This window comes from Mycobacterium sp. E2327 (genome assembly GCF_001672675.1).
Taxonomy (GTDB): Bacteria; Actinomycetota; Actinomycetes; order Mycobacteriales; family Mycobacteriaceae; genus Mycobacterium.
Genome location: NZ_LZKE01000167.1, coordinates 57672 through 113663 on the forward strand (window position 1 = coordinate 57672; position 55992 = coordinate 113663).

The 55992-nt window shown below is 70.3% G+C and carries 55 protein-coding genes, 1 tRNA gene and 2 pseudogenes (2 of these 58 running past the window's edge); 23 read left to right on the plus strand and 35 right to left on the minus strand.

Translation table 11 applies throughout. The features are described from left to right. Positions 1-505 carry the start of a UDP-N-acetylmuramoyl-tripeptide--D-alanyl-D-alanine ligase gene (gene murF / locus A5712_RS19910; protein WP_068108519.1) on the minus strand. Its footprint begins 1001 nt before the window's first position, so 505 of the gene's 1506 nt are visible here — the first part of the coding sequence; the start codon lies at positions 503-505; its stop codon lies beyond the left edge, outside the window. Continuing rightward, positions 502-1590 (minus strand): annotated as a pseudogene (locus A5712_RS19915) (UDP-N-acetylmuramoyl-L-alanyl-D-glutamate--2,6-diaminopimelate ligase); the annotation flags it as partial. The gene murF and the pseudogene A5712_RS19915, both read right to left, overlap by 4 nt. Positions 1591-1637: 47 nt before the next feature. Between A5712_RS19915 and A5712_RS32365 the strand changes: the two are divergent. Next, entirely contained in the window at positions 1638-1763 is a 126-nt protein-coding gene (locus A5712_RS32365) for a hypothetical protein (protein ID WP_255404414.1), read from the plus strand. A gap of 29 nt (positions 1764-1792) precedes the next feature. Continuing rightward, entirely contained in the window at positions 1793-2878 is a 1086-nt protein-coding gene (locus A5712_RS32090) for a PPE family protein (protein WP_068108522.1), read from the plus strand. 323 nt (positions 2879-3201) lie between these two features. Here the strand turns inward: A5712_RS32090 and A5712_RS32730 are convergent. Further along, positions 3202-3423, minus strand: a pseudogene (locus tag A5712_RS32730) (PE family protein); the annotation flags it as partial. A 182-nt stretch (positions 3424-3605) separates the two neighbouring features. On the opposite strand from A5712_RS32730, the gene A5712_RS19925 reads away from it, so the two are divergent. Further along, entirely contained in the window at positions 3606-3959 is a 354-nt protein-coding gene (locus A5712_RS19925) for a hypothetical protein (protein WP_068108525.1), read from the plus strand. Between the two features lie 43 nt (positions 3960-4002). Next, positions 4003-4293, plus strand: coding sequence for a hypothetical protein (locus A5712_RS19930; protein ID WP_068108529.1), 291 nt, complete (start codon positions 4003-4005; stop codon positions 4291-4293). A 17-nt stretch (positions 4294-4310) separates the two neighbouring features. Here the strand turns inward: A5712_RS19930 and A5712_RS19935 are convergent, their stop codons facing one another. Beyond that, positions 4311-5534, minus strand: coding sequence for a PPE family protein (locus A5712_RS19935; RefSeq protein WP_068108532.1), 1224 nt, complete (start codon positions 5532-5534; stop codon positions 4311-4313). Positions 5535-5547: 13 nt separating this feature from the next. Then, on the minus strand, positions 5548-5847 hold the full coding sequence (locus A5712_RS19940) for a PE family protein (protein WP_068108534.1): 300 nt from the start codon (positions 5845-5847) through the stop codon (positions 5548-5550). 281 nt (positions 5848-6128) lie between these two features. Here A5712_RS19940 and A5712_RS19945 point away from each other — a divergent pair, with 281 nt between their 5' ends. Next, a complete protein-coding gene (locus A5712_RS19945) occupies positions 6129-6839 on the plus strand; it encodes an SIMPL domain-containing protein (protein WP_068108536.1) in 711 nt (236 codons plus the stop codon). An 86-nt stretch (positions 6840-6925) separates the two neighbouring features. Here the strand turns inward: A5712_RS19945 and hpt are convergent, their stop codons facing one another. From hpt to dacB, 4 genes are read right to left on the minus strand one after another with little or no spacing between them, the layout of a single operon-like run. After that, positions 6926-7537 (minus strand): hypoxanthine phosphoribosyltransferase, encoded by a 612-nt coding sequence (hpt, locus tag A5712_RS19950; protein WP_068108538.1) that lies wholly within the window; start codon positions 7535-7537, stop codon positions 6926-6928. A 43-nt stretch (positions 7538-7580) separates the two neighbouring features. After that, positions 7581-8540 carry a tRNA lysidine(34) synthetase TilS gene (gene tilS / locus A5712_RS19955; protein WP_068108540.1) on the minus strand — a complete coding sequence of 320 codons (960 nt, stop codon included), beginning with the start codon at positions 8538-8540 and terminating at the stop codon, positions 7581-7583. Next, positions 8519-9580 (minus strand): zinc-dependent metalloprotease, encoded by a 1062-nt coding sequence (locus A5712_RS19960; protein ID WP_068108708.1) that lies wholly within the window; start codon positions 9578-9580, stop codon positions 8519-8521. The genes tilS and A5712_RS19960 overlap by 22 nt, the downstream gene beginning before the upstream one ends. Further along, the gene (gene dacB, locus A5712_RS19965) at positions 9577-10962 is read right to left on the minus strand and encodes a D-alanyl-D-alanine carboxypeptidase/D-alanyl-D-alanine-endopeptidase (protein WP_156766662.1); all 1386 of its coding nucleotides are present in this window, start codon (positions 10960-10962) and stop codon (positions 9577-9579) included. Before dacB ends, A5712_RS19960 begins: the two co-directional genes overlap by 4 nt. Before the next feature lie 115 nt (positions 10963-11077). Between dacB and A5712_RS19970 the strand changes: the two genes are divergently transcribed. Both A5712_RS19970 and A5712_RS19975 read left to right on the plus strand, forming a co-directional pair. After that, entirely contained in the window at positions 11078-11575 is a 498-nt protein-coding gene (locus A5712_RS19970; protein WP_068108544.1) for an inorganic diphosphatase, read from the plus strand. 56 nt (positions 11576-11631) lie between these two features. Further along, the gene (locus A5712_RS19975) at positions 11632-12324 is read left to right on the plus strand and encodes a hypothetical protein (RefSeq protein ID WP_068108548.1); all 693 of its coding nucleotides are present in this window, start codon (positions 11632-11634) and stop codon (positions 12322-12324) included. Here A5712_RS19975 and A5712_RS19980 read toward each other — a convergent pair. Beyond that, positions 12321-13406 (minus strand): DUF475 domain-containing protein, encoded by a 1086-nt coding sequence (locus A5712_RS19980; protein WP_068108552.1) that lies wholly within the window; start codon positions 13404-13406, stop codon positions 12321-12323. The genes A5712_RS19975 and A5712_RS19980 overlap by 4 nt on opposite strands. A gap of 90 nt (positions 13407-13496) precedes the next feature. Between A5712_RS19980 and A5712_RS19985 the strand changes: the two genes are divergently transcribed. From A5712_RS19985 to A5712_RS19995, 3 genes are read left to right on the plus strand one after another with little or no spacing between them, the layout of a single operon-like run. Beyond that, complete coding sequence (locus A5712_RS19985; protein ID WP_068108555.1) at positions 13497-14771, plus strand: hypothetical protein; 1275 nt, start codon at positions 13497-13499, stop codon at positions 14769-14771. A 24-nt stretch (positions 14772-14795) separates the two neighbouring features. Then, positions 14796-15491, plus strand: coding sequence for a glycosyltransferase family 2 protein (locus A5712_RS19990; protein ID WP_068108558.1), 696 nt, complete (start codon positions 14796-14798; stop codon positions 15489-15491). After that, positions 15488-15838: a DUF2304 domain-containing protein gene (locus A5712_RS19995; protein WP_068108560.1), complete on the plus strand. Its 351-nt coding sequence runs from the start codon at positions 15488-15490 to the stop codon at positions 15836-15838. Before A5712_RS19990 ends, A5712_RS19995 begins: the two co-directional genes overlap by 4 nt. 54 nt (positions 15839-15892) lie before the next feature. Here the strand turns inward: A5712_RS19995 and A5712_RS20000 are convergent, their stop codons facing one another. After that, positions 15893-16837, minus strand: a complete 945-nt coding sequence (locus A5712_RS20000) for an NAD-dependent epimerase/dehydratase family protein (protein ID WP_068108565.1) — start codon at positions 16835-16837, stop codon at positions 15893-15895. Here A5712_RS20000 and A5712_RS20005 point away from each other — a divergent pair. Together A5712_RS20005 and A5712_RS30955 are read left to right on the plus strand one after the other, a co-directional pair. Then, on the plus strand, positions 16803-18641 hold the full coding sequence (locus tag A5712_RS20005) for a hypothetical protein (protein ID WP_231982178.1): 1839 nt from the start codon (positions 16803-16805) through the stop codon (positions 18639-18641). The two genes, A5712_RS20000 and A5712_RS20005, sit on opposite strands and share 35 nt — an antisense overlap. 447 nt (positions 18642-19088) lie before the next feature. Beyond that, the gene (locus A5712_RS30955) at positions 19089-19322 is read left to right on the plus strand and encodes a hypothetical protein (RefSeq protein WP_156766663.1); all 234 of its coding nucleotides are present in this window, start codon (positions 19089-19091) and stop codon (positions 19320-19322) included. A 39-nt stretch (positions 19323-19361) separates the two neighbouring features. Here the strand turns inward: A5712_RS30955 and A5712_RS20015 are convergent. Then, a tRNA-Thr gene (locus tag A5712_RS20015) sits at positions 19362-19434 on the minus strand. 60 nt (positions 19435-19494) lie between these two features. Further along, positions 19495-20712: a DNA polymerase III subunit delta' gene (locus tag A5712_RS20020; RefSeq protein WP_068108571.1), complete on the minus strand. Its 1218-nt coding sequence runs from the start codon at positions 20710-20712 to the stop codon at positions 19495-19497. Positions 20713-20818: 106 nt separating this feature from the next. On the opposite strand from A5712_RS20020, the gene A5712_RS20025 reads away from it, so the two are divergent. Then, a complete protein-coding gene (locus A5712_RS20025) occupies positions 20819-22471 on the plus strand; it encodes an adenylate/guanylate cyclase domain-containing protein (RefSeq protein ID WP_156766664.1) in 1653 nt (550 codons plus the stop codon). Here A5712_RS20025 and topA read toward each other — a convergent pair. The 3 genes from topA to cspA form a co-directional block, all read right to left on the minus strand. Continuing rightward, on the minus strand, positions 22468-25257 hold the full coding sequence (gene topA / locus A5712_RS20030) for a type I DNA topoisomerase (RefSeq protein ID WP_068108574.1): 2790 nt from the start codon (positions 25255-25257) through the stop codon (positions 22468-22470). The two genes, A5712_RS20025 and topA, sit on opposite strands and share 4 nt — an antisense overlap. Before the next feature lie 194 nt (positions 25258-25451). Beyond that, positions 25452-26051 (minus strand): hypothetical protein, encoded by a 600-nt coding sequence (locus A5712_RS20035; RefSeq protein ID WP_068108576.1) that lies wholly within the window; start codon positions 26049-26051, stop codon positions 25452-25454. A gap of 125 nt (positions 26052-26176) precedes the next feature. Then, positions 26177-26380, minus strand: a complete 204-nt coding sequence (gene cspA / locus A5712_RS20040) for a cold shock protein CspA (RefSeq protein WP_007166602.1) — start codon at positions 26378-26380, stop codon at positions 26177-26179. Between the two features lie 258 nt (positions 26381-26638). On the opposite strand from cspA, the gene A5712_RS20045 reads away from it, so the two are divergent. From A5712_RS20045 to A5712_RS20055, 3 genes are all read left to right on the plus strand, one after another. Beyond that, complete coding sequence (locus A5712_RS20045) at positions 26639-28954, plus strand: DEAD/DEAH box helicase (RefSeq protein ID WP_068108579.1); 2316 nt, start codon at positions 26639-26641, stop codon at positions 28952-28954. Positions 28955-29353: 399 nt separating this feature from the next. Next, a complete protein-coding gene (locus A5712_RS20050) occupies positions 29354-31933 on the plus strand; it encodes a PE family protein (RefSeq protein WP_068108583.1) in 2580 nt (859 codons plus the stop codon). Between the two features lie 233 nt (positions 31934-32166). After that, positions 32167-33204 carry a PAS domain-containing protein gene (locus A5712_RS20055; RefSeq protein WP_068108586.1) on the plus strand — a complete coding sequence of 346 codons (1038 nt, stop codon included), beginning with the start codon at positions 32167-32169 and terminating at the stop codon, positions 33202-33204. Here A5712_RS20055 and A5712_RS32100 read toward each other — a convergent pair. From A5712_RS32100 to ssd, 7 genes are read right to left on the minus strand one after another with little or no spacing between them, the layout of a single operon-like run. Then, entirely contained in the window at positions 33201-33497 is a 297-nt protein-coding gene (locus tag A5712_RS32100; protein ID WP_068108590.1) for an Rv3654c family TadE-like protein, read from the minus strand. The two genes, A5712_RS20055 and A5712_RS32100, sit on opposite strands and share 4 nt — an antisense overlap. A gap of 31 nt (positions 33498-33528) precedes the next feature. Further along, positions 33529-33819 (minus strand): TadE family type IV pilus minor pilin, encoded by a 291-nt coding sequence (locus A5712_RS32105; RefSeq protein WP_081665329.1) that lies wholly within the window; start codon positions 33817-33819, stop codon positions 33529-33531. A 35-nt stretch (positions 33820-33854) separates the two neighbouring features. Further along, the gene (locus tag A5712_RS20070; RefSeq protein ID WP_068108717.1) at positions 33855-34055 is read right to left on the minus strand and encodes a DUF4244 domain-containing protein; all 201 of its coding nucleotides are present in this window, start codon (positions 34053-34055) and stop codon (positions 33855-33857) included. 18 nt (positions 34056-34073) lie between these two features. Continuing rightward, complete coding sequence (locus A5712_RS20075; protein ID WP_156766665.1) at positions 34074-34652, minus strand: type II secretion system F family protein; 579 nt, start codon at positions 34650-34652, stop codon at positions 34074-34076. Then, positions 34649-35446 (minus strand): type II secretion system F family protein, encoded by a 798-nt coding sequence (locus A5712_RS20080; protein ID WP_068108597.1) that lies wholly within the window; start codon positions 35444-35446, stop codon positions 34649-34651. The genes A5712_RS20075 and A5712_RS20080 overlap by 4 nt, the downstream gene beginning before the upstream one ends. Further along, a complete protein-coding gene (locus tag A5712_RS20085; RefSeq protein ID WP_068108600.1) occupies positions 35443-36606 on the minus strand; it encodes a TadA family conjugal transfer-associated ATPase in 1164 nt (387 codons plus the stop codon). Before A5712_RS20085 ends, A5712_RS20080 begins: the two co-directional genes overlap by 4 nt. After that, complete coding sequence (gene ssd / locus A5712_RS20090; protein WP_082973543.1) at positions 36603-37643, minus strand: septum site-determining protein Ssd; 1041 nt, start codon at positions 37641-37643, stop codon at positions 36603-36605. Before ssd ends, A5712_RS20085 begins: the two co-directional genes overlap by 4 nt. A 491-nt stretch (positions 37644-38134) precedes the next feature. Between ssd and A5712_RS20095 the strand changes: the two genes are divergently transcribed. Further along, positions 38135-38992: an HAD-IB family hydrolase gene (locus A5712_RS20095; RefSeq protein ID WP_068108608.1), complete on the plus strand. Its 858-nt coding sequence runs from the start codon at positions 38135-38137 to the stop codon at positions 38990-38992. Between the two features lie 429 nt (positions 38993-39421). Here the strand turns inward: A5712_RS20095 and A5712_RS20100 are convergent, their stop codons facing one another. Genes A5712_RS20100 through A5712_RS20120 form a run of 5 tightly spaced genes read right to left on the minus strand, consistent with a single transcriptional unit; the run spans position 39422 to position 45190 of the window. After that, positions 39422-40180, minus strand: a complete 759-nt coding sequence (locus A5712_RS20100) for an oxidoreductase (protein ID WP_068108610.1) — start codon at positions 40178-40180, stop codon at positions 39422-39424. 11 nt (positions 40181-40191) lie between these two features. After that, the gene (locus A5712_RS20105; RefSeq protein WP_068108614.1) at positions 40192-41793 is read right to left on the minus strand and encodes an ABC transporter ATP-binding protein; all 1602 of its coding nucleotides are present in this window, start codon (positions 41791-41793) and stop codon (positions 40192-40194) included. Beyond that, positions 41790-42653: an ABC transporter permease gene (locus A5712_RS20110; protein ID WP_068108617.1), complete on the minus strand. Its 864-nt coding sequence runs from the start codon at positions 42651-42653 to the stop codon at positions 41790-41792. The genes A5712_RS20105 and A5712_RS20110 overlap by 4 nt, the downstream gene beginning before the upstream one ends. Further along, positions 42646-43572 (minus strand): ABC transporter permease, encoded by a 927-nt coding sequence (locus tag A5712_RS20115; protein WP_068108619.1) that lies wholly within the window; start codon positions 43570-43572, stop codon positions 42646-42648. The genes A5712_RS20110 and A5712_RS20115 overlap by 8 nt, the downstream gene beginning before the upstream one ends. Before the next feature lies 1 nt (position 43573). Continuing rightward, a complete protein-coding gene (locus A5712_RS20120; protein WP_068108623.1) occupies positions 43574-45190 on the minus strand; it encodes an ABC transporter substrate-binding protein in 1617 nt (538 codons plus the stop codon). Positions 45191-45287: 97 nt separating this feature from the next. On the opposite strand from A5712_RS20120, the gene A5712_RS20125 reads away from it, so the two are divergent. Then, entirely contained in the window at positions 45288-45971 is a 684-nt protein-coding gene (locus A5712_RS20125) for a hypothetical protein (protein WP_068108625.1), read from the plus strand. Positions 45972-45977: 6 nt separating this feature from the next. Here the strand turns inward: A5712_RS20125 and A5712_RS20130 are convergent, their stop codons facing one another. Beyond that, on the minus strand, positions 45978-46442 hold the full coding sequence (locus tag A5712_RS20130) for a DUF4232 domain-containing protein (protein WP_068108628.1): 465 nt from the start codon (positions 46440-46442) through the stop codon (positions 45978-45980). A gap of 186 nt (positions 46443-46628) precedes the next feature. On the opposite strand from A5712_RS20130, the gene acs reads away from it, so the two are divergent. Further along, positions 46629-48578, plus strand: a complete 1950-nt coding sequence (gene acs, locus A5712_RS20135) for an acetate--CoA ligase (RefSeq protein ID WP_068108631.1) — start codon at positions 46629-46631, stop codon at positions 48576-48578. 1 nt (position 48579) lies between these two features. On the opposite strand, the gene A5712_RS20140 is transcribed toward acs, so the two are convergent. After that, on the minus strand, positions 48580-49242 hold the full coding sequence (locus A5712_RS20140) for a peptidase (RefSeq protein ID WP_068108633.1): 663 nt from the start codon (positions 49240-49242) through the stop codon (positions 48580-48582). A 302-nt stretch (positions 49243-49544) separates the two neighbouring features. On the opposite strand from A5712_RS20140, the gene A5712_RS20145 reads away from it, so the two are divergent. Beyond that, positions 49545-50075: a phage holin family protein gene (locus tag A5712_RS20145; RefSeq protein ID WP_068108637.1), complete on the plus strand. Its 531-nt coding sequence runs from the start codon at positions 49545-49547 to the stop codon at positions 50073-50075. Then, positions 50076-51053 (plus strand): alpha/beta fold hydrolase, encoded by a 978-nt coding sequence (locus A5712_RS20150; protein WP_068108642.1) that lies wholly within the window; start codon positions 50076-50078, stop codon positions 51051-51053. Here the strand turns inward: A5712_RS20150 and marP are convergent. Genes marP through nth form a run of 4 tightly spaced genes read right to left on the minus strand, consistent with a single transcriptional unit; the run spans position 51046 to position 54393 of the window. After that, complete coding sequence (gene marP / locus A5712_RS20155; RefSeq protein WP_156766667.1) at positions 51046-52239, minus strand: acid resistance serine protease MarP; 1194 nt, start codon at positions 52237-52239, stop codon at positions 51046-51048. The genes A5712_RS20150 and marP overlap by 8 nt on opposite strands. Positions 52240-52250: 11 nt before the next feature. Next, the gene (locus tag A5712_RS20160; protein ID WP_082973544.1) at positions 52251-53006 is read right to left on the minus strand and encodes a CoA pyrophosphatase; all 756 of its coding nucleotides are present in this window, start codon (positions 53004-53006) and stop codon (positions 52251-52253) included. A 50-nt stretch (positions 53007-53056) separates the two neighbouring features. Next, positions 53057-53695, minus strand: coding sequence for a TlpA disulfide reductase family protein (locus A5712_RS20165; protein WP_068108650.1), 639 nt, complete (start codon positions 53693-53695; stop codon positions 53057-53059). Between the two features lie 17 nt (positions 53696-53712). Continuing rightward, positions 53713-54393 (minus strand): endonuclease III, encoded by a 681-nt coding sequence (nth, locus tag A5712_RS20170; RefSeq protein ID WP_068108653.1) that lies wholly within the window; start codon positions 54391-54393, stop codon positions 53713-53715. A 161-nt stretch (positions 54394-54554) separates the two neighbouring features. Here nth and A5712_RS20175 point away from each other — a divergent pair, with 161 nt between their 5' ends. Then, complete coding sequence (locus tag A5712_RS20175; RefSeq protein WP_082973541.1) at positions 54555-54950, plus strand: hypothetical protein; 396 nt, start codon at positions 54555-54557, stop codon at positions 54948-54950. Positions 54951-55046: 96 nt separating this feature from the next. Beyond that, entirely contained in the window at positions 55047-55721 is a 675-nt protein-coding gene (gene crp, locus A5712_RS20180; RefSeq protein ID WP_036465140.1) for a cAMP-activated global transcriptional regulator CRP, read from the plus strand. Positions 55722-55794: 73 nt separating this feature from the next. Here crp and A5712_RS20185 read toward each other — a convergent pair whose 3' ends face one another. Continuing rightward, a protein-coding gene (locus tag A5712_RS20185) for an MBL fold metallo-hydrolase (protein ID WP_068108659.1) crosses the window boundary here: on the minus strand, positions 55795-55992 show its 3' portion. Its footprint extends 597 nt past the window's final position; the window shows 198 of its 795 coding nt (coding positions 598-795); its start codon lies beyond the right edge, outside the window; its stop codon occupies positions 55795-55797.

The window sequence follows — 55992 nt, forward strand, 5'->3', positions numbered from 1 at the left end:
CCAGCTCGTTGTTGAAAGACCCCGGCGGGGCGACCACCTCGCCGAGGGGCGCCAGCACGGCGGCCACCAAGTCCTTGGTCGAGGTCTTGCCCGACGAGCCGGTGATCCCGATGATGGTCAGCCCGCCGGCGACCAGTTCGGCCGCCACCGCCCGGGCCAGCTTGGCCAGCGCGGCCAGGACCGCGGCGCCCGATCCGTCGGCGTCGTGCTCGAGCACCCCGGCCCGGGTGTCGTCCGCCCCGGTCGGGGTCACGACGATGGCGGGCACCCCGACCGGACGCGCGGCCAGCACCGCCACCGCCCCGGCCGCGACGGCCGAGTGTGCGTGATCGTGGCCGTCGGATCGCGCGCCGGGCAGCGCCAGGAACAGCCCGCCCGGGCCGACGGCGCGCGAGTCGAACTCGACGGTCCCGGTGACGCGCAGCGCGGCGGCGTCCTCTGGTGCGATGTCGGCCAGTGTGCCGCCGACGATTTCGGCGATTTGCGCGACGGTCAGGTCGATCACCGGCGGGCCTCCAGCGCGCGGGCGAGCTCCACCCGGTCGTCGAACGGGCGGGTCTCGGTGGCCCCCTGCTGCCCGGTTTCGTGGCCCTTGCCCGCGACCAGCACCACGTCGCCGGGGCCGGCCCAGGCCACCGCGTGTTCGATCGCGGCCCGGCGGTCGCCGATCTCGACAACCTGCGCCGAGCCGCCCGCCGTCCCGGACAGAATCTCCCGGCGGATGGCCGCCGGATCCTCCCGGCGCGGGTTGTCGTCGGTGACGACGACCAAATCGGCCAGCTCCGAAGCGATTTCGCCCATCGGCGCCCGCTTGCCCGGGTCGCGGTCGCCACCGGCGCCGAACACCACCGCCAGCCGGCGCTCCGGACCCGCCAGCGCGCTCAGCACCGCACGCAGCGCCTCGGGCTTGTGGGCGTAGTCGACCAGCGCGAGGAAATCCTGGCCGCGGTCGATCTCTTCCAGCCGCCCGGGGACGCGGGTTTGTAGCAGGCCCGGGGCCGCCTGCTCCGGGGAGACGCCCACCGCGTCCAGGATCGCCAGCGCCACAAGGGCATTCGCGACGTTGTAGTGGCCGGGCAGCCGGATGCCGACGCGGTGGTGCACGCCGGCGGGGTCCACCGCGGTGAACTCTTGGCCCCCCGGGCCCATCGGCGCCACGTCCACCGCGCGCCAGTCGGCGGGTTCACCGGCGGCGCTGACGGTAATCGGTTCCTCAGCGCGGGCGGCCATCGCGCGACCGGCGTCGTCGTCGATGCACACGACGGCGCGGCGGGCGCGCAGCGGCGACTCGGGGTCGAACAGCGCGGCCTTGGCCTCGAAGTAGTCGGCCATGGTGGGGTGGAAGTCGAGGTGGTCGCGGGACAGGTTGGTGAACGCGCCCACCGCGAACTCGGTGCCGTCCACCCGGCCCAGGGCCAGCGCGTGGCTGGACACCTCCATCACCACCGTGTCCACCCCCTGCTCGGCCATCGCGGCGAGCATTGCCTGCAGCGCGGGGGCCTCCGGGGTGGTCAGCGCGCTGGGGATGTCGGCGCCGTCGACGCGGATGCCGATGGTGCCGATGAGCCCGGCCGTCCGCCCGCCGGCACGCTCCGGCCGCCCCCGCCATGCCCGTCAGCCCGGCGACCGCGCCGGCGATGCCCGCTCAACCGGTGACCGTGCAGCCCACTCCGAATTACCCGGGGACCGTTCACCCCGAGCACTACGTGCCCGCCAACCCGTCACCCGCCGGACCCACCCAGGCCTTGCCGGCGCGCGCCTAGCAACAACCACTCAAAGAAGGGATCTACCTATGGACTTCGCCGCGTTGCCTCCGGAGATCAACTCCGCGCTGATGTATGCGGGCCCGGGTTCGGCGCCGATGCTGGCCGCGTCGGCGGCCTGGGACGGTTTGGCCGCCGAGTTGCGTTCGGCCGCAACCAGTTACGGGTCGGCGATCTTGGAGCTCGCCGACGCCGGCTGGCAGGGCCCGTCATCGGCAGCCATGGCAGGCGCCGCCGCGCCGTATGTGGCGTGGATGCACAGCACCGCCGCGCAGGCCGAGCAGGCCGGGATGCAGGCAGCCGCTGCGGCTGCCGCGCACGAAGCGGCCTTTGCCGCCACCGTCCCGCCGCCGCTGGTCGCCGCCAACCGCGCCATGCTGATGACCCTGGTTGCGACCAACTTCCTGGGCATCAACACACCCGCGATCGCCGCGACCGAGGCGCAGTACGCCGAGATGTGGGCCCAAGACGCCGCGGCGATGTACGCCTACGCGGCGTCGTCGACGACGGCGTCCGCGCTCGCCCCGATGGCGACGGCACCGGTCACCACGAACCTGGTGGGCCTGGCCGGCGGCGCCATCGGAACGGCCGTCAGCAATCTTCAGGGCGCCGCGCAGGGCCTGGCCAGCCAAGCGCTCATGGGGCTGTCGGCGATTCCGTCGGAACTCAACGCCGCCGGGCCATCGCTGATAAGTGGCTTCCAGTCCGGCATAGGCGAATTCGCGCAGCTGCTCAGCGCGCCGCTCGGCCAGGGCGCGGGGACGCCGGGAGCGACGACGCCGAACCCGGGCGTTATGGCGCCGACGGTCGCGCCCGCCCCGACCGTGCGGCCGGCGTTCATGCCCGCGACGCCCGCCGTGCCGACGATGCGCGTGCTGCCGGAGATGCGGGTTCCCGCCCACCTGGCGCCGGCGGCGGCGATGGGCCAGGCCAGTTCGGTCGGCGGTCTGTCGGTGCCCTCGGGCTGGACGCCGGCGTCGGCTCCAGCCGCCGAGGCGCCGGCCGTGTCACCGGTATCGGGCGCCCCTGCCGCGTCGCCGATGATGGCCCGCGGCCTTCCCGCCACCACGGTCGCCGGGTGGGCCAGCGCGGCGGGCGCCGCATGGGCGCCGTAGCCGCCCCCATACAGTGCCGAGTTACCGCCGTAGCTGAATCGCGCATAGGGATCCACGCGACCGCCGCCATAGTTGCCGCGGGCGTAACTGCCGTAACCGCCGCCATACGACGCCCGACCCGCCGGTGCAGCGCCATAGACCGGGGTGGCAGGCCGCGCGGGGGCGGGCCGAGGGGGCGCGACGTGCGTCACGCGAGCGGGGGTAGTCGGGGCCATGCGAGGGGGCGCCACGTGCGCCACCCGGACACCTCCGGCCTGCCCGGCGTTCGACGCCTCAGTGGCGGCATACGAGTTGGCGGCGAGCCCAAGGGCGTGGACGAACTCCTCGTGGATCAGGGCCGCCTCGGCGCTGATCGCCTGGTAGAGGTGGCCGTAACCGGAGAAGGCCGCCGCCGTCGCCGCCGACACCTCGTCGGCCGCGGCCGGGATGACTCCGGTGATCGGAAATGCGGCGGCCGCGTTGGCCGCGCTGACGGCGGAGCCGATAACGTGCAGCCGGCCGGCCGCCGCTTCCAGCAGCTCCGGCACGGTGACGACAAACGACATGTGGTGTTCCTCCTGATGCGAACCGCGGTGCCGAAGTCCGGCACTGCCTGACGTTGTGGAGACACACTGTCATAAATTATGAATATCTGTCTAGTCTTCAGCCGATAATTCTTGAAATTCGTCTATAGGTCGCAGTTCAAGACGCTTTGACCGCGTTTTGGCATCCGGTTACTCTGGGAGGCATGCCGAGAACCAACGCCGCCGGGTGGGGGCTGAAGCGCCTGCTCGAGGCGACGCTGAATCGCGACATCACCATCGAGCAGCTGCGTGATGCCTGCGGCGTCACGAAGGGTCGGTGGTACGGCGGTGTCGGGCGGGCGAACGCCGACGACTTTCCGGACGCCGAGGAGGCGCGGCGCGCGGCACACGCCTTCGGGCTGAGCGCCACGTGGCTGCAGGTCGAGCTCGGCCTCATCACGCTCGACGACGTGCGCGGGGCCCTGGATGAGTCGAGGTCCCTGGACCCGTTCCAGGTGACCACCCGTCAGCGCGTGCTGCAGGTGCCTAATCCGCCGGCGGAGCAGCCACGCGACTAGCGTTATTGCACGCCAAACACCCGCGACGTGACGGGAGGGATCCATGAAGCACTACATCGTCGGCGGCCTGGCTGTGGTGCTGATGGCCGGGGGGCTGATCGCCTCGGCGCCTCCGGCCAGCGCCGGGTGCGTGTACGGGGGACCCGTTATCAGCAAGTGCGACGACCCCATTCAGCCCGACGGCACTTGGCAACGTTGCGTCACCTTCACCCACCTGATACCCAGCGGCGCCAGTTCCTTCCTGGTCCCCGAAAGGCGCTGCGACTTGATGGGTCCCGGTCAGAATCCCGGGGGTTTCGGCTTCGCTGACCCGCCGACGCACCTCGACGGCTGATACTCGACGTTCCGGCGTCATCCCCCGACCGACGGCGTAGGCACCACCGTCGGCTTGAATCCGTATCGGGGAGCGGCGAAGTGCGCGACGCCGCGACCGCCCCCACTACCCATCAGCGGCACGCCGCCGATGGCATTGGTGGCGGTTTCGGCGGCGGCGGCACCCCCGAGGCCGTTGACCGTGACGACGGCGGGGCTGGCCGGTGGGGCCACACCCGCCCAGGATGCCGGGACCGACAGTCCCCCAACCGAAGTCGCCCTGCCGATTGTTGCGGCGGCGCCGCTCGCAGCGCCCGAAACGGCGTGCGGCACCGACTCGACGGCCTTGGCGGCGCCCTCGGCGGCCTTGGCGGCCTGGGGCATCGCCGCCTGAGCCAGGCCCTGAATGTCCTTGAAGGCCGTGGTGAAAAGCCTTGTGGGAGAGATCAATCGGATAAAAGCGTCGAAGCCCGAGCTGGCATCGACGGTCGCCGAACCGGTCAGTCCCTCGACCAGGTCCCCCAGCGCTCCGGCCACGATGATGCCGTCGCCGTTGGCGTTCCAGGCGTGCCCGGTCAGGCCGAGCGCGGCGGCGGGGTTGACCAGCCAGGGCGGCGAATTTGTCAGACCGGCCAGACCCAGCAGCACGTTGGGAATCCCGTAGCTGCCCTGCCCGCCGGTGGCCGCCGCGGCGGCTTGAGCGACCGCGGCGGCCTGCGCGCCCAGGCCCGACGGATCGGTGGCGGGGGCCGCCGGGCCGAACGGCGTCAACGCCGAGGCCGCCGCCGACGAACCGGCGTAGCCGTACATCGCAGCCGCGTCCTGTGCCCACATCTCGGCGTACTGCGCCTCGGTGGCCGCGATCGCCGCGGTGTTCTGACCCAGGAAGTTCGTCGCCAACAGGGACATCAACAGCGCGCGGTTTGCCGCGATCACCGGCGGTGGCACGGTGGCCGAAAACGCTGCCTCGTACGCACCGACCGCGGCCGCGGCTTGGGTCGCGGCCTCCTCGGCCTGCCCGGCGGTGCCGCTCAGCCATCCGACCTGGGAACCAGCCGCGGTCGCCATCGCCGCCGCGGCCGGGCCCTGCCATGGACCGTCGGTCAGGCCCGTGATCAGCGACCGATAGCCCGACGCCGTCGTGTGCAGCTCGGTGGCCAGCGCTTCCCAGGCGGCCGCGGCAGTGAGCATGGGCGTCGAGCCGGGACCCGAATACATCAGCGCGGAGTTGATCTCCGGCGGTAACTGCGCGAAATCCAGCATGGCTGCCTCTCGCCTAGCCCACCGCGTTGGTGTTGGCGGCTTCGGTGGCCTCGTACGAGCCGGCGCTGACGCCGAGCGTGGTCGCCAACAGCTCCCGTATCCCGGCGGCCTGAGCACTGACCTCTTGGTAAAGCCTTGCGTGCGAAGCGAACTGCGCCGCCGTGAGCATCGACACCAGGTCAGCGGCGGCGGGCACCACCCCGGTCGTCGGAGCCGCGGCGGCGGCATTTCCCGCCCGCACCAACGCATTCAGCGCATGCATTTCGTCCGCGGCGGCCGCGAGCGTGCCTGGCTGCGTGATCACGATCGACATGTGTCCTCCCAAAAATCAATCCGATCAATGGATTTCAGTCACCGAAGCAGCTCAGACGTTAGGCCCGACCCGGCAGGTCACCGCAACCCCCCTGGACCGTATTCATTGGCGGGTGGGGAAGTGTTCACTTAACTACGCCAATGTGCTGCGAGTTATGGGGATTGAATGAAAGACGTTGCAAACCAATATGATTAGAGTTCGACATGAACTTCGACCGGATTGCCACGACACGCGGTAGGCTTTGCCGACGATAAATGCGCGGCCGGGCGTAGGGTCCACACATGGTCCGCAAATCGATCGCTTTGGCCGCCGCCGGCTTGACCGTCGCCGCATTGTCGGCGTGCGACAAGCACACTGCCGCGCCGGCACCCGGCGTCAATCCGCGTCAGGTGACCGTCGTGGGCTCGGGACAGGTCCAGGGCGTCCCGGACACCTTGACCGCCGATGCCGGCATCGAATTCACCGCACCCGACGTCACCGCCGCGATGAACCAGACCAACGATCGCCAGCAGGCGGTGATCAACGCGCTCGTCGGGGCAGGCCTGGACCGCAAGGACATCAGCACCACCACGGTCACCCTGGAACCCCAATACGGCAGCGGCACCGCGACGATCACCGGCTACCGCGCGACCAACGCAATCCGGGTCAAGATCCACCCGACCGACGCCGCGTCACGGATGCTGGCCCTCATCGTCACCACCGGCGGCGACGCCACCCGGATCAGTTCGGTCAGCTACTCCATCGCCGACGACTCGCAGCTGGTCAAGGACGCCCGTGCGCGGGCATTCGACGACGCCAAGGCCCGCGCCGACCAATACGCCCAGCTGTCCGGCCTTCGGCTGGGCCGGGTGCTGTCGATTTCGGAGGTGTCCGGCAGCCAGCCCATGCCCGGCGGGCCGCCCGCGCCGCCCCGGAGCACGGCCGCGGTCCCGCTCGAACCCGGCCAGCAGACCGTGAGTTTCTCGGTGACCGCGGTATGGGAGCTGGACTAGGCGTCGTTCGTCGAGATCGACGGTGGCGCGGAAGTTCGAGTGACTTGCACGCTAGCGTCGATCTCGCTGTCCGGAATAACCGCTAACTACTGCTCGTAGACCCGGGGATCCAGCGTGCCGATGTAGGACAGGTCCCGGTAGCGCTCGTCGTAATCCAGGCCGTAGCCGACCACGAAGTCGTTGGGTATGTCGAAGCCCACGTAGGCGATCTCGACTTTGGCGCGCATCGCGTCGGGCTTGCGCAGCAGGGTGCACACCCGCAACGAACGCGGATGCCGGCTCTTGAGGTTGCGCAGCAACCACGACAGGGTCAGCCCGGAGTCGACGACGTCCTCGACGATCAGCACGTCGCGATCGTGGATGTCGCGGTCCAGGTCCTTCATGATGCGCACCACGCCCGACGAGGACGTCGACGAGCCGTAGGAGCTGACGGCCATGAACTCGAACTGGGTAGGCACTGGGATCGCGCGGGCCAGGTCGGTGACGAAAATCACCGCGCCCTTGAGCACGGTGATCAGCAACAGATCCTCGCCGGTCTGAGCGGCAAGCTCGCGGTAGTGGTTGCCGATCTCCTCGCCGAGTGCGGCGATGCGCGCCTGAATCTGCTCCGCGGTGAGCAGCACCGACTTGATATCCCCCGGGTACAGCTCCACGGGCTGCGCGGGGGTGACAGCCGGGGAGATCTGGGCCACGCCCACAGAGTGCCACGCCAACGGCCGAATAACCAATGACCGCCCCCGTTTACACAGGCTCGCGCCACATCGTCAGAACGCCGTCGCGCCGCCCGGCGATCAATCGCTCGCCGCGCAGCGCGGAGCCCACCGCGACCCCGCCCTGCCCGCGCCACGCAGTGACGAGGGTGTCGACGCCGCGAATCTGCTTATCGGTCAATCCGGTCGCGCCGCCGGCCAGCAGCCAGCCGCGGATCACCCGCCGTCGGACCGGGTCCGGCAGCGCGGCCAGCTCCCCGGCCTGAAGGCCCGCCCCCGCCCGCACCCCGGGCAGCGCCTGCGTGGCGAGCGCATCGATCAGCTCGGTGTCCTCGCGCAACGCGGTCGCGGTGCGCGCCAACGCCTCGGCCACGCCGCCGCCCAGCACGTCCTCCAGCAACGGCAGCACCTCGAGGCGCAGCCGGGTCCGGGTGAAGCGGCGGTCGGTGTTGTGCGGGTCCTGCCAGGCGGTCAACCCCAGTTCCGCGCACGCGGCGTGGGTCGCGGATCGCCTCACCCCCAGCAACGGCCGGCACCACGGCGGATCGTGCGGCCGCATGCCGGCGATCGAGCGACCCCCGGAGCCGCGGCCCAGCCCCAGCAGCACCGTCTCCGCCTGATCGTCGAGCGTGTGCGCCAACAGCACCGGGCCGTCGCCGGAGGCGCGCAGTGCCGCATAGCGGGCCGCGCGGGCCGCCGCCTCCGGGCCGCCGTCCTTGCCCACCTCCACGCAAAGCACTTGAGCGTCAACGCATCCCAGCGCGAGCGCCTGCTGCCGGGCGGTCTCGGCGACGGCGGCCGACCCGGGTTGCAGGCCGTGGTCGACGATCACCGCGGTGGTGGGCCGGAGCGGGGCGGCGACCGCGGTGAGCGCCAGGGAGTCGGGACCGCCGGATAGCGCCACGCGCCACCGGTTTCCGGTGGCGAAATAGGTGTTGGCGAAAGCCTCGACAGCCGTGCGCAGCTGCCCTACAGCACCCTGTCGATCCATCGCTGGGGGTCTTCGATCTCGGCGGGCAGCGGCAGCGTTTCGGGGTCCGACCAGATGGTGTTGAACCGCTGCATTCCGACCTTGCCCACGACGTGGTCGACGAACGCCTTGCCGCGGGTGTATTGGCTGAGCTTCGCGTCGAGCCCGAGGAACGCGCGCAGCAGCCGCTGCAGCGGCGGCTGCTTGCGATGGCGGCGCTCGTCGAATCGGCGACGGATGGTGGCCACCGACGGCACCACGACCGGCCCGACGGCATCCATTACGTGATCGGCGTGGCCCTCCAGCAGCGTCCCGAGCACCAGCAGCTGGTCCAGGGCCTCGCGTTGCGGCTCGGACTGCACGGCGCGCACCAGGCCGAGGATCCCCGAGGAGGTGCCGTCCGACGCCGCAGACCCGTCCGCGCCGTTGCCGCGGTTGCGGACGAATTCGGCGAGCCGGGTCGCCACCTCCCGCATGTCCTCGCCCGCGTCCTGGGTCAGCAGTCCCAGCGCCCTGGACATGTAGTCGGACAACCATGGGTTGGCGGTGAACTGAACCCGGTGGGTCACCTCGTGCAGGCAGACCCAGAGCCGGAAGTCGGAGGGATCGACGCGAAGCTGGCGCTCGACGGCGATGACGTTCGGATAGACCAGCAGCAGGCTGCCCTGTTTCGCGGCCGCGAACGGGTCGTACTGGCCGAGGATCCCCGACGACACGAAAGCCAGCACGGCGCCCGTCTGCGCGCCGGTGATGCGGCCGGTGAAAAACCCGCGTGGCTTGTCGGTTCCGTTGGTCATCACCCGCATCGACTCGGCGGCCGCGCCGATCCACTGCAGGCGGTCGACGATGCGGGCCGGGGGCACGTCCCCGTCGGTGATCAGGCCGGTGACTTCGCGCACGGGCGGTTCGGCTTTGGCGGACGCGCTGGTCAGCTCGTCGATCACCTGGCGGCGGGTGTAGTCACTGGCCGCCGGGCCGGGCCGGGCCAGGCGCTGACCGACCGTCGCCGCGAACTGCCAGTCGACGGCGGTCCCGAGTGTCAGGCCGGACGAGGCGGTCATGCGCACCCGCAGAACCACAGCTTGGTCGCCAGGGCGTCCATCGCATTGCGGCCGTTCGGGCCCGCGTCGTTGGACAGGAATGCGAACGTGAGCACCCGCCCGCTGCGGTCGGTCAGCACCCCGACCAGCGAATTGACCGCGGTCAACGAGCCGGTCTTGGCGCGCAGCCAGCCGGCGGGACCACGGTCGGTGGCGGCGTCGAGGAACCGGTCGCCCAGCGTCCCGCTGCCGCCGGCGATCGGCAGCAGGTCGAGCAGCGCCCGAAGCGCCGGCTGGTCCGGGCCCGCGGCCGCCTGCACCACTCCGTCGAGCGTCTTGGCGGTCAGCCGGTCGTCGACCGAAAGCCCGCTGGAATCGACCAGCCTGGCCCCGGCGGTGTCGACGTGCGCGGTGCTCAACCGGTTGGTCACCGCGTCGACGGCCCCGGCGAAGCTCTGCGGCCGGTTGATCGCGGCGGCGACCTCGCGGGCGATGCACTCGGCCAGCACGTTGTCGGAGTGGTCCATCATCTCGGACAGCCGCTGGACCAGCGGCGCGGACTGCACGACGGCCAGCTGCCGCGCGCCGGCGGGCGCCGTGGCGATCGTCACCGCGCCCGGGTCCAGGCCGAGGGCCTTGGCCAGCTCCCGGCCGGCGTCCAGCGCCGGCGTTTTGGACCGCCGCGAGTTGACCGTGGTCGGCTGGATGCGGCCGGCGTCGATCATCACCGACTCGATCGGCGCGATGTCGCCGTTGTCGACGTCGGCCGGGTCCCAGCCCTGCGCCATCGTCGGTCCGCTGAACGCGGAGATGTCCACCTGCACCGCGGTCGGGGTGACCCCGCTGCGGCGCACCTGCTCGGCGAGGTCGCTGATGCGCGCCGCACCGCGGTACCAGGTGTCCACGCCCGGCGGCGCGGCCGACAGCACCGGATCACCCGCGCCGACCAGCACGACGGGCCCCTGGGCGTTCTGGCTGCCCGCGACCACCCGGGTGCTGATCCGGGCCTGACGGTCCAGCGTCAGCAATGCCGCCGCCGCGGTCAGGACCTTGTTGGTTGACGCCGGCACCAGCGGCAGGTCGTCGGCCACCCGCCAGAGTTCCTTGCCGGTGATGGCGTCGGTGATCCGGCCGCCCAGCCGGCCCAGGTTGGGGTCGGCGGCCGTCGGCGCCAGCGCGGCGGCCACCCCGGCGGGGCTGGGCGTCTCGGCGGTGTCGGCGACCGGGACCATGCCCGGCTTGACCGTCGGCGGGCGCGGCGGCGGCACCGGCACATGCGCGGCGCCGGCCCCATGACCCCCCATGGTGAAAAACGTCGCCGCAGCGACCACCGCGGCGACGAACGCCAGCACGGCCAATCCGATGAACACCTGGGTGGATTTCCGCCAGCGAGTAGGACCCATCACTCTCCTGACTGTTTGAACCCATTCTGCCGAATCGGCCGCGATGCCCTCGACTAGGGTGATGCCCGACCCAACCGACCGACCCAGGTCCACCCCTCGTGAAGGAGCCCGCGCGGTGCAATTCGACGTCACCATCGAAATCCCGAAAGGTCAACGCAACAAGTACGAGGTCGACCACGAGACGGGCCGGGTGCGGCTGGACCGCTACCTCTACACCTCGATGGCCTACCCCACCGACTACGGCTTCATCGAGGACACCCTCGGCGAGGACGGCGACCCGCTGGACGCGCTGGTGCTGCTGCCGCAATCCGTGTTCCCCGGCGTGATCGTGGAGGCGCGACCGGTGGCAATGTTCCGGATGGTCGACGAGGCCGGCGGCGACGACAAGGTGTTGTGCGTGCCGGCCGGCGACAGCCGGTGGGATCAGATCCAGGACATCGGGGATGTGCCGCCCTTCGAGCTCGACGTCATCAAGCACTTCTTCTCCCAATACAAGGCCCTGGAACCGGGCAAGTACGTGAAGACCGCCGACTGGGTTGACCGCGCCGAAGCCGAGGCCGAAGTGCAGCGTTCGATCGAGCGGTTCAAGGCACAACCGCACCGACGCGGCTAACGCTCTGGGCGTAAGCGCTCCCCGCCACCCGGTGGCATCCTGGCGATGTGACCCCGATGTGGCATTTCGCCTCCAACTTCTGGTGGCTGATCTTCCCGCTGGGCGGCTCGATCGGCGCCGGCGTGCGGGCGGTCGTCGCCGCCAACGAGCGTCGGGCCGACCGGCGGCTGGAGCGCTACCGGCTGAAGCAGCAGGCCAAGATCGCGGCGGCCGAGGCGGCCGGGCGCAATCGGGACAACAGGGCAGGCTCGCGCCGGGAGCTCACCAAAATCATTGCGGCGCATGACCGTACCGACGCGCGGTGGTTCGATTACGAACTCGACCTCGCCAAGTTGCTGGACTTCCCGATGATGACGGACATGCGCGCCCCGCTGACCATCGCGTTTCACAAGGCGAAGCGGCGCGCGGACCTGCTGCGCCCGGAGCGGGCCGCGGACGTGGAGAGCCTCGCCGGCGATCGCGCCGCCCAGGTGGAGTACCGCGACGCCGTCCACGAGTACATCAGCGCGTTCGAGATCGCCGAGGCCGAGGCGATTCGCCGCCGCCGCAGCGACTTCTCCGAGGACGACCAGCAGCGGCTGGCGCGCGCGCAGCACCTGCTGCACCTGGCGCAGGACGAGGCGGCCACGCGCGAGGAACGACAGAGCGCCTACCTGCGGGCCACCAAGGAACTCGACGGGCTGATCGTGCTGCCGGCCCCGGCGCGGGCCGCGATCGAAAGTCGGATCGCGGGACAGATCGAGGCTTAGCTCGCCGTTGCGGCCTTGCGCCGGTTGCGCAACACGCTCCAGCCCAGGGCCGCCCCGATGAAGACGACGCCCACGCAGGCGGTGACTACCTCGGGCACCTGCCACCGCGGCTCGATGGAGACCAGCATGATCACGGACAGCGCGCCGATCGCCCAGTGCGCGCCGTGCTCGAGGTATACGTAACGGTCCAGCGCGTCCTGCTGGACCAGGTAGATGGTGATCGACCGGACGAACATCGAGCCCACCAGCCCCAGGCCCAGCGCGATGACGATCGGGTCGGAGGTGATCGCGAAGGCGCCGGTGACCCCGTCGAAGGAGAAGGCGGCGTCGAGCACCTCAAGGTAGATGAACAGCGTCAGCCCGGCCTTGCCGACCGCACTGCCGGCCGGCTTGCCGTCGGCCACTGTGTCGAGGTCCCGGGGCCGAAACGCCCGGCTCAAACCGTTGACGACCAGATACGAGATCAGTCCCAGCACCCCGGCGGTCAGCACCGTCGCACGCTCGTCGTCGGAGTGCGTCAGCTCCGTCGACACCAGGACCAGCGCGACGCCGGCCACCACCACCGAGACCTGACCGAGCCGTCCGATGCGGGCGAATGGGACCTCAATCCACTTGAGCCACTTGATGTCTCGGTCGTGAAACACGAAATCCAGAAAAAGCATCAACAGGAAGGTCCCACCGAACGCCGCGATCTGTGGGTGGGCGGCGGCGATCAGCTTCTCGTAGCTGGGCGAGCCGTCCGGGAATTCCAGCGCGCCATGCGGCGGCGGGTTGAGCGCCAACTCGAACGCGCGGACCGGTTCGAGGCCGGCGGTCGCCCAGACGATGAGCAGCGGAAAAAACAACCGCATGCCGAAGACGGCGATGAGGATGCCCAGCGTCAGGAACATCTGCCGCCAAAACGGGCTCATCCGCTTGAGGATCGCCGCGTTGATGATCGCGTTGTCGAACGACAGGGATATCTCGAGAACGGCCAGCACCATCAGCAGAAAGAGGGCGTTCGGGCCGCCGTGCAGGTATCCGATCGCGAGAGCCGCGGCGGTGACGAACAGCGAGATCCCGAAGATGCGGAACGCGGCCATGGATCCTTCCCAACAGCCGCCCACAATAGCGACGACCTCGCCGCCGCGGGCCACCGACGTCGGCGCACTTACTATTTTCAAATTGTGGCGATGCCCGAAGCCGGCGGTACCCAAGCCTCCACCGGGGCCGGCCCGGTCGCGCGTGGCAGCGTGGCCCGGGTCGCCACCGCCACCGCGCTGACCGCGCTGTGCGGGTACGCCGTGATTTACCTGGCCGCCCGCGACCTGGCGCCGCGCGGCTTTTCGATCTTCGGGGTGTTCTGGGGCGCGTTCGGTCTGGTCACCGGGGCCGCGTTCGGCCTGCTGCAAGAAACCACCCGCGAGGTCCGGTCGGAGCGCTACCTGCACGACATTGGGGCGGCCCCGGTCGGCCGCACCCATCCGCTGCGCCTTGCGGCGATGATCGGGGTGGCCGCGGCCGTCGTCATCGCCGGCAGCTCGCCGCTGTGGAGCGGGCGGGTGTTCGTCGAGGAGCGCTGGCTGTCGGTGGCGCTGCTCTCCGTCGGGCTGGCCGGGTTCTGCCTGCACGCCACCCTGCTGGGCATGCTGGCCGGGACCAACCACTGGACGTCGTACGGGGCGCTGATGGTGACCGACGCGGTCATCCGGGTAACGGTCGCCGCGGCCACGTTCGTGCTCGGCTGGGGGCTGGCCGGATTCCTGTGGGCGACGGTGGCGGGCGCGACAGCCTGGCTGATCATCCTGGCGGCGTCGCCCACGGCCCGCGCCGCGGCCCGGTTGCTGACGCCCGGCAGCACCTCGACCTTCCTGCGCGGCGCCGCGCATTCCATCACCGCGGCCGGCGCCAGCGCGATCCTGGTGATGGGATTTCCGGTGCTGTTGAAGCTGACCAGCGCCGAGTTGGGCGCCCAGGGCGGCGTCATCATCCTGGCCGTGACGTTGACCCGCGCGCCGCTGCTGGTCCCGCTGACCGCCATGCAGGGCAACCTCATCGCGCACTTCGTCGACGAGCGCAGCGACCGGCTTCGGGCGCTGCTCGCGCCGGCGGCGATCATCGGCGGCGTGGGCGCGGTCGGGGTGCTGGCGGCCGGTGTCATCGGGCCCTGGCTGCTGCGGGTCGCGTTCGGGACGCAGTACCAGGCCAGCAGCGCGCTTCTGGCGTGGCTGACGGCGGCGGCCGTGGCGATCGCGATCCTGACGCTGACCGGTGCCGCGACGGTCGCCGCGGCGCTGCACCGGGCCTACGCGCTCGGCTGGGTCGGCGCGACCGTGGCGTCGGGGCTGTTGCTGATGCTCCCGCTGGCATTGCAGACGCGCACGGTGGTCGGCCTGCTGTGCGGACCGATGGTCGGAATCGGCGTGCATCTGGCGGCCCTCGCGCGCGCCGGACGCTTAACCGGCTGATCCTGGCTACCCTTGTGCACTTAGATGGCTACTGAATCCCAAGGCGTCTGGATCGTCATTCCCGCCTTCAACGAAGCCGCAGTGATCGGCGACGTGATCGCCGACGTCCGCTCGGCCTTCGACCATGTCGTGTGCGTGGACGACGGCAGCAGCGACGGCACCGGCGAGATCGCCCGGCGGGCCGGGGCGCACCTGGTGCGCCATCCGGTCAACCTCGGCCAGGGCGCGGCCATCCAGACCGGCATCGAGTACGCGCGCCGCCAGCCCGGGGCGCAGGTGTTCGCCACGTTCGACGCCGACGGCCAGCATCGCGTCAAAGACGTGGCCGCGATGGTCGAACGGCTCGGGGTGGGTGACGTCGACGTCGTCATCGGGACCCGGTTCGGCGCCCAGGAAGGCAGCCGGCCACCGCTTTTCAAGCGGATCGTGCTGCGGACCGCCGCGCGGCTGAGCCGGCGCGGTCGCCGACTTGGCTTGACCGACACCAACAATGGGCTGCGGGTGTTCAATAAGAAGGTCGCCGATGGGCTGGACATCACCATGAGCGGCATGAGCCACGCCAACGAGTTCGTCATGCTGATCGCCGAAAACCATTGGCGCGTAGCCGAACAGCCGGTCGAGGTGCTCTACACCGACTACTCGAAGTCGAAGGGGCAGCCCCTGCTCAACGGCGTCAACATCATCTTCGACGGGTTTCTGCGAGGGAGGATTCCGAGGTGAACTGGATCCAGGTGCTGCTGATCGGGGCGATCATCGCGCTGCTGGTCTATCTGTTGCGGTCGCGCCGCAGCTCCCGGTCCAAGGCGTGGGTCAAGGTCGGATACGTGCTGTTCGTGTTCGGCGGCATCTACGCCGTGTTGCGGCCCGACGACACGACGGTGGTCGCGCACTGGTTCGGCGTGCGCCGCGGCACCGACCTGATGCTCTACGCGCTGATCATCGCGTTCAGCTTCACCACCCTGAGCACCTACATGCGGTTCAAGGACCTGGAGTTGCGCTACGCGCGGCTGGCCCGGGCGGTGGCGCTGGAGGGCGCGCAGGAGCCCGAGCCGTCGTCGAACGTGTAACCGCTGCGAATAAATCGGCCGAATTTCGCAGTCAGTGCACGCTCGGCGCAGGGGTCAGAGCGTGTGGGCCCGACGGAAGTACTCGACCGTGCGACGCACCCCGTCTTCCAGCTGCACCTGCGGGCGCCAGCCCAAAACCCGTTCGGCCAAACCGATGTCGAGGCACGAGCGCCTCAGATCGCCCAGCCGGTCCGGATGGAACTCCGGGTCGTCGGGCCCGCCGACGGCGGCGGCCACCGCCGAATGCAGTTGGCGGTCCGAAGTTTCGATGCCGGTGCCGACGTTGAACCGCTGCCCGCCGCCCGCGGGACCGGCGGCCTTGACGAACGCGTCGACCACGTCGTCGACGTACACGTAGTCGCGGGTTTTGCCGCCGTCCCCGAACACCTTGGTCGGCTTACCGGCCAGCAGCGCCTGGGCGAAGATCGCCACCACGCCGGCCTCGCCGTGCGGGTCCTGCCGCGGGCCGTACACATTGGCGGGCGCGATGTGCGAGCAGTCCAGCCCGTACAGGTTGCGAAACGTGTTCAGGTAGATTTCGCCGGCCACCTTTCCGGCGGCATATGGCGAAGAAGGATCGGTGGGCACCGACTCGGGTGTCGGGTACACCGGCGGGGTGCCGTAGATGGATCCCCCCGACGAGGTGTGCACGATCTTGCGCACGCCGGTCTGGCGCGCCGCCTCGGCCAGGCGGATGGTGCCGATGACATTGACCGACGCGTCGAACTGGGGATTGGCCACCGAGTGCCGCACGTCAATCTGGGCGGCCAGGTGAAACACCACCTCCGGCCGGTGCTCGTCGAGGATCGCTTGCAGGTCGGCCGTCACGATGTCGGCCTCGACGAAGACGTGCGCCGGGTTGTCAGCCAGGTGCTCGAGGTTGGTCGCGCGGCCGGTGGCGAAATTGTCCAGCCCCACTACCGTGTGGCCGTCGGCCAGCAGGCGGTCGACTAGCGTCGACCCGATGAATCCGGCTCCCCCGGTGACCAGTGCGCGCACCGGCCCACCATACAAGCGGGCCGCGCGCACGACCCGCGTGCCTCGAGTCGCCCTGGCCGCGGCCGCGCTGATCGTCGCGCAGTTGGCGATCCGCGCGGTGCTTGCCTTTCGCGGCTATTTCTACTGGGACGACCTGATTCTCATCGGCAAGGCCGGCACGCAGGGCCTGCTGTCGCCGTCCTATCTGTTCGACGACCACGACGGCCACGTGATGCCGGCCGCGTTCCTGGTCGCCGGCGCGCTCATCCGGTTGGCGCCGCTGGACTGGACCGGCCCGGCGATCAGCCTGTTGGTGCTGCAGCTGCTGGCCTCGCTGGCGTTGCTGCGGGCGCTGTACGTCATCCTCGGCTGGCGGTGGGTGCTGCTGTTGCCGTTGACGTTCGCGCTGTTCACTCCCCTGGCCGTGCCGGGGTTCGCCTGGTGGGCGGCGGCGCTGAACTCGCTTCCCATGCTGGCGGCGCTGGCCTGGGTGTGCGCCGACGCGATCCTGCTGGTCCGCACCGGCAACCGGCGCTACGCGCTGACCGGTGTGCTGTCCTACCTCGGCGGGCTGCTGTTCTTCGAGAAGGCCGCCGTGATTCCGTTCGTCGCCTTCGCGGTGGCCGCGCTGCTCTGGCACGTGCGCGGCGAGGGTTCGGTGCGGACGGTGTGGCGGGCGGGCCGGCGGCTGTGGATCCCGTCGCTGGCCCTCACCACCGCGTGGATTGCGCTGTATCTGGCCGTGGTGAACCAGAAGCGGTGGAGTTCCGACCTGTCGATGACCGGCGACCTGCTGTGGCGCTCGATCACGCACGGCGTGGTGCCGGGGCTGGCCGGCGGGCCGTGGCACTGGGACCGCTGGGCTCCGGCCTCGCCGTGGGCGACTCCCCCGGCGGCGGTGATGGCGCTCGGCTGGCTCGTCCTGGTCGGGCTGGTTGCGCTGTCGCTGTTGCGCAAGCAACGCATTTGGCCGGTGTGGCTGACCGCGGCGGGCTACACCGTCGCCTGTCAGGTGCCGATCTATCTGATGCGGTCGTCGAAGCAGACCGCGCTGGAACTCGCCCAGACCCTGCGTTACCTCCCGGATCTGGTCGTGGTGTTGGCGCTGCTGGCCGCCGTCGCGTTGTGCGCGCCCAACCGGACGGCCGCCGCGCGATGGCTGGACGCCTCACCGAAACGCACTGCGGCGACGGCGTTTTTGGCGGCGGCGTTCGTGGCCAGCAGCCTGTACTCGACGGCCACCTTCCTGACCAGCTGGCGCGACAACCCGGCCCAGCCCTACCTACAGAACGCGCGGGCCGCGCTGGCCGCCGCGCGCGCGTCCTCGGACGCGCCGCTGCTGGACCAGGAGGTCGACCCGCTGGTGTTGCAGCGGGTGGCCGCCCCGGAGAACCTGGCCAGCCACATGTTCGCCCTGCTGCGCGATCGGCCCGAATTCACCTCGTCGACAGGCCAATTGCGCATGTTCGACAGCTCGGGTCGGCTGATCAAGGCGCGGGTCAGCTGGATCCGCACCATCGTGCCGGGACCCATGCCGCAGTGCGGCTACTTCGCGCAGCCGGACAAGCCGGCGCGCCTGATGCTCGACGGGCCGCTGCTGCCAGCCGATTGGACCGTCGAACTGAATTACCTTGCCAACAGCGAGGGTTCGATGACCCTGTCGCTCTCCGAGGGGCCCGCCGTCAAGGTGCCGGTGCATCCGGGTTTGAACCGCGTGTTTGTCCGGCTGCCGGGCGCCGGGGACGCCATCACCGTCCGCGCCAACACCACCGCGCTGTCGCTGTGCCTGGCGTCGGGTCCGGTCGGTTTCGTCGCGCCGGCCTGACTGGGCTTCACCCCAGCACGCGCCGAGCGTGACGCCAGCGTCACGTTCGCCCTCGAGCGTGACGCCAGCGTGACATTCGGCGCACGAGAGGCATCGAAACTGCCCCGCTCACTTAGGGATTGGCCCGCTCGGAGTTAGCGGCCTGGGAGCGAAGCCCTGCGGCGACCCGCGGGAATGGAGGCGGCGCCGCGTCCCGTGGTTCGTGCTCGATGTGGGCCCATTGGGGGGGCGCGAAATACCACGACCACCTGCCCTTGGTGTAACCGATCCGTAGGTGTTCTCACTGCCATCGGCCCACACAACCTGTCATAGGAGCACGCTACGAAGGCTGAGGCGATCCGCTCGCCGGCCTGGGGAGCGGCGACGGGTTTTACGTTTCGTTAAGCGGCTTGTTTCGGATGCGCTACCGGCCTTTCAGAATCAGGCCATTAGTGCAACGATTCCCGGATGGGTGAACGCGATGCCGCCCAGGCCGCGGCATTGGTCCGGGCCTTGTGCGAGCTGATCGACGAAATGACCCGCCAGCTTGCTTGGCAAGAACACCGGGGTTGCCGGCCCGAAGCAGACGCGCTGCGACGGGACATCAACGAAGCACAAGGCCACATCAACCAGCTACAACGCCGGTACCTGGGCGACTGGGAGCAAGCGCCCGTGCGTCGGCCTGCTCCACAGGCTCGCTGAACCGGTCCGAGACCGCGCGCCGGATGAGGCGAATAGCGGAGCCACCTAGGAGAATCGAACTCCTGACCTGCTCATTACGAGTGAGCCGCTCTACCGACTGAGCTAAGGTGGCGTGCCCTGCGGGCGGCACGAGTCTACGGCAGGCGGGCTGACCCACCCAAGTCGCCGGAGGTCAATCCCGCAGTTCCTGGCCGAACGTGGCGACCATCGCGTCCACCGCGAACTTGGGCTTGACGTTGATCGCCAGCGCCTCGCGGCATTCCAGCACCGCCTCGATGCAGCGCAGCAGCTTCTCGGGTGAGGCGTGTGCGCCCAGGGCGGCCACCCGATCGGCCATGTCGGGGTGGTTCGCCTTTACGCCGCCGGCATTCGCCGACACCACGAGCGCATCGCGGAAGTACGTGGCGAGGTCGATCAGCGCCCGGTCCAGGGCATCGCGCGACGCCCGCGTCTGGCGCGACTTCTGCCGTCGCTCAAGGTCCCTGATCGCGCCCGTGGCACCCCGCAGCGCGCCCGCGGTGCCCTTGCCCGTGCCGCCGGCGCCGAGCGCCGTCCGCAGCTCCTCGGTCTCGGCCTCGGCGCGGTCCGCCGTCAGCACCACGGCCTCGGCCTCGGCCGCGGCCACCAGTTCCTCGGCGGCAGCGTAGGCGCGCGACGGGGTCGCCGCGTCGCGCACCAGGCCGAGCGCCCGCTCCCGTCGCTGCCGCGCCTCGGAATCGGTGGCGAGCCGGCGCGCCCGCCCCACATGCCCGCCGCTGACCGAGGCGGCCCAGTTGGCCGTCTCTTCGTCCAGTCCGTCGCTGTCGACGAGGACCCGCGCGATCGCCTCGGTCGGCGGGGTCACCAGCGCGACGTGCCGGCACCGGGAGCGCAGCGTGACCGCGATGTCCTCGGGGTCCACCGACGGCGCGCACAACAGGAACACCGTCGACGGCGGGGGCTCCTCGACCACTTTCAGCAGCGCATTCGCGGCGCCCTCGGTCAACCGGTCGGCGTCCTCGATCACCACGATCTGCCGGTGCCCGGTCGTCGGGCGCCGCGACGCGATCTGCACGATGGCGCGCATCTCGTCGACGCCGATGGACAGGCCCTCGGGAATCACCCGCCGCACGTCGGCGTGGGTGCCGGCCATCGTCGTCGTGCAGGCCCGGCAGCGCCCGCACCCGGGGCCGCCGTCCTCGGGGGACGCCGTGCATTGCAGCGCGGCCGCGAAGCACAGCGCGGCCACCGAGCGGCCGGAACCCGGCGGGCCGGTGATGAGCCACGCATGTGTCATAGTCCCGTCGGCCGGATCGCTGTGAGCGGGATCACCGCGGGCCGCGCGGGCCGCCGCGAGCAGCGTGGCCACCACAGCCTCCTGGCCTACCAGCCGCGTAAACACCCCGGACATCACCGGCAACAGTAGTGACACCGACCGACCGATACCGATCGGCCACCGGATCGGGATGAATCCGTGACATTTCCGGCCGTTTCGGCAGGTACGGCGACTTGCCGAGATTCTTATTGTTTTCCGCCAAGTCCGCCCTGCCCGATACGGTGGATTGGTGGCAACCGAGGCAGCACTGCCCGGGCGGATCAGCGCGTTCGCCCGGTGGGTGGTGCGCACGCCGTGGCCACTGTTCGCGCTGAGCATGCTGCAGGCCGACATCATCGGCGGGCTGTTCGTGCTGGGCTTCCTGCGCTACGGCCTGCCGCCCCAGGACCGCATCCAGCTTCAGGACCTGCCCCCGGTCAACCTCGCGGTCTTCGTCAGCGTCGTGATCTTCCTTTTCCTCGCCGGGATCGTGTTCAACCTGCGGCTGATGCTGCCAGTGTTCCGCTGGCAACGCCGCGACAACCTGTTGGCCGAGGCCGACCCGGCCGCCACCGAGGTGGCCCGCAGCCGCGCGCTGCGCATGCCGTTCTACCGCACGATCACCAGCATGGTGTCCTGGTTCATCGGCGGCGTGGTGTTCATCATCGCCAGCTGGTCGGTGGCCAAGTACACCGCGCCCGTCGTCGCGGTCGCCACGGCGCTGGGCGCCGCCGCGACGGCGATCATCGGGTACCTGCAGTCCGAGCGGGTGCTGCGGCCGGTCGCGGTCGCGGCCCTGCGCAGCGGCGTGCCGGAGAACGTCAAGGCGCCCGGCGTGATCCTGCGCCAGATGCTGAGCTGGATGCTGTCCACCGCGGTGCCGCTGCTCGCGATCGTGCTGGCGGTGGTGGCCGACAAGGCCTCGCTGCTGCACGCGACGCCCGAGAAGCTGTTCAACCCGATCCTGTTGCTGGCGTTGGCGGCGCTGGGCATCGGGCTGGTCAGCACGCTGCTGGTGGCCATGTCGATCGCCGACCCGCTGCGCCAGCTGCGCTGGGCGTTGTCGGAGGTACAGCGCGGAAACTACAACGCGCACATGCAGATCTACGACGCCAGCGAGCTGGGCCTGTTGCAGGCCGGCTTCAACGACATGGTGCGTGACCTGTCCGAGCGGCAGCGGCTGCGCGACCTGTTCGGCCGCTACGTCGGCGAGGACGTGGCCCGTCGGGCTTTGGAGCGCGGCACCGAATTGGGCGGCCAGGAGCGCGACGTCGCGGTGTTGTTCGTAGACCTGGTGGGCTCCACCCAGCTGGCCGCCACCCGGCCGCCCGCGGAGGTCGTCCACCTGCTCAACGAGTTCTTCCGGGTGGTGGTCGACACCGTCGGCAAGCACGGCGGGTTCGTCAACAAGTTCCAGGGCGACGCGGCGCTGGCCATCTTCGGGGCGCCCATCGAACACCCCGATTCCTCCGGCGGCGCGCTCGCCGCCGCCCGCGAGCTGCACGACGAACTCCTCCCGGTGATCGGTTACGCCGAGTTCGGCATCGGGGTGTCGGCGGGACGGGCCATCGCCGGCCACATCGGCGCGCAGGCCCGCTTCGAGTACACGGTGATCGGCGACCCGGTCAATGAGGCCGCGCGGCTCACCGAGCTGGCCAAGCTGGAGGCCGGGCACGTGCTCGCGTCGGCGATCGCGGTCAGCGGCGCGTTGGACGCCGAAGCGTTGTGCTGGGACGTGGGCGAGGTCGTCGAGTTGCGCGGCCGCGCGGCACCGACCCAGCTGGCCCGGCCGGTGAAGCTGGCCACCCCGGAAGACGTTGTGGATGAAGAGGTCTCGAGCGACGTGCGCGGTTAGCGCTTGGTCGCCCGCTTCGCCGGGGCCTTGCGGGTGGATTTCTTCGCGGGCCGCTTGGCCGGGCCGCGGGCCCGCCGGTCGGCCAGCAGCTCGGCGGCGCGCTCGTCGGTGATCGACAGCACGTCGTCGCCCTTGCGCAGGCTGGCGTTGGTCTCGCCGTCGGTGACGTACGGCCCGAAGCGGCCATCCTTGATCACCATCGGCTTGCCCGACGCCGGGTCGGTGCCCAGCTCGCGCAGTGGCGGCGCCGAAGCGCCTTGCCTGCCACGGCGTTTGGGCTCGGCGTAGATCTTCAGCGCCTCTTCGAGGGTGATGTCGAAGATCTGGTCCTCGGTCGCCAGCGAGCGAGAGTCGTTGCCCCGCTTGAGGTATGGCCCGTAGCGCCCGTTCTGCGCGGTGATCGGCTCACCGGATTCGGGGTCGGTGCCGACCACCCTTGGCAGCGACAACAGCTTCAGCGCGTCCTCGAGGGTGACCGTCTGCAGGTCCATGCTGCGCAGCAGCGAGCCGGTGCGGGGTTTGGGGCCGGTCGGCTTTTTGCCCTTCTTGGCGGGGGCACCCCCCTCGTCCTCGTCGGGCTGCGGGGGCAGGATCTCGGTCACGTACGGCCCGTACCGGCCGTCCTTGGCGACGATCTCGTGACCGGTTTCCGGGTCGATCCCCAGGACGCGGCCCTCCTGCGGGGTGGCGAAAAGTTCCTCGGCCACCTCCAGCGTCAGCTCGTCGGGGGTCAGCGAGTCGTTGAGGTTGGCCCGCTGCGGGGTGGGCTCGCCGTCCTCGTCCGTCACGATGCGTTCGAGGTAGGGACCGTTCTTGCCCACCCGGACGTAGACGGGCCGGCCCTCCGCGTCGTCAAACACCTTGATGGAGTTGACCTCTCGCGCGTCGATGCCCTCCAGGTTGACGCCGACGAGCTTTTTCAGGCCACCGGAGCGGGCTATCGACTCCGGCACGCCGTGATCGCCGCCGAAGTAGAAGTTGTTCAGCCAGGTGGTGCGCTGCTCGTTGCCCGATGCGATCGCGTCGAGCTCGTCTTCCATCGCCGCGGTGAACCCATAGTCGACCAGCCGGCCGAAGTGCTGCTCCAGCAGACCGGTCACGGCGAACGCGACCCACGAGGGCACCAGGGCGCTGCCCTTCTTGTACACGTAGCCACGGTCCTGAATGGTCTTGATGATCGACGAGTAGGTCGACGGCCGGCCGATGCCCAGCTCCTCGAGCGCCTTGACCAGCGAGGCCTCGGTGTAGCGCGCGGGCGGGTTGGTGGCGTGGCCGTCCGGGGTGAGCTCGAGGGCCTCCAACCGTTGCCCCTCGGTCAGGTGGGGCAGCCTGCGCTCGGCGTCGTCGGCCTCGCCGCCGGCCAGCTCGTCGACCGTTTCCACGTAGGCCTTGAGGAAGCCGGCGAACGTGATGGTGCGCCCCGTCGCGGAGAAAATCACGTCGCGTTCTCCGGACCTGCCGCCGATCCGCAGGCTCAGCGTGGTGCCCCGCGCGTCGGACATCTGCGAGGCCACCGTGCGCTGCCAGATCAGCTCGTAGAGCCGGAACTCGTCGCCGTCGAGCTCGCGCCGCACCGCGTCGGGGGTCGCGAACGTCTCCCCGGCGGGCCGGATCGCCTCGTGCGCCTCCTGGGCGTTCTTCACCTTGCGGGTGTACTGGCGCGGCGACGGCGAGACGTACTCCTCGCCGTAGAGCTGGCGCGCCTGGTTGCGCGCCGCGTTGATCGCCGACTGCGACAGCGTCGTCGAGTCGGTGCGCATATAAGTGATGTAGCCGTTCTCGTAGAGGCGCTGGGCGATGCTCATCGTGCGCTCGGAGGAGAACCGCAACTTGCGGCCGGCCTCCTGCTGCAGCGTCGACGTCATGAACGGTGCGTACGGGCGCCGCGTATAGGGCTTCTCCTCGACCGAGGTCACCGACAGCTGCGCGCCCCGCAACCCTGTGGCCAGCTCCGTCGCGGCCGCCTCGTCCAGGATCACGACCTCATCGGCCTTGCGGAGCTGTCCCAGCGAGTCGAAGTCGCGGCCGGTGGCGACGCGCAGGCCGTCCACGCCGGACAGCCGCGCGGTGAAGGTGGGCGGCTGGGCCTGCGGGTCGGAGACGCTGGCGTCCAGCTGGGCGACGATGTCCCAGTACGACGCGCTGCGGAACGCCATGCGGTCGCGCTCGCGCTGCACGATGATGCGGGTGGCCACCGACTGCACGCGGCCGGCCGACAGCTTGGGCGCCACCTTCTTCCACAGCACCGGGCTGACCTCGTAGCCGTACAGCCGGTCCAGGATGCGGCGCGTCTCCTGCGCGTCGACCAGATCGATGTCCAGGTCACGGGGGTTTTCGGCGGCCTCCAAGATCGCCGGTTCGGTGATCTCGTGGAAAACCATCCGCTTGACCGGGATGTTCGGCTTGAGGGTTTCCAGCAGGTGCCAGGCGATGGCCTCGCCCTCGCGGTCACCATCCGTGGCCAGGTAGAGCTCGTCGACGTCCTTGAGCAGGCCTTTGAGCTCGCTGACCGTGCTCTTCTTCTCCGGGCTGATGATGTAGAGCGGCTCGAAGTCGGCGTCGACGTTGACCCCCAGCCGGGCCCATGGCTCGGACTTGAACTTGGCCGGCACGTCGGCGGCCGCGCGGGGCAGGTCGCGGATGTGGCCTCGGGAGGATTCGACGATGTAGCTGGAACCCAGGTAGCCGGCCAGTTTGCGCGCCTTCGTCGGCGACTCGACGATGACGAGCCGCCTACGGATCCCATTTCCGCCGCTGACGCGGTCCTTTAGCTTCGGGTCAGCCAACTGCGCTTACGCTCCATCTCTTATCTCGGCCCCCTTGCGAGACCGCCCTGCAGGAAGAATGACAGGCCAGCGTCCGAAATTCCGGTGAAATCAGGTACGCGACCGTTCCCTCGCATGCAGGGCACCTGACAATTTCGCACCCTCGGGCGGGACTGCGCAAACCGGCTTGCCCAAAAACGGGTCCTAAAGCGCGGCTAGACCCGCGGCCACAGCGGCAACGCTTCGGCGGCCTCCGGCGGTTCCCCCACGTTCTCTACCAGGCGCGATAGCCTGCGACGGCCGCTGATACGAAGCGCCGGCCGGCCGCCGCGCGTGCCGATCAGGGTGGGCGCGATCCCGACGCGCATCAGCGCCGACGCCAGCGGGGAATGGGTGTCGGGCGCGTGCGGATCCAGCCCGAGCAGATAGTGCTCGCCCTCCGGGTTGCCGGCCGCCAGCGTCCAGGCCCGCAGTTCCCGCGGCCCGGGCAGCCACCGCGGGGGCACCGTCTTGACCGCGCCGCGGGTCCATTCGGCGGCCAGCGTGACCAACGCGGGGGTCACGGCCGTCCGCACCAAGGGGGTGTCCTCGTCGGTGCGGCCGATCTCGGGCGCCAGGCCCGCCTCGCGGATCATGTCGGCCAGCGCACTGGCCCGCCACGGCTGGTCCACGACGACCGAGAGCCGCGCGCCCTGCACCTCACCCTTGGACGGGGCGCCGACCACGACGATCTGACCGGAGCACGCCAGCACCCCCGAGAGATCGGCGACCGCGGGCGGCACCGACTCCGCTGTGAAGAAGGAAAGCTGGCTCACGCCAACGACAGTAGGCCAGGTCGGCCGTCCACGCCTTCAGGCGCTCTAAACGGAAAGCGAAAACCCCCCGGCGGGTTCCGCTGGGCGGAGTTGCGCGGGGGGTTTCCTCGGAGAAGCTGCTCGTCTCAGACGGAGCGGACTCCGGTGGCCTGGGGGCCCTTAGGGCTGTGGCCGATCTCGAACTCGACCTTCTGGTTTTCTTCAAGGGTGCGGAAGCCCGAACCCTGGATCTCCGTGTAGTGGACAAAAACATCTGCGGATCCGTCTTCAGGCGCAATGAACCCGAAGCCCTTCTCCGCGTTGAACCACTTCACAGTTCCCTGTGGCATCTCTCGATCTTTCCTTTTCTTATGGGTGCGGGGCACCGCCTTTCGATGCCCCGGGCCTGCTGCGACCGCCATGCCTCGCGTAGTCGCCGGAACTTCACCCGACCGATAACCTCGCAGGAACCGCGGCCGCAACGTTGTTCCTGCGAAAGTTTTACACGAACACAGAAGCTGCGACCGCAATCAGTCAACCATGTTCGTCGCGTCCGCGACAGACTTGCGTCTTAACGGATTCTTAGTCGGATGCTGGGAGGGTGTCACGTGGCGAGTTTCGGCGCCGACCTGCTGGCCGTCGCGCTCGCCGGAACGGCGGCGGGTGAGCGTCCGCTGCGCCACGTCGCCGAGCTGCCCGCGCGCACCGGCCGGCCGCACGGCTGGCCGGAGTGGGCCGAGCCCGACGTCGTGCGCGCGTTCGCCGAGCGGGGCGTCGAGGCGCCGTGGTCGCACCAGTTCCAGGCCGCCGAACTGGCCCACGCCGGACGCCATGTGGTGATCAGCACCGGCACCGCATCGGGCAAGTCGTTGGCCTATCAGCTTCCCGTCCTCAACGCGCTGGCGACGGACCCGCGCGCCCGGGTGCTCTACCTGTCGCCGACCAAGGCGCTGGGCCACGACCAGTTGCGCACCGCGCACGCGCTGACCGCGGCCGTGCCCCGGCTGCGTGACGTCGCGCCCACCGCCTACGACGGCGACAGCCCCGCCGAGGTGCGACGCTTCGCGCGCGAACGCTCGCGATGGCTGTTTTCCAACCCGGACATGATCCATCTGTCGATCCTGCGCAACCATGCCCGCTGGGCCGTGCTGTTGCGTGGCCTCCGCTTCGTGATCGTCGACGAATGCCATTACTACCGTGGGGTTTTCGGCTCGAATGTGGCGATGGTCCTGCGCCGGCTGTTGCGGCTGTGCGAGCGCTACTCCGCCAACCCGACCGTGGTGTTCGCCAGCGCGACCACCGATTCGCCGGGCGCGACGGCCGCCGAGCTCATCGGCCGTCCGGTCGCGGAGGTCACCGAGGACGGTTCGCCGCAGGGCGCGCGGACCGTGGCGTTGTGGGAGCCCGCGTTGCGGGCCGATCTGACGGGCGAGAACGGTGCGCCGGTGCGCCGGTCCGCCGGCGCCGAGGCGGCGCGGGTGATGGCCGACCTCATCGCCGAGGGTGCGCAGACGCTGACGTTCGTCCGATCGCGCCGCGCGGCCGAATTGACCGCGCTGGGCGCGCGGGCACGGCTCGAGGACGTCGCCCCGGACCTGTCGTCGAAGGTCGCGTCGTATCGGGCCGGCTATCTCGCCGAGGATCGCACCGCGCTGGAGCGCGCCCTGGCCGAGGGGCGGCTCCGCGGACTGGCCACCACGAACGCGCTGGAGCTCGGCGTCGACATCGCCGGACTGGACGCGGTGGTGCTCGCCGGATTTCCGGGGACGGTCGCCTCGTTCTGGCAGCAGGCCGGGCGGTCGGGCCGACGGGGCCAGGGCGCGCTGGTCGTGCTGATCGCCCGCGACGACCCGCTGGACACCTACCTGGTCCACCACCCGGCCGCGCTGCTGGACAAGCCGGTCGAGCGGGTCGTCATCGATCCCGCCAACCCCTACATCCTGGGGCCCCAACTCCTTTGCGCCGCAACCGAAATGCCGCTGGACGAAACCGAGATCCGGGATTTCGGCGCCATCGAGGTGGTCCAGGGCCTGATCGACGACGGCCTGCTGCGGCGGCGCAACGCAAAGTACTTCCCCGCCGCCGGGATACAACCACACGGGGCGGTGGATATCCGCGGCTCGGCCGGCGGCCAGATCGTCATCGTCGAGGCCGACACCGGGCGGTTGCTGGGTAGCACCGGCGTGGATCGGGCCCCGGCCACGGTGCATCCCGGGGCGGTGTACCTGCATCAGGGCGAGACCTACGTCGTCGACTCCCTGGACACCGAGGACGCGATCGCCTTCGTGCACGCCGAGGATCCCGGGTATGCGACGTTCGCGCGCGAACTCACCGACATCGTGGTCACCGGCAGCGGCGAGCGGTCGACCTTCGGGCCCGTCACCCTGGGTTTGGTGCCGGTCCGGGTCACCCATCGGGTGGTGGGCTACCTGCGTCGCCGGTTGTCCGGGGAGGTGATCGACTTCATCGAGCTCGACATGCCCGAGCACGTGCTGCCCACCACCGCTGCCATGTACACGATCGCGCCGGATGCCTTGCTGCGCAACGGCATTGATGCACCTCGCGTCCCCGGGTCACTGCACGCCGCCGAGCACGCGGCGATCGGCCTGCTGCCGCTGGTGGCCAGCTGCGACCGCGGTGACATCGGCGGCCTGTCCACCGCGATCGGTCCCGACGGGCTGCCCACCGTCTTCGTCTACGACGGCTACCCGGGCGGGGCGGGATTCGCCGAGCGCGGCTTCCGCCGGGCCCGCACCTGGCTGGGCGCGACGGCCGCGGCGATACAGGCGTGCGAATGCCCGAGCGGATGCCCGTCGTGCGTGCAATCCCCCAAATGCGGCAATGGCAACGATCCACTGGACAAGGCCGGTGCGGTACTTGTGCTGCGGCTGGTGCTGGCCGAATTGGGTGGCGGCTTCGATTAATGCTTTCGGGTCAAACAAAAATGTATTCATAATTGACGCGCCCATAGCGAAACGCTGACTGCAATTCATCGAGCGGCCGCATCACGCCTCCGACGCCGGGGTCGCGGGGCACCCCGATGGAGCCGCGTACGCAGGCCCCCTGACGAGCGGCGTCCGCTTGTGCGTCCCCACCGGCGCCCCCTGGCGAACGTTTTTCGTCACGAATCCGCCAAAGACGTGACGCGACCGGATCGCCCGAATGGGGCCGATCAAAAGGGCGCCGAACGATCTTTATAACGATTAATCCGAAACGCCTGAAAAGTCTTGATCACGAAAACTCGACATGTTTAGCTTTCTAGCGTTTTATCGCGCGTCGAAATCGAAGCCGCCCGGGATGCCGGGGCCTGTCGGAGGTGTCGGATGTCGTTTGTGAACGCGGTACCGGAATTCGTGGCGGCGGCGGCAACGGATCTGGCCGGGATCGGCTCGCGGCTCAACGCGGCGAATGTGACTGCGGCACTGCCCACTACGGCATTGCTGCCCGCCGCCGAGGACGAGGTGTCCGCGGCGATCGCGGTGCTGCTTTCCGGACATGCCGAGGTCTATCAGGCGATCAGCGCGCAGACGGCGGCGTTTCACGAGCAATTCGTGCGCGCCCTCACCGGCAGCGCCGCCCAGTACGCCGTCACCGAGGCCGCCAACGCCTCGCCCTTGCAGGCGGTGGAGCAGCAACTGCTCAACGCGATCAACGCGCCGTTTCAGACCTTCACCGGTCGCCCGCTGATCGGCAACGGCGCCAACGGGACCCCGGGCACCGGGGCGCCGGGCGCACCCGGCGGATGGTTGCTGGGCGACGGCGGCGCCGGCGGTTCGGGCGGGCCCGGCACGGGCCAAAACGGCGGGGCCGGCGGCGCGGCCGGGCTGTTGGGCGCCGGGGGTGCCGGCGGGGCCGGCGGCAGCTCCTCGACCGGGAATGCCGGCGCGGGCGGTCCGGGCGGGGCCGGCGGCTGGCTGTGGGGCCACGCCGGGGCCGGCGGGGCCGGCGGGTTCGCCACCGGTGTCACGGGGAACGGCGGGGCCGGCGGGGCCGGCGGCGCCGGCGGGCTGCTGGGCGCGGGCGGGATCGGCGGGGTCGGCGGCGCCAGCAATACCGGCGTTGGCGGAATGGGCGGGGCCGGCGGGACCGGCGGGCTTCTCGGCGGCAGCGGCGGTGCCGGTGGGGCCGGCGGCTTCGGAACAGGCGGAGCGGGTGCCGGGGGCGCGGGCGGCCATGGCGGGCTGATCGCTGGAGCCGGTGGCGCCGGCGGGGCCGGGGGACTCAACGGCGGCGCGGGCGGACCCGGCGGCAACGCCGGCCTCCTGTTCGGCCAGGGCGGCGCCGGCGGGGCCGGCGGCGCGAGCATCGGCGGGGCCCCTGGAGGCCACGGTGGCGCCGGCGGCAACGCGGGTCTGCTCTTCTCCAGCGGCGGGGCCGGCGGCGCCGGCGGGTTCGGCGAAGTGGCGAACGGCGGCGACGGTGGGGCGGGCGGCAAGGCCGGCCTACTCGGCTTCGGCGGCATCGGCGGAGCCGGCGGCGACGCCAACCTTGCCGGCACCGGCGGCACCGGCGGGACCGGCGGCCGGGGCGGCCTGCTCCTCGGTAACGGCGGCGCCGGTGGGGGTGGCGGCCAGGGCCCCAACGGCGCCGGCGGCAGCGGCGGGACCGGCGGCAACGCGGTGCTGATCGGCGACGGCGGCAACGCCGGCGTCGGCGGGACCGGCCCGGCCGCGGGAGCCACCGGCGTCGGCGGAATCGGTGGGCAGCTGTTGGGCCTCGACGGATTCAACGCTCCGGCTCCCACCTCGCCGCTGCACGCCGCGCAACAGCAGGTACTGAACGCCGTCAACGCGCCATTCCAGACCTTCACCGGGCGCCCGTTGATCGGCAACGGCACGCCCGGCGCTGCGGGCAGCGGGGCCCACGGCGGGGCCGGCGGCTGGCTGCTCGGCGACGGCGGGGCTGGCGGATCCGGCGCGACGGGCACCGGCAACCCGGGCGGGGCCGGCGGCTCCGCCGGGCTGCTGGGCGCCGGCGGCACGGGAGGCGCCGGCGCGAGCACCCCCGGAGGCACCGGCGGGGCCGGCGGGGCGGGCGGGGCCGGCGGTTGGCTGTCCGGCACCGGCGGATTCGGCGGAGCAGGCGGACCGAGCACCCAGGGCGCCGGCGGCACCGGCGGCGCCGGCGGGGCGGGCGGAATCTTCGGCGCCGGCGGGACCGGGGGCGTCGGCGGCGGTAGCACCGGCGGCAACGGCGGCGCCGGCGGGAACGGCGGAACCGGCGGGCTGCTCGGCGCGCTGGTTGGCCACGGCGCGGGCGGCGCGGGCGGTGCCGGTGGGTTCGGCATCGACGCCGGCGGGGCCGGTGGCAAGGGCGGCAACGCCGGCCTGTTGGGCGGATCCGGCGGGGCCGGCGGAGACGGCGGCTACGGCAGCAATGACGCGGGCGGGGCCGGCGGAGCCGGTGGCAATGCCGGCCTGCTGTTCGGCGGCGGCGGCCAGGGCGGGAACGGCGGATTCACCCAGGGCGCCAACCTGGGCGCCGGCGGTGCGGGCGGGCACGGCGGCGCCGGCGGAGGCCTGTTCGGGTTCGGCGGTGCCGGCGGGGCCGGTGGCGGCAGCTTTGCCACCTCGGGCGGCGCCGGCGGAATGGGCGGCAACGCGGCCGGGCTGTTCGGGTTCGGCGGCGCCGGCGGTGCGGGCGGAACCGGAACTACCAACGGGGGTAGCGGCGGAGGCGGCGGCACCAGCGGGCTGCTGTTGGGCGACGGGGGTGCCGGCGGGTCCGGTGGACAGGGCGGCACCGGCAGCGGCGGCCAGGGCGGTGCCGGCGGCAACGCCGTCGTCGTCGGCGACGGCGGCAACGGTGGCAATGGCGGGACGGGCCCCATCGCCGGCAACGCCGGCGCGGGCGGAAATGGCGGCCGGCTGCTGGGGCTGAATGGGTTGGACGGGTTGCCGTAACGACGGCAGCGTACGAAGGTCGGGCGGCGGTTTACGCCAGGCAATACCGGGACGGCGACCGACCCCTCAACGGTCGACCTCCACGAACATGCGTCGTGATGGGCGCCATTCCTCACTGCTGAAGAAACTTCAACGTACCACCGCGCGGGGCGACCAACGGGCGAATACGCAATCCCGGCGGCGGCGGTCCAGCGCGGGCGTTGACGGCCGGCGCACCGCCGTAAAATGCGCCCATGGCCCACGACTGGTTGCTCGTGGAGACGTTGGGCGGCGAACCCGCCGTCGTCGCGCAGGGTCGCCAACTCAAAAACCTCATCCCGATCACGACGTTCCTGCGCCGCAGCCCGCATCTCGCGGCCGTCCGGACGGCGATCGCCGAGTCGGTGCAGACCGGCCAGAGCCTGACCAGCATCACCACCAAGCGCGACCGTGTCATCCGCACGGAGCCGGTGGTGATGTCCGACGGACAGATTCACGGGGTGCACGTGTGGACCGGGCCGGCCGACGCGGAGCCGTCCGAACGGCCGATCCCCGGCCCGCTGAAGTGGGACCTCACCCTCGGTGTGGCCACCGATACCCGGCAATCGCTGACCAACAGCGGCAAGAATCCCGACGTCGAAGTCACCTTCGGCCGTGCCTTCGCGGAAGACCTTCCCTCGCGAGAGCTCAACCCGAACGAAACCAAGGTCCTCGCCATGGCGGTTCGAGCCAAGCCCGACCAAACAATCTGCAGCACTTGGGATGTCACCGATTGGCAGGGCAATCCCATTCGGATCGGCTTCGTCGCCCGCACCGCCGTGGAGCCCGGGCCGGACGGCCGCGACCACCTGATCGCCCGGGCGATGAACTGGCGCTCGGTACTCAAGGGCCCGATGGTGTCCACGGACGATCTCGCGCAACGGATCCTGAACGGACTGGCCCAGGCCGGAGTCCACCGGGCGCTCGTCGACCTGGACAACTGGGCGCTGCTCAAATGGCTCGACGAGCCGTGCCCGTTCTACGACTGGCGCGGGAGCAAAACGGACCGGCCGAAGGTCCACCCAGACGACGAGCACCTACAGTCCTCCATGACAAAAGAATTCGTCGAGGGCCCGACCAGCCGGGTGCTGCGCATGCGGGGCCACGACGACGACTGGGTGCCCGTGCACGTCACCGTCAACAGGGTGGAACTCGAACCCGACACGTTCGCCGGGCTGGTCGCGCTGCGGTTGCCGACCGACGAGGAAGTCTCCGCCGCGGGGCTCACGACAACACCGGGCGAGACGGCCTAGCCGGTACCGGCGGGGCCCGCCCGCGCGGCCGCCCGCGCCGTGCCGGCGAAGGCGACACGCACCTCGACGGTCACGACGACGTCGAGATCGTCGACCGCACACCGCGCGTCGTCGACCCGCATCTCGCGCGCCACCACCGTCGCGCGGGCGCACGCCGCCGCAGCCCCGGAGGGAAGCCCGGCCGCCGCGGCCAAGGCGGCCAGGTCCGCCGCCGCCTGCGCCCGGTGACGCGCCACCACCACAGAGCCGACATAGGTGCCCGCCAAGGCGACCGAGAGCAGCACCCCCACCATCGCGGCGGCGAGTACCGTCGCTGAGCCGCGATCATCGGCCGGGCTCGGCCGCCGAGACCGCCTTGGCTGCAATGTCCAACGAGGGCAACAGGTTCGAGCGCGCCACCACGGTGGCCACCAGGAAATCGCCGTCCCGGCGCACCTGGACCCGCGAGCCGACGGGCGCGATCCGCCGGGCGGCGTCGAGGGCCGAGCGCTCGTCGCCGCGCGCGGCCAGCCGGGCCGCCTCGCGGGCCGCATCGACGCAGCGCACCTGCATCGACACCGCGGTGACCCCGGCCAGGCACAGCACCAGCACCACGACCAGCGTGGCGATCGCCAGCGCCGCCTCAACGGTGCTCGCGCCCGCACAGCCCGCTAGACCTTGGTGTTGAGCGCGCGACCGATGATGTTCGTCAGCGCCGAGACGATCGAGTCGCCGGTGACCACGGTGTAGAGGATCGCGCCGAACGCGGCCGCGGCGATGGTGCCGATAGCGTATTCGACCGTCGACATGCCCGACTCGTCTGTCGCCAGCACGACCACCCGCGCCAGGAGCGCGCGAAACTTGTTGACTATCAATGCCTTCCCTTTCTTTCACAGCAGGCCCGATTGCAAGACGTCACCGGCCAGCCCCGCGACCACCGGGACGATGCCCAGGCAGACGAATGCCGGCAAGAAACAGAGCCCGAGCGGCCCGGCGATCAGCACCCCGGCCCGCTCGGCGGCCGCGGTCGCCGCGTGTGCGGACTCGTGGCGGGATTGATCGGCCAACTCGGCGACGCCGCGGGCCAGCGCCGCGCCCGACGCGGCCGAACGCCGCGCCAGCCGCAGCAGGGCATCGATTTGCGGGTCGACTGACCCGGTCGGCGGAACCGCCCATGCCACAGCAGGATCGGCGCCAAGCGCCAACATGTCCGCGGCGCGGCGCAACACCCCGGCCAGCCTCGGCGGTGCGGACGGGGCGGTCGCGGCCGCTGCCGTCGACACCGCCATGCCGGCTTCCAGGCATACGGCCAGCACGTCGAGGCTGGAGGCGACCGCCAGCGGGTCCGGGCCGCGGCGCGGCGACCTCCCCCGAAATTGGCCGCCGGCCTGGATTCCGGCACGCGCCCGGACCGCCGAGGGGCCGGGGCCGATCCACAGCGCAGCGGCGAGCAGCAGTGCGGTAGTCATGCGCCGACCCGATCCGTTATGCGGTCCGACCACAGCAGCCCCCCGCAGGACAGCATCGAACCGATCACCAGCAGCCAGCCCCCAACGTGCCCGTCCAGCAGAAAGCTCAGCGGTCGCGCCCCGATCAACTGACCCAACAGCACACCGAGCACCGGCAGGGCCGCCAGTATCGTCGCCGTGGCGCGCGCCCCGGCCATGCCCGAGGACACGCGAGCCGAAAAGCGTTGCCGCTCGGCGATATCGCGCTGCGCGGCGCGCATCAGGGTGGCGATCGCCAGCCCCTGGTCGCTGGCCAGCTGCCAGCACACCGCGAGCCGATCCCACTGCGCGGGCAGCGTCGACGATCCTCCCGCGGCCCGCAGGCCGGCCGTGACGTCCGCGCCCAATCGGGCCCGCGCCGCAACCGCCCGCAGCGACGTGCCGACCGCCCCAATGGTTTCCTCGGCGGCGACGTTGAACGCGTGCACCGGGTGCGCCCCCACCCGCAGCTCGCCGACCAGTACGTCGAGGGCGGTTTCCAGGGCCCGGCCCTCATTCACGGCCCGGCGGATCCGGCGGCGACGTCGGTAACGCACGACCACCGTCGCGCCGATCACCCCCGCGGCAAGGACCGCCGTCCAGGACAGCAGCACGACGGCGGCCGCGGCAAGCGCGCAGGCGACGCAGGCAACCGCGCCCCCAGCGGCCGGGGGGCGGCGAACCCGCGCCGGTCTCGGCAGCCGGCCCCGCGATGTCGACGGAAGCACCAGCAGCGCAAGGGATAACAGCAGCGCGCCAACCGCGAGGCCGGTCATGCCGGCATCCGGCCGCGCAGCAGGCGATGCAGGTCGCCCGCGTCGTCCGTCATGCCCCGGTCGGCGTGCCACACGGTGACCGCCCGCACCTGCCCGTCGACCTGGCGCAGCACGGCGATCTCGCCGAGCCGACGGCGACCGGTCCGGTCCCGAGTGACGTGCAGCAGCACCTGCACCGCCGCGGCCAGCTGACTGTGCAGCGCCGCTCTGCCCAGGCCGCCGAGCGCGCCCAGCGCCTCCAGCCGGGCGGGAACCTCGCCCGGATTGTTGGCGTGCACCGTGCCCGCGCCGCCGTCGTGGCCGGTGTTCAGCGCCGCCAGCAAATCGACCACCTCGGCGCCCCTGACCTCGCCCACCACGATGCGGTCGGGCCGCATCCGCAACGCCTGCCGGACGAGTTCACGCACGGCGACCTCGCCGACGCCTTCGACGTTGGGGCAGCGCGCGACCAGCTTGACCAGATGCGGATGCCGGGGCGCGAGCTCGGCGGCGTCCTCGACGCAGACGATCCGTTCGGTGGCCGGCACGGCGCCCAACATTGCGGCGAGCAGGGTGGTCTTGCCGGCGCCGGTGCCTCCGCTCACCAGGAACGCCAACCGTGCGGCGATGATGTCGCCGATCAGCGCTCCGGCCCGCGGATCGATCGCGCCCGCCGCGGTCAGGGCCGCCAAATCCTGAGTGGCCGGGCGCAATACGCGCAGCGACAGGCAGGTGCCGCCGGCCGCGACGGGCGGCAGCACCGCGTGCAAGCGCACCGCGAACCCGCCGGCGCCGATGCCGGTCAGCTGGCCGTCCACCCAGGGCTGGGCGTCGTCGAGGCGCCGGCCGGCGGCCAGCGCCAGCCGCTGCGCCAGGCGCCGCACCGCCGCCTCGTCGGCGAACCGAATGCCGCTGCGCCGCAACCCGTTTCCATCGTCGACCCAGACCGCGTCGGGCGCGGTCACCAGGACGTCGGTGGTGCTGTCCGCGCATAACAGCGGTTCGAGGATGCCGGCACCGGTCAGCTCGGTTTCCAGCAAGCGCAGGTTGGCCAGGACCTCGGTATCGCCGAGCATCCCGCCGGACTCGGCCCGGATCGCTGCGGCCACCACGCTCGGCCGCAGCGGGACCGATTCGGCTGCCAACCGCTCGCGCACCCGCTCAATCAGCGAGCCGCTCACGCCGCCAGCCCCTTCCGCCCCGCGGGCAGCACCGCGAGCACCCGGCGGGCCGCCGCGGTGAGCGGACCGCGGCGTCCCAACCGCAGGCCGCCGCGCTCCAGCTGCCGGACCAGTTGCGGCTCGGCCCTGATCGACGCGAGCAGCGGCAGGCCGGTGACGTCGGCGATCTCGGCCGCCCGTAATCCGCCCGGCGAGGGGCCCCGCACGACCAGCCCGAGATTGGGATTGATCGCGGCGAGCGTCGGGCCCATGGCCGCGGCCGCCGCGCAAGCGCGCACGTCGCAGCGGGTGACCACGACGACGAGGTCGGCGGCGTCCAGCGTGGCCTGCGTTGCGTCGGTGAGGCGGCGGGGAAGGTCGCAGACCACGGTGACGCCGCCGCGGCGCCCGGCGTCGACGACGGCGTCCACCGCCGCGCCGCCCACCTCGGACCCGCGCCGGGTGCCGGACAGCAGGCTGATTCCGCCGTGCCGCGGCAGCGCCTCGCGCACGGCCGGCCAGTTGAGCCGGCCACCCTGCAGCGCCAGGTCGGGCCAGCGCACCCCGGGTGTGCTCTCGGCGCCCACCAGCAAGTCGATGCCGCCGCCCCACGGGTCGAGGTCGATCAGCAGGGCGTCGCCGGCGGCCTGCGCGACCGCGACCGAGAGCACCGACGCGCCGGCTCCGCCGCAGCCCCCGATGACGGCGACGACTTCGCCGCGCGGGGTGTCGTCGCGCGCGGCTTCGCCGGCCTCAGCGAGCTCGCCGATCAACTCGCGCTCTTGGTCGGGCAGCTTTAGAACGTGTTCAGCACCGACCGTGACGGCCGCCGCCCAGGTCGCTGTCGAAGGTTCGGCGATCGTCAGGACTGTGACATGGGCGCGCCTCGGCAGCACCGCCCGCCCGCACCGCTCCGCCGCCGACCCATCCAACACCACCGCGGCGGCGGCCGACCATGCCTTCCGGCCCACCGCGGACCCGCCGGCGTGGACCACCCGAACGCCGACCGCGGCGGCCACCCGATCCAATTCGTCGCGCAACTCCGGGTCCGCCAGCACCGCCAGCACGCCCGATGAAGCCGCCGCTTTCGGGCGGATGTTGCTCGTCACCAACCCACCTTGCGGGGCCGTGACCTTGGCACACCAGTCCCAAAGCCGGATTTGGGGATAGAGACGCGAGTGTGTACAAACGCGTCGCCCGGGAGCTCGGCCGGGGCGGATGGGACGCTTTCCCGCAACGCCCGGCGGCCAATGCGTCACGCCCGATTGCGGCGGGAAAACTTACCCCAGAAAAGGGACGACCCCCGCCAGGGGGGGAGGAGGCGAGGGTCGTCGTGTATCAGCCCCGGGGGGTCGGGCTGATGCACCCTCGGCTCAGGCCGAGTAATGCTTACTATACACATGACAGTCCGCACTAACGCAAGTAGTTGTTCTTACGAAAGGTGCGTTGAGCCGCAAAAATACCGAGAGTATGTTCTTGGGCCCTTCGTGAGCGGCCGTTTTGGGCCTAACTCCACGGCGCCGTCGGACCGCCGACCTATGCTGGATCGGTGACCGTCTCCGACTCGGCCGCGCGGCAGCAAACCTCACCGGAAACACCTGCAACCACCGCTCCTCGCGCCCGCACAGCCGCCTTCTTCGACCTGGACAAAACCATCATCGCCAAGTCCAGCACGCTGGCTTTCAGCAAACCCTTCTTCAACCAGGGACTGCTCAACCGCCGCGCCGTGCTCAAGTCCAGCTACGCCCAGTTCATCTATCTGCTCTCCGGTGCTGATCATGACCAGATGGACCGGATGCGCATCCACATGACGAACATGGTCGCCGGTTGGGACGTGGAACAGGTCAAGTCGATCGTCAACGAGACGCTGCACGACATCGTCACCCCGCTGGTGTTCGCGGAAGCCGCGGACCTCATCGCCGCGCACAAACTCTGCGGCCGCGACGTCGTCGTCGTCTCGGCGTCCGGGGAGGAGATCGTGGCGCCCATCGCCCGGGCGCTCGGCGCCACGCACGCGATGGCGACCCGGATGGTCGTCGACGACGGCAAGTACACCGGCGAGATCGCGTTCTACTGCTATGGCGAAGGCAAGGTGCAAGCGATCCGCGAGCTGGCCGCGCGCGAGGGCTACCCGCTGGAGCACTGCTACGCCTATTCCGACTCGATCACCGACCTGCCGATGCTCGAGACCGTCGGCCACCCCAGCGTGGTCAATCCGGACCGCGCCTTGCGCAAAGAAGCCGCCGAGCGCGGTTGGCCCGTGTTGATGTTTTCCCGCCCGGTGTCGCTGCGCGACCGGATCCCGGCACCCTCGGGCGCCGCGATCGCGACTACCGCCGCAGTTGGCGTCACGGCGCTCGCCGCCGGCGCGGTCACATACTCGTTGCTGCGCCGCTTCGCCTTTTAGCCGCGCAGCAAACATGCAATTCGGGCAATAGATTTTTGCTTCGCATTTAGGCCTTGATGTGCTAGTGGACTAGTAGTACAAAGGAACCACGGAAGCCCGGTGAGGCCAAGGTCGATCCGGAAGAGAAGGATCGTTCTCCCGAACCTGGCGCCCAGCACGGAACCCGGCACCCACGCGGAGTCATAGCCGCGATAATGGCAGAAGTGTTGCGGGCCTGCGTAATTGCGAAAAGTGAAAGGCGTCGACGGCCCTTTGGGTGGGGTTGCAGCCGGAAGCATCGCAAGATCGCCGAGGCCAACCCACGCAGCCCAGAAATGCACGCTTGGTAACCGAGTTCCGTGCTAGCGGGCGGCGGACCGAATAATTCGGGACGTCGCCCGCTTTACATTTGTGAAACAAATTACGCGCCACCGATTTCGGTGCCATCGGCTATCGATTCGGCAGCGATTCGGCGATCGACAAAGCCTCCTGCGCGCCGGCCTGAAGCGCTCGGCAACACAGCACCAGCCAGGCGCCGACGCCGTCCGGTGTGCCGTCGGCGAATCCGCGTGCGGCGTCGCGGTAGTCGGCCGGCTGCCGCATCCAACTGACCTCGGGCACGCCCAGCCCGTGCGGGTCCAGCCCGCTGGCGATCGTCACCAGCCGCGACACGGCTCGCGCCACCACGCCGTCGGCGCTGCCGAACGGCTTGAGGGTCATCAGCTCTCCGTGCGCGACGGCGGCCACCACCGGTGCCGGCGCGGACGTACGGCCCGTCACCAATTCCGCCAGCAACTCCAGCCGCGGCCCAACCTCGGCGTCGGGCCGAGGACGCCCGAGCCGATCCTCGTCGACCTGATCGGCCGCCGCGAGCACGTGCAGGCGGGCCAGCGCCTGCAACGGCGCGCGTTGCCAGATCCCGACCAACGGCCCTCCCCCGCCCTCCAGCGCCTGGGCCACCCGCAGCGCCCCGCCGAAAACCGGCTCGCTGACCTGCGCGGCGTCCGCCAGATCGTCCAGCCGCACCGGACCGCCATCGAGCACCGAGGACGCGCGCGCCGCGCGCAATGCCGCTTCGGCGGCCGTCACCGGCCAGCGCCGCAGGTTGGCCGGGTGGCGATGGGCGCGGCCCAGCGCGTCGCGGGCCCGGTCGCTGGCCTCGGCGACGCCGGGAAGTGCCAGCAGCGGGGCCAGGGGGTCAGCGGTCACAGGTTGCCAACCTATCGGGGACGGGGAATTGCCTCCAACAACCGGCGGGTGTACTCGTGGGCGGGCCGGGTGAACAGCTCCTCGGTGGGCGCCTGCTCCACCACCCGGCCGGCCCGCATCACCAGGACGTCGTCGGCGATCTGCCGGATGACCGCCAGGTCGTGGCTGATGAACAGGTAGGTCAGGCCCAACTCGGCCTGCAGGTCGGCCAGCAGGTCGAGGATCTGCGCCTGCACGAGCACGTCGAGCGCCGAAACGGCCTCGTCGCACACCAGCACCTCCGGCCGCAGCGCCAGCGCCCGCGCGATCGCCACCCGCTGCCGTTGGCCGCCCGACAGTTCGCGGGGCAACCGGCGCAACACCGACGACGGCAGCGCGACGTGGTCGACGAGCTCGCGCACCGCCCGCTCGCGCTGCTTGCGATCACCGACGCGGTGGATCCGCAGCGGCTCCTCGATGGCGCGAAACACCGAATACATGGGATCCAAACTGCTGTAAGGGTTTTGGAACACCGGCTGCACGCGCCGGCGAAACGCCAGCGCCGCTTCGCGGTCCAACGCGTCGTCGATCCTGGTGCCGTCGAAAACCACGGTGCCCGAGGTGGGTCGCAACAGACCCAGCACCATCCGCGCCAGCGTCGACTTCCCCGACCCCGACTCGCCCGCGATCGCCAGGGTGCTCGCGCGGCGCAGCCGAAACGACACCGCGTCGACGGCACGAAACTCCGACCGCCGCCAGGGCGCCCCGCCCGCCTCCCGGTAGACCTTGGTCAGTTCCGAGGCGACGAGGATGTCCTCGGCGGGCTCCGCCCGGGTGCGGGACGGTGCCGGTGTCAGCGACGGGGCGGCGGCCACCAGCCGTCGGGTGTATTCGTGTCGGGGCTCCCGCAGGATAGCTTGCGCCGCACCGGATTCCACCACCACGCCGCGATGGACGACGATCACCGACTCGGCCCGTTCGGCGGCGAGCGCCAGGTCGTGGGTGATCAGCAGCAGCGCGGTGCCGAGTTGGTCGGTGAGCCCCTGCAAGTGGTCGAGCACCTGCCGTTGCACGGTGACGTCGAGCGCAGACGTCGGCTCGTCGGCGATGAGCAGCTTGGGCCGTCCGGCCAGCCCGATAGCGATCAGCGCGCGCTGGCACATGCCGCCGGACAGCTGATGCGGATACCGGCCGACCTGTTTGACCGGATCCGGCATGCCCGCCTCGGCCAGCAACTCAATTGCCCGGCGCCGCGTCTCGCGGGTATCGGTGTTCGCCCGCAACGCTTCCCGGATTTGGAAACCGACCTTCCACACGGGGTTGAGGTTGGTCATCGGGTCTTGTGGCACGTAGCCGATGGCCCGGCCCCTGATCGAGCGCAACAGCCGCTGGTCGGCGCCGGCGATGTCGCGGCCGTCGAACACGATGCGGCCGGCCGAGATTCGGCCGCCGGGCGGAAGCAGGCCGAGGATCGCGGCGGCCGTCGTGGATTTCCCGGATCCGGATTCGCCGACCACCGCGACGGTCTGACCGCGCAGCACGGTCAGGTCCACGCCGCACACGACGGGCGCGTTCGCTCCGAACCGGACCTCCAGGCCCTCGACCGACAGCAGCGGCGCCCCGTGCGTGCTCATGCGCGCAGCGCCCGCGACGCCGGGTCGAGGGCGTCGCGCAGGGCGTCACCCATCATCATGAACGCGAGCACCGTAATCGCCAGGGCGCCGGCGGGATAGAACAGGATCGGCGAACCGGCCCGCAGCCGGGTTTGCGCGACGTTGATGTCGCCACCCCACGACACCACCGTCGTCGGCAGCCCGACCCCGAGGTAGGACAGCGTCGCCTCGGTGACGATGAAGATGCCCAGCGCGATGGTCGCCACCGCGATCACCGGGCCCAGCGCGTTGGGCACCGCGTGGCGCACCAAAATCTGAAACCTGTTCAACCCCAAAGCCTTCGCGGCCAGCACATAATCACTGGCGCGGACCTCGAGCACCGCACCGCGGGCGATCCTGGCGATCTGCGGCCAGCCGAACAGGGCCAGGATGGCGATCACCGTCCACACGGTGCGGTGGTGCAAGACCTGCATCAGCACGATGGCGGCCAACAGCAGCGGCAATCCGAAGAACACGTCGGTGACGCGGGAGACCACCGCGTCGACCCAGCCGCCGTAGAAGCCGGCGAGCGCCCCCAACGCTCCCCCGACGACGAACACCACCAGCGTGGCGCCCAGCCCGACCGAGACCGAGGCGCGCGCTCCGTAGACGGTGCGCGCGTAGATGTCGTGGCCCTGCAGATCGGTGCCGAACCAGTGCATCGACGACGGCCCGAGCAGGCTCTGGGCGGGATCGGCATAGCTGGGGTCGACCTCGGTGAACAACGCCGGAAACGCCGCCACCCCAACGACGAACAGGATCAGGGCAGCGGCGACGAAGAACTTCGGCCGCCGGCGCAGCTTGCGCCAGGTATCGCCCCAGAAGCCGGAGTGCTCATCCATAGCGGATCCTTGGGTCCAGGGCCGCGTACAGCAGGTCCACCAGCAGGTTGGTGACCAGATAGATTCCCACCAGCACCGTCACGATGGACACCACCGTCGGCGCCTCCTGCCGGGTGACCGCCTGATACAGCACGCCGCCGACGCCGTGGATGTTGAAGATGCCCTCGGTCACAATGGCTCCGCCCATCAAGGCGCCCAGGTCCGCGCCCAGGAAGGTCACCACGGGGATCAGCGAGTTTCGCAAGATGTGCACCGTCACCACCCGGGGCCGCGACAACCCCTTGGCGGTGGCGGTGCGGACGTAGTCCGCGTGCGCGTTCGCTGCCACCGAGGAACGGGTCAACCGCACCACGTAGGCGAATGACACGGCGCCCAACACGATCCCGGGCAACAGCAGTCGCCCGAATGTCGCCCGTTCGCCGACGGTGACGGGCGCGATCCCCAACCGCACGCCGAACACGAACTGCGCCAGGAAGCCGAGCACGAAAATCGGGATCGCGATGATGATCAGCCCGGCGATCAGCACCGTGGCGTCGAAGATGCCGCCCTGGCGCAAGCCTGCGATCACGCCGAAGCCGATCCCGAGCACGGCCTCCACCACCAGGGCGATCAGCGCCAGCCGGATGGTCACCGGAAAGGCATGTGCCAGAACCGAACTGACCGGCAGCCCGGAGTAGGCGCGGCCCAGGTCGCCGCGGAAGATGCCGCCCAGGTAGCGCAGGTACTGGACCAGGAAGGGATCGTCGAGGTGGTAACGGGCGCGCAGCGCGGCGGCCACCGCGGGAGTCAGCGGCCGGTCCCCGGCGATCGCGGCCACCGGGTCACCCGGTAGCAGGAAGACCATGCCGTAGATCAGCAGCGTGGCGCCGAGGAAAACCGGCACCATGACGGCGATCCGGCGCGCGATGTACCAACCCATTTCAGGCCTTGACGATGTTCTCGTAGTCGGGCATGCCGTTCCATGTCACCGTGACGCCCCGCACCGCGGACGACCAGCCCAGCACGGCGATGTAATACCAGAGCGGCACGGCCGGCATGTCGTGCAGCAGGATTCGCTGTGCGGCGTTGGCCAGCGTGTCCGCCTCCGGCAGGCTGGGCGCGGCCTCGGCGGCGGCCAGCGCGGTGTCGAATTCGCGGCTGGAGTATCCGACGTCGTTGGACCCCGCACCCGTCGCGTACAGCGGGGCGAGGAACTCGATCATCGACGGGTAGTCCCCGATCCAGCCGGCGCGGAACGCGGTGTCGATCGTGTGGTTGGTGATCAGGGTGCGGTATCCCGCGAAGGTGGGGTGGGGCGCACCGGCGGCATCGATGCCCAGCACGTTCTTGATGCTGTTGGCGACCGCGTCCACCCACTCCTGATGGCCGCTGTCGGCGTTGTAGGCGATCAGGTAGCGGCCGCTCCACGGCGAGATCGCATTGGCCTGCGCCCAGAGCTGGCGGGCCCGTTCGGGGTTGAAGTCCAACGCGTCGTTGCCCGGGATGTTCGGATCGAACCCGGGTAGGGACCGGGCGGTGAAATCGCGTGCCGGGCTGCGGGTCCCGTTGAAGATCTGCTGGCAGATCTGCGGGCGGTTGATGGCCGCCGACAACGCCAACCGGCGCAGCCGGCCCTCCTCGCCGCCGAAGTGCGGTAGCCGCAGCGGCGTGTCGAGCGACTGGCTCACCGCGACCGGACCGCTGGCGAAGTTACCGCCCAGGTCTCGCTTGTAGATCGTCAGCGCGCTCGACGGAATCGTGTCCAGGACATCCAGATTGCCGGACAGCAGGTCTGCGTAGGCGGTGTCCAGGTTGCCGTAGAACTCGAACCTCAGGCCCTTGTTGTGCGGCTTGCGGTTGCCGTGGTAGCCGGGGTTGGGCCTCAGGTCGATTTTCACGTTGTGCTCCCACGCCGGCCCGTCGGGTCCGTCGGAAAGCTGGTATGGGCCGTCGCCGACGGGGTTGCGTCCGAACGCCGCCATGTCCCGAAATGCCTTGTCCGGCAATGGATAGAACGCGCTATGGCCCAGCCGCAGCACGAAGTCGACGGTCGGCGCCTTGAGCCGCACGCTGAACTCGAGATCGTTGACCACCCGCAGCCCGGACATGGTGGTCCGCTTTGCACCGGCACCGGCGACCTCGTCGAACCCGTCGATCGGGCTGAAGAAGTCCTGCTGCAGTTGGGCATTGGTGCTCAGCGCCCCGTAGTTCCACGCGTCGACGAACGAGTGGGCCGTCACCGGCGAGCCGTCGGTGAACTTCCAGTCCGGTTTGAGCAGGATCCGGTAGTTGATGTTGTCGGTGGTCTCGATCGACTGCGCCACTTCTGGCGAAGGTTTGCCGGCGGCATCGTAGGACACCAGGCCGGCGAACAGCCGATCGAGGATCCGCCCGCCCAGGCTGTCGGTGGTACCGGTCGGAATCAACGGGTTCGGCGGCTCCCCACTGTTGACCACCACCAGATCGGGGCTGAGCATGCCGCCGCCGCAGCCGGCCAGCGTCCCGGCCGCCAGCATCCCGGCGGCAAGGACGGCCAGCGCGGCCCGCATCCGACGCATGGCAGCGACCCTAAGGCCTGCGGCGCCCCCGAACCGAACGGGCGCGCCTGGTCGGCGATAGCGAACCGGCGCACCGCGTCGCCGCTAGGATGACGCTGTGACCTCGCACGAAGTCGGCGTTCAGGTCGGATATCTGGCGGCGGTGTTGGGCGTTCCAGCTATCGGTGTGGTCTGTCTGATAATCGGGTTGCGCGCGCGCAGCGCGCGGGCCGTCACCGCCGGCCCCCCGGATTCGCCGCAGTCGCGGCCCGCGAAGTGGGCCACCACGCTGATCGTCGTCGGCGCGGTGCTGCTCACCCTGGGTGCGCTCGGAATCGCGGGAAACCTCGTGCGACTGAACAAGCGGAGCCTGTTCGACGCCGACAAGTCCATGCCGGTGGGCCAGTGCATCGACCAAAACGAGTTTCTCGCAAGGACTTTCAGTTCGAGTCCGGCCAACGACTGCGCGAACCCGGCCAACACCTATCAACTCGCCTACAAGGGCAGCCCCACTGCGAACTGCCCGGACGGCAAACGCGATAACTCCGTCTACAGCCGATACACCGACGACTCCGCCACCCTGTGCTTCGCGCTCAACCTTCAGCAGGGCCACTGCTACCAGCTGACCAACGGCGCCGAAAACCTGACGATGAGGCCGGACGACTGCGCCGAGCCCCAGCCGTCACTGGACCGAGTCGTTCAGCGCTTCGACGGCAGCACGGACACCGCACGGTGCGCGACCGGCGACAAGGCCATCGCTTATCCGGTGCCGCCGCGCGTCTATTGCCTCGCACGCACCTGACCGGCATCAACCCGCGGTGACGGGATGGACCTCCAGCCGGCACGCGTCGATGGCGGCCGGCACGGTGAACACCTGCAGGATGGCCGGAGGGCTGACGGCCAGGTCGGTGTAGCCGGGGCACGGCTTGCCGTCGGCGTCGACGGCGACGCCCTCCACGACCGCCTGGCCCTGCGTCGACAGCGACAGCGTGACCGTCGGCGGGTCGTCGGCGCCGGCGGGCAACCCGCCCAGGTAGCCGCGCGGCGTCGGCTGGGCGTGGAGCGGCGGCCCGCCGCTGCCCGAGTCGACGCTCGGGTAACCGGTGAGCGTGCAGGGGTCCGCGCCACCGGCGAGGGCGAACAGCAGCGTCACACCGCGGTGGCCGACGGCGGCCTGCGTCGGGGAAGCGCTGACGGCGACCTGCTCCGACCAGCACGGCGTCGGCTGGTCGATGGCGTCGGACGGCTCGGCCCACGCGGGCGACCCCGACATCGTCGCCGCCGCGTAAGCCGTTGCGGCCGCGGCGAAGCTGAAGGCTCGTCGCCGCGTGTGCAGTCCCGGCACATCGGTGATTATGCGGCATGCGGGCGTGTTTGACCCCGGATCGGGCGGCGGCTTTTCATCTGGAAGGTCTAGGCTCACTGACGGTTGACGACCCTCGACGCTAGGAGGAATCCAGTGACCGCCACCCACACCGAGGGACCGACGTCTTATCCGCCGTCGGCGCAGTTCGCCGAGCAGGCCAACGCGGGTGAGGAGCTGTACCGCGAGGCCGAGCAGGACCGGCTGGCGTTTTGGGCCAAGCAGGCCAACCGGCTCTCGTGGTCGACACCGTTCACCGAAATCCTGGACTGGTCGGAGGCGCCCTTCGCCAAATGGTTCGCCGACGGCAAGCTCAACGTCGCCTACAACTGCGTGGACCGCCACGTGGAAGCCGGACACGGGGATCGCGTCGCCATCCACTGGGAGGGCGAGCCCGGCGACAGCCGCAGCCTGACCTATTCCGATCTGCAGAAACAGGTGTGCAAGGCGGCCAACGCGCTGACGGACCTCGGCCTGGTCGCCGGCGACCGCGTCGCCATCTACATGCCCTTGATCCCCGAGGCCGTCGTCGCGATGCTGGCCTGCGCGCGCCTGGGCGTCATGCACAGCGTCGTGTTCGCCGGTTTCACCGCCAAGGCGCTGCGGGCCCGCATCGCCGACGCCCAGGCCAAGCTGGTGATCACCACCGACGGGCAGTTCCGCCGCGGCAAGCCGGCGCCGCTGAAGGAGGCGGCCGACGAGGCGGTCTCGGATCCGGATAGCTCGGTCGAGCGCGTTCTGGTGGTGCGGCGCACCGGAATTGACGTGTCCTGGAACGACGACCGCGACCTGTGGTGGCACGATGTCGTCGACGCCGCCTCGGACGAACACACCCCCGAGGCATTCGACGCCGAACAGCCGCTGTTCCTGCTCTACACCTCGGGCACCACCGGCAAGCCCAAGGGCATCGTGCACACCAGCGGCGGCTACCTGACCCAAGCCTCCTACACGCACTACTACGTCTTCGACGTCAAACCCGAGAGCGACGTCTATTGGTGCACCGCCGACATCGGCTGGGTCACCGGACACACCTACGGTGTCTACGGCCCGCTGTCCAACGGGGTCACCGAGGTTCTGTACGAGGGAACGCCCGACTCGCCGACCCAACACCGGCATTTCGAGATCATCGAAAAGTACGGGGTGACAATTTATTACACCGCGCCCACGCTCATCCGGACGTTCATGAAGTGGGGGCGCGAGATCCCCGACGCGCACGACCTGTCCAGCCTGCGAGTGCTGGGCACGGTGGGCGAACCGATCAACCCCGAGGCGTGGCGCTGGTACCGCATGGTGATCGGCGCCGACAGCCTGCCCATCGTCGACACCTGGTGGCAGACCGAAACGGGCGCCGCGATGATCTCCCCCCTGCCCGGGGTCACCGCGGCCAAACCGGGTTCGGCGATGAGGGCATTGCCGGGCATCTCGGCAAGCATCGTCGACGACCACGGCGATCGACTGACGCCTGCCGTCCATCACGGCGAACACATCACCGGCTACTTGGTTTTGGACCAGCCGTGGCCATCGATGCTGCGCGGCATCTGGGGCGATCCGGAGCGCTACGTCGAGACCTACTGGTCCAGGTTCGCCGAGCAGGGCTGGTACTTCGCCGGCGACAGCGCCTATTTCGACCGCGACGGCGCCATCTGGGTCGTGGGCCGCATCGACGACGTGATGAACGTGTCTGGGCACCGGCTCTCGAGCGCCGAATTGGAGTCGGCGCTCGTCGGCCACCACGGCGTGGCCGAGGCGGCGGTGGTCGCGAAGACCGACGAGACCACGGGCCAAGCCGTCTGCGCGTTCGTCGTCTTGTGCGCCGAGTACGAGGTGCACGACGGGATCGTCGACGAGCTGCGCGCGGAGGTGGCCCGGGAGATCTCCCCCATCGCCAAGCCGCGCGAGATCCATGTGGTGCCCGAACTGCCCAAGACCCGCAGCGGCAAGATCATGCGCCGCCTGTTGCGCGACGTCGCCGAAAAGCGCGAGTTGGGCGACACGTCGACGCTGCTCGATCCCGGCGTGTTCGACGCGATCAGGAGCGCGAAGTAGGTCAGCCCGGCAGCGGCACGAATCCCGCGCCGGCGCGGTGCTTGGCGTTGATGTCGGCGAGGTCGGCGTTGAACGACTGCACCACCGCCGGGGTATGCAGGGGGATGTATTTGATGATGCAGGTCGGCAGGTTGTCGCTGAACGCGCCGTGAATCATGCCGACCAGCAGGTTGTTGACGGTGACGGGCGCCCCGGAGTCACCGGGTTGACCGCATACCTGCATGACGATGGTGCCGGGGTCCTGGCCCGGCCCCCAGGTGACGCCGCAGGAGTTGCCCGTCGTGCGGCCCTGCTTGCAGGCCACCTGACCGAACGTCGGATCCGGGCCGATGCCGCTGATCACGAAGCCGTTGTAGTTGGCCACCGGCGCCACCTTGGCCGGATCGAACTTGATCACCGCGTAGTCCAAATTGTCGTTGCCCGCGACCATCACGCCCAGCGGGCCGCGATCCTGGGCGGCCTCGGCCGCGACCAGCGCGCCGGGACCCCCACAGTGCGCCGAGGTGAAGCCGATCAGCTCCCCGGCCGCGTCGGTCCCGATCGTCGTCAGAGTGCACATCGTGTCCCCGTTGATGACGATGCCGGCGCCGCCGCCCATCGGGACCCGGTCGTCGCCGGCCGCCTGGGCCGGGACGCTGATCAGGGCCACCAGCACGGCCACCATCGCGGCCTTGTAGCAACGGTAGGCCCTCTGCAAAGCAACACCCCCATCGAGCTGTCGGACATCCTGAGCGGCCTGGTCAGTGTAGTCGGCCAGGGTGGCGGATTCGCCGGCGGCGACGGCGCAATTTGGTGCCCCGCCATATTCCTCTCCCGCTCAAGGGGATCGACCCGCCCGTCGCCGCGGCGGCCGTTTCGCTGTCCGGGCGCCGAACTCCGCGGTCCCGCGGCGCCTTCAGCTGGCCTCGTCTGGCACCGCACCGCATGGCAACATGAACCGCGACGAGAGAACCGAGAGGACGGTCCGTGAGCAAAGACGATCGCAACAACGGTGTGCCCAGCACGCTGACCACGATCCCGTTGGCCGACCCGCACGCCAGGCCGGCCGAGCCGTCGATCGGTGACCTGATCAAAGACGCGACAGCGCAGATGTCCACCCTGGTGCGCGCCGAGGTCGAACTGGCTCGATCCGAGATCACCCGGGACGTCAAGAAGGGCCTGACCGGCAGCGTCTATTTCATCGCCGCGCTGGTGGTGCTGTTCTACTCCACGTTCTTCTTCTTTTTCTTCCTCGCCGAACTGCTCGACGAATGGCTGTGGCGCTGGGTGGCGTTCCTGATCGTGTTCGGGATCATGGTGGTCGTCGGCGCCGTCCTCGGCCTGCTGGGCTTCCTGAAGGTCCGCCGCATCCGCGGCCCGCGCCAGACCATCGAATCGGTCAAGGAGACGCGCACCGCGCTCACCCCCGGCCACGAGAAGGCCGCCACGGGCCCGAAGGAGCTCACCGAGTCCGGCGGCGGCAGGCACGAGAAGCCCGCGGACCCCTCGGGTTGGTAGATGCCGGCACCAGATCCGTCGGTCACCCGTATCGACGGGCCGTGGCGGCACCTCGACGTGCACGCCAACGGGATCCGATTCCACGTCGTCGAAGCCCTGGCCGACGGGCAAGGTGACGGCGTTCCGCCCGCGCAGCCGGCCACCGCACGCCCGCTGGTGATGCTGCTGCACGGTTTCGGATCGTTCTGGTGGTCCTGGCGGCATCAGCTGCGCGGACTGACCGGGGCGCGCGTGGTGGCGGTGGACCTGCGCGGCTACGGCGGCAGCGATAAACCGCCCCGCGGCTACGACGGCTGGACGCTGGCCGGCGACACCGCCGGGCTCATTCGTGCGCTGGGGCACTCGTCGGCGACGCTGGTCGGCCACGCCGACGGCGGGCTGGCCTGCTGGGCCACCGCGCTGCTGCATTCGCGGCTGGTGCGCGCCATCGCGCTGATCAGCTCGCCGCACCCGGCGGCGCTGCGGCGATCCACGTTGACCCGGCGCGACCAGGGCTACGCCCTGCTGCCGACGTTGCTGCAATACCAGCTGCCCATCTGGCCGGAGCGGCTGCTGACCCGGCACGACGCCGCGGAGATCGAGCGCCTGGTCCGGGACCGAAGCTGCCCCAAATGGGTTGCCTCCGAAGACTTTTCACAGACAATCCGGCACATGCGGACGGCCATCCGGATACCGGCGGCCGCGCACTCCGCGCTGGAATATCAGCGCTGGGCGGTGCGCAGCCAGCTGCGCGGCGAGGGCCGGCGATTCATGAAGTCGATGAGCCGGCAGCTTGGCCTGCCGCTGCTGCACCTGCGCGGTGACGCCGATCCCTACGTGCTCGCCGACCCGGTGGACCGCACCCAGCGCTACGCCCCCCAGGGTCGCTACGTATCCATCGCGGGCGCAGGGCATTTCAGCCACGAAGAGGCACCCGAGGAAATCAACCGGCACCTGATGAAGTTCCTCGAGCTGGTGTACGGCCGTCCCGTCAGCTGACGCAGGACCCGGTGGCGACCTGCTGGGTGTCGCCGATCTTGGAGAGCTGGCTGGACACCTCGTCGGCGGTCAGCACGAAGCCGGTGTCGGGGTCGTCGACGGCGGCGCCGAACACGACGCCGAGCACGCGGCCGTTGAGGTCGATCAACGGTCCGCCCGAATTGCCTTGCTCCACACTGGCTCTGATGGTGTACACGTCGCGGGTGACCGGCGCCGGATCCCGGTAGATGTCGGGTCCGCTGAGCCTGATGGCCTCGCGGATCCGGGCCGGGGTGGCGGTGAAGTTGCCGCCGCCCGGATAGCCCAGCACCACAACGCTTTCGCCGCTTTTAGCCTCGCCCTGGGCGAACGCCAACGGCGGCGGCGGCAGGTTCGGGACGGCCAGGATCGCGATGTCGACCGACGGGTCGTAAGAGACCACGGTCGCGTCGATGGGGCTGCCGCTGGCGTAGATCTGGACGCTGTTGGACCCGGCCACCACGTGCGCGTTGGTCATCACCCGATCGGGTGCGACCACGAATCCGCTGCCCTCCAACACCTTTTGGCAGCTGGGCGCGAGGCTGCGCACCTTGACCACGCTCGGCGCGGCGTTCGTCACCACCGGGTTGGTGGCCAGGGCCGGATCGGGCGACGCGACCGGAATCACCGGGGTGCGGCTGAACGGCTCGAGCACCGCGGGCAGCCCGGAGGTGTTCAACAGCGCCGAGAGGCGCTTGGGCACCGTCTTGAGCCAGGGCGGCGCGACGTCGTTGACCTGCGCGAGCACCCGCGAACCCCGGACTGCGGCGGCCAGTTCCGGCTGGTCCTTGGACTGAGTCAGCGGGGTGGCCAGCAGCCACGCCGCGGTCAACACCACCACCAGCTGGACGCCCACGCCGATGACCGAGTCAACGGTTCGGATCGCGCGGCTGTGGATCGCGCCGCGAACGGCCCGCCCCAGCACCACGCCGGCGACCTCCCCGACGACCACCAGCGCGAGGATCAAGAACAGCGCGGTGAACAGCTTGGCGCGCGGCGCGGCGATGTGGCTGACGATGTGGGGCGCCAGCAGCACGCCCGCGATGGCGCCGAGCAACACGCCGACGAACGACAACAGCGAGCCCAATGCACCCGAACGCCAGCCCGAGATGGCCGCGATGAAAGCGACTGCCAGCACGGCGATGTCGAGCCACTGCGACGGCGTCATCGAATTCATGTTCATCGACTGGGGCCGCCCTTGTCGCCGACCAACACCATCGCCTCATCCAGCTCCAGGATCTTGGTGGTGTCCCAGGGCCGGGCCCAGCCGGCGACATCCAGCACCGCGGAAATCACCTGGCCGGTGAATCCCCACACCAGCATCTGATTCAACAGAAACGCTGGCCCGGCCCAGCGGCGGCCGAGGTTGCCCCGGTACACCATCAGCCGGTTCTCCGGATTGATGAAGGCGCGCACCGGAACCCGCGACACGATGGCCGTTTCGGTCTCGTCGACGACGGCCACCGGCCCCGGGTCCGGCGAGTACGCCAGCACGGGGACGACGTGGAACCGCGACGGCGCGATGAACGTCCGTTCCATCGTGGCGAGTGGACGCAGCCGGCTGACATCGATCCCGGTCTCCTCCTGCGCCTCGCGCAGCGCGGTGGCCACCGGGCCGTCGTCGCCGGGATCGGAGGCGCCGCCGGGAAAGGCCGCCTGGCCCGCGTGGTGGCGCAATGTCGAGGCCCGCACGGTCAGCAACAGGTCGGCATCGTCGGGCACACCGCCGTCGGCCGGGCCGGACTCGGGACCCGAGAACAACACCAGCACCGCCGCCTCGCGGTCGTCACCGAGCAATGACGCCATCGATGCCGCCGCCTTGGACGCGGTCACCATCGCCAGCACACCGGCCGGCAGTCGGTGCCGGTACGCCTCGGGGATCTGACCCACGTTGTCCACCAGCGGACGCAACCAAGGCGGAGACACGTCGGGCATCAGCGGGATGACTGAACTCACCGGCGCCTCCCTCGGTCCAGTCAATCTGCCTATCCCGCGTCGTTTCCGACCGCAGCGGCGATCTCGTCGGCACTGGCGAAAGGCCGCGGCAGCATCTGCGCAACGCTACCGTCCGGCCGGAGGACGACCGTCGCAGGCATCACATTTACCACACGCAGCGCGGAAGCGACCCGACGACGGCCGTCCTGCAGCGTCGGCAACCGAACACCCAACTCCGCCAACCGCAGTAACCCGGCCGTCTCGTTCTCGTCCTGGTGGACCGTCACCACCATCACGTCCGACCCGACCCGCCGCTGATACTCGGCCATCGCGGGAAGTTCGGCCGCGCACGGCGCGCACCAATAGGCCCAGAGGTTGAGGACCACCCGGTGCCCGGCCAGCGCGCGGGCGACGTCGACGGCAGAACCGTCGGCGGCACATTCCACCGTGACGCCGCGCAGCGCCGCCGGGCCGGGGCCGTCCCCCGGGGCGGGGCACGGCGGCAGGTTGGCGCGCCCGCGCGGACCCGCCAGCGCGGCCGGTGTGTCGGCGTCGCGGTGCTCGCGGGGGGCGGGCGCCTGGGTCGTCGCCGTCGGCGACGAGTCGTCGTGCAGCGAAGCCACCAGCGCCGCGATTAACGCCGCCACCACCGCCAGGATCGCGATGGTCCACCGGGTTGTCCGGGTCAACGTCGCGCGCCCCGGTATTAGAGCCCCACCAGGGCCAGCAGGTGCTCGGCTTCCGGGCCCTGGACGAGCGGCGCGGCGAGCAGCGGTTCGGTGGGGCCCAGCCCGAAGGACGGGCAGTCCTTGGCGAGGATGCAGGCGCCGCACGCCGGTTTGCGGGCGTGACAGACCCGGCGGCCGTGGAAGATGACGCGGTGGCTGAGCATGGTCCACTCCCGGCGTTCGATCAGCTCGCCGGCAGCGTGCTCGATCTTGACCGGATCCTTTTCGATGGTCCATCGCCATCTGTGCATCAAGCGCGAGAAATGGGTGTCGACGGTGATTCCCGGGATGCCGAAGGCGTTGCCCAGGATGACGTTGGCGGTCTTGCGACCCACTCCGGGCAGGGTGACCAGCTCGGCCATCGTCGAGGGCACCTCGCCGTCGAACCGCTCGACGAGGGCCTGCCCCAGGCCGATCAGCGACGACGCCTTGTTGCGGAAGAAACCGGTGGGTCGGATGAGGTTTTCCAGCTCGTCGCGGTCGGCTTGCGCATAATCCAGCGCGGAGCGGTATCGCTTGAACAATGCCGGCGTGGTCAGGTTGACCCGCTTGTCGGTGCTCTGCGCCGAGAGGATGGTGGCCACCGTCAGCTCCAGCGGCGTCGTGAAGTCCAGCTCGCAGTGGGCGTCCGGAAACGCTTGCGCCAGTGCGCGATTCATTCGCCGCGCCCGTCGCACCAACCCCACTCGCGTCTCTTTGGACCAGCGATCGGCGACGACACCGTCCGAAGCGGAAGGCGTTGACTTCGAACGTCCGGATGCCTTTGCCGCTGTCACCTACGACAGAGTACTGATTTCGTGATCTGGCTGAGACCTAAGCCATGTTTACTTTCCCTGTGTCATGGTTGCTGGTGGCGTGCGTTCCCGGGCTGTTGATGCTCGTGACGTTCGGTCTGGGGCGGCTGGAATCCGACCTGTCCAATGACACCGTCTCGGTGACCGATGTCGACGAGTTCCTCGAGTACGCCGAGGCCGTCGACGTGCACACGCTGGCCCGCGAAGGCATGCCAGAGGCGCTGGAATACCTGCACCGGCGCCAGGCCCTGCGGCCCGCGGACGCACCGCCGGCGCAACCGGCGATCGGACCGCGGCACGCCAAGCCGGTGTTTGCCACCGCCCCCGGTGACCGCGAGCAGGCCGGTCTAGCGACGCCGATACGGGCCCGTTCAGGTGTCAATCCGCAATTTAGGGGGACTAGACACGTCAATCGTGTGTAGCGTGGCACGTTGGACACAATTGGCCTACCTCTAGACTTACGTCACACGGGCAGGGTTGGCCTGCCCGTATCACTACTGGAAGCTGAAGAGGCAACGGTGGACGAGATCCTGGCAAGGGCAGGAATCTTCCAAGGGGTTGAGCCCGGCGCGGTCACCGCGCTGACCAAGCAATTGCAACCCGTCGACTTCCCGCGCGGGCACACGGTTTTCGCCGAGGGGGAACCGGGCGACCGGCTGTACATCATCGTTTCGGGGAAGGTCAAAATCGGCCGGCGGTCGCCGGACGGCCGCGAGAATCTGCTGACGATCATGGGCCCGTCGGACATGTTCGGCGAGTTGTCGATCTTCGACCCGGGCCCGCGGACTTCCAGCGCGACCACCATCACCGAAGTTCGGGCCGTGTCGATGGACCGCGACGCGCTGCGGGCGTGGATCGCGGATCGCCCGGAAATCGCCGAGCAACTGCTGCGGGTCCTTGCCCGACGGCTGCGGCGGACCAACAACAACCTGGCCGACCTCATCTTCACCGACGTGCCCGGCCGGGTGGCCAAGCAGCTGCTGCAGCTCGCCCAGCGGTTCGGCACCCAGGAGGGTGGCGCGATGCGGGTCACCCACGACCTCACCCAAGAGGAGATCGCCCAACTGGTGGGCGCTTCGCGGGAAACGGTCAACAAGGCCCTGGCCGACTTCGCCCACCGCGGCTGGATCCGCCTGGAGGGCAAGAGCGTGCTGATCTCGGACTCCGAGAGGCTCGCCCGCCGAGCGCGCTAATCGTCTTCCGCGACCAGACGCAGAATCGCACTGTTGCAGCGTTTGGCGTGCGAGTCTGCGTCTGCTCGCGGTATCAGTCTCGACGCAGGTAGTCCAGTTGCGCCTGCACCGACCATTCGGCCGCGTCCCAGAGCTTCTCGTCGACGTCGACATAGACGTACTCGACGATCTCACGCGTGGTGGCCTCGTTACCGAGATCCCACAGCGCGGCGCGCACCTGCTCCAGGCGCTCGTGCCGGTGCGTCAAGTAGCCCGACGCGACGGATTCCAG

Excerpts from the sequence above, each read along its gene's own strand:
- tilS (WP_068108540.1), bottom strand. The coding sequence starts at position 8,540 with ATGGATCGACAGGGTGCTGTAGGGCAGCTGCGCACGGCTGTCGAGGCT.
- A5712_RS20120 (WP_068108623.1), bottom strand. The coding sequence starts at position 45,190 with ATGCGTCGGATGCGGGCCGCGCTGGCCGTCCTTGCCGCCGGGATGCTG.
- A5712_RS20150 (WP_068108642.1), top strand. The coding sequence starts at position 50,076 with ATGCCGGCACCAGATCCGTCGGTCACCCGTATCGACGGGCCGTGGCGG.
- A5712_RS19940 (WP_068108534.1), bottom strand. The coding sequence starts at position 5,847 with ATGTCGATCGTGATCACGCAGCCAGGCACGCTCGCGGCCGCCGCGGAC.
- A5712_RS19930 (WP_068108529.1), top strand. The coding sequence starts at position 4,003 with ATGAAGCACTACATCGTCGGCGGCCTGGCTGTGGTGCTGATGGCCGGG.
- A5712_RS20105 (WP_068108614.1), bottom strand. The coding sequence starts at position 41,793 with ATGAGCACGCACGGGGCGCCGCTGCTGTCGGTCGAGGGCCTGGAGGTC.
- cspA (WP_007166602.1), bottom strand. The coding sequence starts at position 26,380 with ATGCCACAGGGAACTGTGAAGTGGTTCAACGCGGAGAAGGGCTTCGGG.
- A5712_RS19980 (WP_068108552.1), bottom strand. The coding sequence starts at position 13,406 with ATGGCCGCGTTCCGCATCTTCGGGATCTCGCTGTTCGTCACCGCCGCG.
- A5712_RS20050 (WP_068108583.1), top strand. The coding sequence starts at position 29,354 with ATGTCGTTTGTGAACGCGGTACCGGAATTCGTGGCGGCGGCGGCAACG.
- A5712_RS20130 (WP_068108628.1), bottom strand. The coding sequence starts at position 46,442 with ATGTCGGGGTCGCCCGCGTGGGCCGAGCCGTCCGACGCCATCGACCAG.
- A5712_RS19990 (WP_068108558.1), top strand. The coding sequence starts at position 14,796 with ATGGCTACTGAATCCCAAGGCGTCTGGATCGTCATTCCCGCCTTCAAC.
- A5712_RS19925 (WP_068108525.1), top strand. The coding sequence starts at position 3,606 with ATGCCGAGAACCAACGCCGCCGGGTGGGGGCTGAAGCGCCTGCTCGAG.
- A5712_RS20175 (WP_082973541.1), top strand. The coding sequence starts at position 54,555 with ATGTTTACTTTCCCTGTGTCATGGTTGCTGGTGGCGTGCGTTCCCGGG.
- A5712_RS20075 (WP_156766665.1), bottom strand. The coding sequence starts at position 34,652 with ATGACTACCGCACTGCTGCTCGCCGCTGCGCTGTGGATCGGCCCCGGC.
- A5712_RS20005 (WP_231982178.1), top strand. The coding sequence starts at position 16,803 with ATGAATCCGGCTCCCCCGGTGACCAGTGCGCGCACCGGCCCACCATAC.
- nth (WP_068108653.1), bottom strand. The coding sequence starts at position 54,393 with ATGAATCGCGCACTGGCGCAAGCGTTTCCGGACGCCCACTGCGAGCTG.
- A5712_RS19960 (WP_068108708.1), bottom strand. The coding sequence starts at position 9,580 with ATGACCGCCTCGTCCGGCCTGACACTCGGGACCGCCGTCGACTGGCAG.
- A5712_RS20020 (WP_068108571.1), bottom strand. The coding sequence starts at position 20,712 with ATGTCCGGGGTGTTTACGCGGCTGGTAGGCCAGGAGGCTGTGGTGGCC.
- A5712_RS19945 (WP_068108536.1), top strand. The coding sequence starts at position 6,129 with ATGGTCCGCAAATCGATCGCTTTGGCCGCCGCCGGCTTGACCGTCGCC.
- A5712_RS20110 (WP_068108617.1), bottom strand. The coding sequence starts at position 42,653 with ATGGATGAGCACTCCGGCTTCTGGGGCGATACCTGGCGCAAGCTGCGC.
- A5712_RS30955 (WP_156766663.1), top strand. The coding sequence starts at position 19,089 with ATGGGTGAACGCGATGCCGCCCAGGCCGCGGCATTGGTCCGGGCCTTG.
- A5712_RS20160 (WP_082973544.1), bottom strand. The coding sequence starts at position 53,006 with ATGCCCGACGTGTCTCCGCCTTGGTTGCGTCCGCTGGTGGACAACGTG.
- A5712_RS20055 (WP_068108586.1), top strand. The coding sequence starts at position 32,167 with ATGGCCCACGACTGGTTGCTCGTGGAGACGTTGGGCGGCGAACCCGCC.
- A5712_RS20115 (WP_068108619.1), bottom strand. The coding sequence starts at position 43,572 with ATGGGTTGGTACATCGCGCGCCGGATCGCCGTCATGGTGCCGGTTTTC.
- A5712_RS20080 (WP_068108597.1), bottom strand. The coding sequence starts at position 35,446 with ATGACCGGCCTCGCGGTTGGCGCGCTGCTGTTATCCCTTGCGCTGCTG.
- marP (WP_156766667.1), bottom strand. The coding sequence starts at position 52,239 with ATGACGCCGTCGCAGTGGCTCGACATCGCCGTGCTGGCAGTCGCTTTC.
- A5712_RS19985 (WP_068108555.1), top strand. The coding sequence starts at position 13,497 with ATGCCCGAAGCCGGCGGTACCCAAGCCTCCACCGGGGCCGGCCCGGTC.
- A5712_RS32365 (WP_255404414.1), top strand. The coding sequence starts at position 1,638 with ATGCCCGCTCAACCGGTGACCGTGCAGCCCACTCCGAATTACCCGGGG.
- A5712_RS19935 (WP_068108532.1), bottom strand. The coding sequence starts at position 5,534 with ATGCTGGATTTCGCGCAGTTACCGCCGGAGATCAACTCCGCGCTGATG.
- A5712_RS32100 (WP_068108590.1), bottom strand. The coding sequence starts at position 33,497 with ATGGTGGGGGTGCTGCTCTCGGTCGCCTTGGCGGGCACCTATGTCGGC.
- A5712_RS20140 (WP_068108633.1), bottom strand. The coding sequence starts at position 49,242 with ATGGTGGCCGTGCTGGTGGCCCTGATCAGCGTCCCGGCCCAGGCGGCC.
- dacB (WP_156766662.1), bottom strand. The coding sequence starts at position 10,962 with ATGGGTCCTACTCGCTGGCGGAAATCCACCCAGGTGTTCATCGGATTG.
- A5712_RS32090 (WP_068108522.1), top strand. The coding sequence starts at position 1,793 with ATGGACTTCGCCGCGTTGCCTCCGGAGATCAACTCCGCGCTGATGTAT.
- A5712_RS19975 (WP_068108548.1), top strand. The coding sequence starts at position 11,632 with ATGTGGCATTTCGCCTCCAACTTCTGGTGGCTGATCTTCCCGCTGGGC.